The following is a 57,671-nucleotide window of genomic DNA, read 5'->3' as shown; positions in this document are numbered from 1 at the left end:
CATTATCCAAAAAGCGGATAGCCATTTTGACTGTCCGTCCCAGTTTTTCATAGTCTACTACTACCCTCTCACCGTCACGCTTAAGCATACGGGGCAGGGAGATTGAACCCAGATTGCAGGATTCATACGGCAAAAGGGTCTGCTCACCACAGCCGCTCACATGCCTGATACGGCCTAATTCCGGGGTGGGGTTATCATCATTTATCCGGTCTATAAATACCAGACCGGGGTCACCTGTTTTCCAGGCCTGGTCCACAATACAGTCAAACACACAGGCGGCATTGAGCCGCTGGACTACTTCGCCGGTATGAGGGTTGATAATATCGTAATCTTCACCGCTGCGGACTTTAGTCATAAACTCTCTGGTGACCACAACCGAAATGTAGAAATTGGTCAGTGCATTAGGGTCACCCTTGCAGGATATAAACTTGAGAATATCAGGATGGGTTACGTCTAAAATAGCGGCATTACACCCGCGGCGTACCCCGCCCTGGCGCACATAATCTGCTGCTGCGGAAAATATGTTTATGACAGAAACCGGCCCTCCGGCTACTTCTGTTAATTCCCCTACTTTGTCTCCGGCAGGCCTGAGATTTGAAAAGGAAAATCCGGTACCGCCCCCGCTTTTATGAATAAGAGCTGTCTGCTTGACCGCATCAAAAATAGACTCAATAGAATCCTCTACCGGCAGTACAAAACAGGCCGAAAGCTGCCCCACCTGCCGCCCGGCATTTAACAGAGTGGGCGAATTCGGCAGAAACTCCAGGCGGGACATAGCCTGATAAAATTCATCTTCTATCCGGCTGGTATCCGCCCCTGGTGCATATTTGCATTCGGCAGATGCCACTACTCTGGCAACCCGGCGAAACATATCCTCCGGCGTTTCAATCACCCGCCCGTTGGCATCTTTCTTTAGATAACGTTTTTCTAGTACCCTCTTGGCGGTAGTAGATAAGCGTACATCTGCCAGAACTGATTGCCTGCCGAATTCTACTGTCATTTAAAAAACCTTAATGGCCTTATCACCGATTCGTTTCATATCCAGGGTAAGCACCACCACATTATTCAAATACTTACGGGCAGCCTCAGCGGCTTCTTCCACCTCTTCCTTGTTGGCCGCCCGCCAGGGGCAACCCGGAATGGGGAAATAGGCATCTATACGGAAGGACATATCTTTATCTATGCTGGCTAAAAACTGGGCTACCTTTTCTATTTCGTCTTTGGCTATATAATCAGGTATGTACACCACTTCTACGTGAAGTTTGCGGTCACCCAAAGCCGCATGTATTTTCTTCAGGTTTTCCAGGGCTGACTTGTTTGAGCGGCTGGTATAATCACGGTAAATATCTTCGGAATAAGCCTTCAGGCTGAAAATAACCTGGTCAATATCCGTAAGGTCTGGCATCCGGATGCCATTGGTTAAAAGTATGTTGTAAGAGCCATATTTTTCATGGACAGCCTTGGCAAGTTTAGGCAGCTCAGGGTCAAGCACCGCCTCCGTACCCAGAAAAACCGCATATTTTATAGTATATCCATCTATCTTTTCCATAACCTGGTCAAAAGACAGAAATTCGGTGGGAGGGGCTTGTCTTTCATGGGTAATTATTTCAGCTACCGGGTCATCCATCAGGCCAAAATCATAAACCTCATAATTGGTATAACAACCGCGGCATTTTAAATTACATTCAGTCCAAAAATGAAAATCCATTGAATGGTAACTTGGCTCATATGCCAGATGATAAACCTTCATTCAGTCCCCCAAACATGATTAGCAAGCCTGCAGAAAGGCTCGCTTTTATAAGTATAACATTGTTAAAATACCCAAACAATAATCGTCTTTAGCACTCTGGCTCTTGGTTTGCTAGAATTTATTGTACCACATGTTTTGGCTTTTGGCATCAGGTTTTTTTATTTTTTCACTAAGCATTTCGGATACTTTTTTAGATTCCCAGCAGTATCAGCCCGAAATGCATAGCCAGAGTGAGCCCGGTAGTCCACACCGCCACCCCGATTGCTATCCAGACAAACAATTTTAACCTGCCTGCATTCAGCATTACTCCCAGAAAAGCCGCTATGGGAGCGCTGGTCAGCACCGGGGATAAAAGCCCCAACCCGATAATTCCGTATTTCAGCCATACCTTGTACAGGCGGCCCGAACGAAGCCTCTCCTGCAGGGATATAATGATTTGGGCAAACAGGGCTGACAGGCTTAAAGATGCATCACCGGTACGGTTTTTATCCAGCCAGCGGTTTGAGCCTGCCCGTATCTTCTCTGAAAGAAGCAGAATCACACCAACGCCGCTTAGAGTACCGCCGCATACCAGCAGGATAACCAGAGCGGGGTTCAAACCCCAAATCAAACCAGCCGGTATTGCCAGCCAGATTTCCAGCAGCGCCAGTAAAAATACCCCTATTACTTGAAAGAACATCTACTCCCCCAACCTGCGCTTTCAGTTGTCCTGGTCTTTTGAAATCTGTTTTACATACAGCCGCGGAGAGGAGGAAATAACCTCTTTTAAAGCCAGTATCCGTTTTTTCAGTTCCTGACCGCAGGCATCTGTTTCCAGATATTCCTCAAGCAGGGTTTTATCCAAACTGGACACCTGATTCCACAATCCCAGCGGCTCCAGCAAATCACGTACAGCTTTATTGTTGTAAGCAGTCCGCAAAACTTCCTTGTAGCTAAGCGCGTGCTCACTGCCGAAGACCCTCCCCAGTGAATTAGCCCGGCAATACTCAATAATAGCCTCTTTCAGGGTGTCTATTCTGGCCTCAATTTCGCCCTTGCGGGACTGGAGTTCCACATATTCCTCAACCGCGTGGGATATATCTACGGGCGGTGCTTGGGGCAACTGGGGCGGAGGGGCGTATTTGTGGCGGTACAGCGGGCAGAGATGGGCAAAATCACACGGGCAAAAGCTGTTTTCACAGGCAGGGAAAATAGCTTTTTCTATTTTTTCAGCTACTTCCAGCACCAGATTCCGGGCATCGGCAATAACCTCTTTACTGCGGGCAGGACAACGCATGGCAGTATTGGAGCGCAGGTGATACAAACAAAGCTCACCTACCGGCAAAAACCAAATCTGTTCCACTGCCAGCTGATAAAGGCTTAACTGCAAATTGTTTTGAACATATTCGGCTGAAAATAAATCTTTATTGCTTTTATAATCTATAATACACAGTTCGCCGGAAGGGAGTTTATCCACCCGGTCAATCTTGCCGGTTAGCTTGACCCCGTCCAGATTTACAGTGTACTGGTGCTCCACCGCCAGCGGCATATGAAAATCTGCGCTATGTATCCGGTGGAAGTCTGCCAGTATTTTCCCGCCTAACTGACGGTAATTTTCTTCTGCCTCAGCAGACTCATACCCTTCAGACCGCCAGTGCAAACAGTAATACTCCATCAGGTTTTCCAGACTGGGCGGCGGGGGTACTTTTACCCGGAAAAAGTACTCCGCACAATCATGCAAAGTTGTGCCGAAACTGAAATACCCCTTTGCCGGCGGTTTTAAGCCGTCAATATATAAAAAACGATATTTCAGAGGGCAGCTTTGATACTGGTCTATCTGGCTGTAGGAAAGAGGGCGCATAAATACTCCGCCTGCAAAACTGATATAATATTAACGTACATTATAGCCTTGTTTTCAGGGCTATGGGAAGGTGTAAAACAGGCTTGGAAGATATCTCTTACCTTTTAGCCCTGGGGGGCGGTCTGGCCGCCTTTTTCTCTCCCTGTGTGCTGCCTATGATGCCTGTATATCTGGCCAGTCTGACCGGCAGAGAGATACTGGATACCCGACCGGACTTTGCCGTTTCTTTTAAAACTCTGCCGCATTCAGCCGCCTTTGTAGCCGGTTTCAGCCTTGTTTTTACCAGCCTGGGAGCATTAGCCGGACTGGGAGGCGTCATTATAAACCCAAGCGAACTCTGGATAAGAATACTTTCCGGGGGAATACTTGTCATCTTCGGCGGATATATGCTGCTTAGCCTCCGTTTCCCATCCCTCAGTTTTGAAAAACACCTGTTCGGCCAGCAAAGCCTGCGTGGTGGCAGTTATGTCCGCTCTTTTTTAAGCGGGGCTATTTTTACCCTTGCCTGGACGCCCTGCATAAGCCCTATACTGGGAAGCATACTTAGCCTTACCTTCGGAGGGGAAAGCCCGCTTTACGGTTCGGCTCTGCTGGCTGTTTTTTCACTGGGCATGGGTATACCCTTTCTTGTATTAGGTTTGCTGCTTCAAAAAACCCTGCCTCTTATCCGCAAACACAGCCGCTACTCAGGAGCTGTATACGGGATAAGTGGCGGGATACTGATAGTTATTGGTATACTTATACTGAGCAATCAAATAGGGTTTTTTAGTACTCTGCAAATTTAAAATGAAAAGAAAATTGATAACTCTCAGTTTCCTGCTCATAGGCAGCCTTTGCCTGTCCGCCTGCAATCAAGCTGCCCCCCTACCGCCGGATGACGGGGAAGCGCTAACAGGCATAAGAATAAACAACCTGGCACCTGATTTTTCCCTTAAAGACCTGACCGGGCAGGATATAAGTTTAAGCGGACTGAAGGGCTCTGGGGTAGTTCTGAACTTCTGGATGATAAGCTGCGGTTACTGCCAAGACGAGATGCCTTTCTTTGAAGCTGCCTATAATGAAAACAAGTCACTCCCCAGCGGTATCAAGGTTTTTATGGTAAACATCCGGGAAAGCCAGTCCCTGATAGAGCGGTTTATGGCAAACACAGGTTTCACCTTTCCGGTACTGCTGGATACTACCGGTGATATAGGCCAGCTTTATAATGCAAACTATATCCCCATTACTTATTTCATAAATGCCGAGGGTATAATAAAAGCCATAAAATTCGGGGGGGTTTCCAGCCAGGCAGATTTTGACAATCAGCTTAAAAAAATAACCTGAATATCAAGGAGTAAATATGACAGATATATTAAATGAAGCTTCAAACATAGCCCAATGCAAGGAATGCCCCTGGTACAGGGCATGCACAACCCCTATGCGTTACACTTCTGAAGATATCCGCCGGCAGGTACAAAGCGGAAGCCCGGGCATGAACGCACCCCAGGACGAGGCAGCCATGCAGCAAATGTTATCTATGGCTTCGGCTGCCCAGAACTCTATGCTGGAAGCCTGCCCTATTTTTATTGACCGCCTGCGCAATAACCCTAAACTGGCCCAAAAGATAAAGGAAATAATGCAGAACTGGAGTCAGGAAATCACCTAAAGCGGGGGCTGGCTGAAATAGGTATCCGCTATATATCCGGCTGTTTCAGCTACCGCTTTTTCCACTTTTTCGGTCAGACCCTGTGCCATTTCGGTGGGAATGCATTCGGGTTTAACCGCCAGCACGTCTATTTTCACCCCGCCGTCCGCATGGAGTTCTTCAAGCATATTCAGGGTGGGCATAAGGTGAAGAGAAAAATCATTTATCTTTTCCGGTGAGACCTGCTCAACCCTCAGATGCCCCAGTTCCCCCACCCCCAGGCCGGTTTCCATAGCATCTACCAGCACGATAACTTTGGGTTTAACCTCGCTGATTATTATGTTAAATAACAGCTCGCGGATAGCAGTGCCAACGTCCATAACACAGGCAAAATCAGGAACCCGGCAGTGGGCATTTAAGTAATCTGCCACCGCCGGGCCAAAACCGTCATCCCCGTAGAGTATATTCCCGCAGCCAAACACAACTACCTTACGGAAGCAATACTCCGGTAAACATTCCATATTTAGTTGGAGTAAGTCTGGACCAGCTGACCTTTGGCGTCAACTATATCCAGATTGACCGCTAATTTGCCGTTCAGCTCATGGGTAGAGCAGGACAAACAGGGGTCATAAGCCCGTATCACCATTTCTATTTCATCTAAAATGGTTTCGTCATATTTGCCGCCCTTAATCAGGGTCTGGGCAGCCTGTTTTACCGACATATTTATAGCCGCATTGTTCATAACCGTGGCAACCAGCAGATTGGCATCAGTAACCAGACCATTTTCATCTGTGGTATAGTCATGGATAAGCGTGCCGCGGGGGGCTTCTATGCACCCTACTCCCCGGCCGGCTTTAGGTGTTACCGGCACACGGGTATTGGTGCTGGTGATTTCGGGGTCAGACAAAAGTTCAACCGCTCTTTCGGCATTATACAAAAGCTCTATCAGGCGCGCCCAGTTAAAAAGGAGTGACTGCTGGGCGGGGCGTCCGAACTTGGAGCGGAACTCTTCCAGTTCTTTCTGGGCTAAAGGTGTAGCAATGCGCTCACAAACATTTATACGGGCCAGCGTATTTACCCGCAAAATGCCGGAGGGATTGTCCAAATCCATATTGAATTCACCCAGTTCCTTAGCATACGGGAATTTGGCATAACTCCAGTCTTCTACCCGTTCGGTAATATGGTCAAGATAATCTTTGGGGTCAAACTCGGTAAACTTACCGTCAGGGTGCATCAGGCGAAGATGGCCGTCATATTGGTTTAAAGCCCCGTTTTTATCTACCGTACCCAAGAAACCGGTCTTGATAACGCCAATTTCTTTAATAAGGTCTTCATATTTTCCGAAAAGATTTTCTTTGGCATAGGCGATGGAGAACTTGGCGAACTCCAACAGCTCTTTAGCCATTTCCATCATCTTTTCACGTTCGGTTTCAGTAAGCGGCTTGGAAAAACCGCCGGCTACAGCCGCTACCGGGTGAATATCTTTTCCCAGCAGGTAATCCAGCAGTTTTGATGCCAGATGACGTGAGCGTATAACCTTCTGTCCCAGTTCAGGCATCTTCTGGGCTATACCGAAAACATTGCGCATGGAGTAGTTTTCACCCGGACCCATTACCAGGTCTGCTCCGGCTAAGAAGAAGAAGTGGAGGATATGCTCTTCCATATAAGCAGCAGCATTAGCCAGCTCACGCAGTTTGCGGCCGGCAGAAGGCGGGGTAACCCCGAAAACATTATCACAGGCTTTGGCCGAACACAAATGGTGGGAAAGCGGGCAGACACCGCAGATACGCGGGGTAATACGGGGCATTTCCTCTACCGGACGCCCGATACAGAACTTTTCAAAACCGCGTAATTCTATAATATGCATGCGGGCATCAGATACGTTACCATTATCATCAAGGTTTATCACAACCTTGGCAGCACCTTCAATTCTGGTAACCGGCTGTATTGTAATCTGTTTCATATATCCTCCGAATAAACTAAAGGTGGTTACTACTTATCCTGCGGGCGGAGTCTACCCGAACCGATAAAGCGGTTTATGGTGGCCACCCGGTCAACAATCTCCTTCGGGTCACGCCCGATATAGCTTAAAGAGCCCATTATATCAGCAGTGGGGTTGGAACTCTGGCGTACCGGCCCGAAACAGCCGCGGCAAGGCATATAGGCTTTGATGCAGCGGGGAATTTCTTCTGAGGGGTCAGCTCCTAAGATGCGGTTACACCCGGCTTTGGTAACCGGCCCCAGACAGAACAAACCCTGTTCATTCAGGCAGCGCATATTATCATAGCGGCCGGGGGTAAACTGGGCATTTTGCAGAGGGCGTTTGATAGACCCGCCGGTAGATTGTTTTTCACGTATGGTGGGGCAGGTATCACACACACTTCTTTCAGGAAGTGCAAATGTCTTGCCTGCAAGTACTGCATTTAAAAGTTCAACTATATGGGCAGGTGTGGGAGGACAACCGGGCAGATGGATATCTACTTTTATTACTTCATCTACGGCATAAACACGGTCAAGCAACTTGGGGAGGGATTTGTCACTGGGAGGAGAAGAAGGGTCAGTACCCTTTTCTTTATTAAAAATCTGGTCCAGCATTGCTTCGGTAGTGGAAAGGTTTGCCAGAGCCGGAATGCCGCCAAAACAGGCGCAGGTGCCAAGGGCAACTATTATCTTGCATTTCTTGCGCATTTCCAGAGCAAGTTCCTTGTTTTCCTCATTCCGGATACCGCCGGTAATCAGGCCAAGGTCAGCTTCCGGGATTTCCGGTTTAGTGCCGTCACCCTTCTGCCCGAAAAGTTTGTGGTCCATAAGCACCGGCATATGTACTATTTCCAAGTTGGGTAAAATATCCAGCAGCGATTCACCTATATCCAGTAGAGAAAGTTCACACCCTCCGCATACCGCAAACCATTCTTCAGCAACACGGACCATTTTATCCTCCTAGCCATGTCTTTTGCTTTGCCGTCACCGCATAATCCGGTAATACATACAAGTTAGTATATAAAACAACTGTTTATATTCTAGCACCTAAAAAACGTTTTTACCATTCACACGGGGTATTTTTATATATACCACCAAAATTAACACCCGTAGTTTAGCATTTATAACCAGACAGAACAAAATCTGCCAAAGGCGCAGAAATATCAGCCCAAATACTTACACATATAACCAGCCACAAGCTCATACCCAAGTGAGCGGTAATACTCTCTGGCACCCACCCCGCTTAGAATGGCAAGTGAGCTAAGGCCATATTCGTCCCGCACCAGACGCTCTGCCTCTGCTACCAGCTTTCTGCCAAGACCCCGGTGCTGGGCAGACTGTTCGCCCTGTTCACCCAGTGAAAGTTCTGTGCCGTATACGTGCAGTTCACGCACCAGCCCTGTTTTACCGCCATATTTTTTATCAAGTACCGGCAGAGAAACCTGCGGTATGCGCAGCCTGAGCAGGCCGTAAAGGGTATCAGAGGCATCTTCAAAACTAAGGAATATCTCCTTGCCGCCTGATGCCTGATAATCCAGACGTTTTAAGGCAGGCTCACCGCTGGTCTGACCCTTGCGCTGGCGGTGACCATACTCGCGGCAGCGTATACACTTGCACTTCTGGTTACGGCTTTCCAGTATCTGCCGCACTCCATCCCGCAGTGAGTCTTTGAGACCGGCACGGATAAATACAGCCGGTATATCCCGAAGCACCCGCGAAATACGCACATAAGGCGGCACCAGAGCTTTAATATCCGCAATTAGCCCGGTCATAATATCACTCGGGTACGGGGTATAGCGGCCTTCTTTCCACCACTCTTCAAGTATAGTACCCTCCACTACCATAGTGGGATAAAGCTTAAGCCCGTCAGGACAGAAACGCGGGTCTTCAAACACCATACGGGAAAGAGCTAAATCTTTTTCAGGAGAAGAGCCGGGAAGTCCGGGCATCCAGTGGTAATGAACCTTAAGGCCGTATTCACGCAAAAGGCGGGTGGACTCAGCCACATCTGCCACTGTATGCCCCCGTTCAACCAGTTTATAAATATCATCATCCAGCATCTGGACGCCAAGTTCCACTCTGGTAGTACCAAAATCTATCATCCGCTGTATTTCGGCCTCACCGCAGATATCCGGGCGGGTTTCAATGCATAAACCCACGCAGCGGTGCTGGGCGGTTTCATTTATAGCCTTGGCTTCCTCTAAACTGGAGGCCACTACCCCGTTCAAAGCATCATAACAGTCTTTAATAAAACCATACTGGTAGGCAGTATCTGCCGCAAGAAAAGTACCCCCCATGATTATAAGCTCAACCTTATCAGTGGGGTGACCCATATCCTGTATTATCCGCAGGCGAAGGGCAACCTGCCGGTACGCCTGGTATTCACAGCTTTTGGCCCGCAAAACAGCCGGAGATTCAGGCGTATAGCTCTGGGGAGTAGCCTCAAAGGTGGGGCAGTATACGCATTTGCCGGGGCAGGGCAAAGGCTTGGTCATAACCGCCACCGGAGTAACGCCTGATATTGTTCGGGAAAGCTTCTTCATATATACTCTTATTTATAAGGATAGTTAATTATAACCTAAAGCTATGAACGAACAAAATTTTACTTCCCAGGAACAGGTATTTGACCAAATAGCCGACGGCTGGTACAGCTTTCGCCATCGTTCCATCTTCAGCCATGAGCTTTCAGCACTGGCGGCAAAGTGGCAAACAGGCAAACTATTAAACGCGGGCTGCGGCTGCGGGGCGGATTTTATACCCTTTAAAGACAGCTTTGAGCTATACGGCATAGATTTTTCAGCCGAAATGATAGAACAGGCCGGGAAATATGCCCGTAAGCACGGCTTCAAACCCAATCTGTCAGTAGCAGATATGCAAAACCTGCCTTTTAAAGATGCCGAATTTGACTGGCTGATTGCGGTGGCCAGTTTCCATCACCTGAAAGGGCAGGATGCCCAAGAGAAAGCCTTAAAGGAATTCGGGCGGGTACTGAAAGATGGCGGGCAGGTATTCCTGACCGTCTGGAACCGCCTGCAGCCCCGCTTCTGGTTTAAGGGGCGTGAAACGCTGGTGCCATGGAAAAGCCAAGACCGGGTACTTATGCGTTATTACCGGCTGTATACCTGCTGGGAGATAGAGGCACTGGTAAAAAAAGCCGGATTCAGAGTAGTCAGCTCTTTTGGTGAAAAAAACCACCGCGGGCCGAAATATTTTGCCCGGAATATATGCCTGGTGCTTGAGAAGCAAACTTTAAAAAAATAATACTTTAGGTTATATTGTAATAAGTGAGATGGCAAATAACAGCTGCGAAAGAGGCTCCGGTTCTTCTATGATAATCCCCACCATAATTCTGGCGGTTGTAGCGGTGGTGGTCAGCATTATTGCGTATAACAAAAACGGCGCCCACACCGAAGGGTTTAAAGCCGCTTGGGATATATTCATTCAGGTATTACCCATGATGGTACTGGCTTTTATTATTGCCGGTATGCTCAGGGTTATTATACCCCAGGAAACTATCAGCCAGTGGCTGGGGCAGGAATCAGGTTTCAAGGGCGTACTTATCGGCACGGCTTTAGGCGGACTGATGCCGGGCGGGCCTTACAGCTGTATGCCTATTGCCGCCGGTCTGCTGGGCAGGGGCGCCGGAGCAGGCACTATGGTTGCTTTTATGACCGGCTGGTCTCTGCTGGCGGTCAACCGCCTCCCCCTTGAGATTGGTATGCTGGGCTGGAAATTTGCCCTTATACGGCTGGCAGTAACCGCCCTGATGCCTATTGCCGCAGGTATGCTGGCCAATGCCCTTTTCTCAAAAGTAAACCTGCTTGAATAGTTTTATCCACAGGAATAAACTATTAGGCTGTAAACGTAAGTTGGCGAAAGGAAGTACCTGAGAGATGATGGTAAGAATCCCCTGCCCTGATTGTGGAGTAATTGGCAGTTTTTCATTAGCTGACGAGGTATATGAAGGGCCTTATAAATGCTGGAAATGCCGCAAACTTTTCAAAATACGCATTGAGCGGGGTTCTGTACAGCTTTGCGAGCCCATAGACGAAGCAGAATTTGAACGGCTGAAATCCCTGGGTGACTTAAAACGCAAATCACGGGGCGGGGACGAAGAGTAGCCTTCCCTTTAATAAACTTATGAAGCCAGTTCGGCCATGCCCGGTGTGGTCTTCCATTTCCGGGTGTGGCTGTTTTTATATTCATCCAGTTTAGACGGAAAATCAGGACTATCAATGCTGTCCAACGTCATAATAAGAGCATCTTCATGGTTATCCAAATAATATTTTTTCCGTATGCCTTTTATGGCAAAACCATATTTCAGATACAGGTTTTGAGCCACAATGTTTGAAACCCTAACCTCAAGGGTCATTTCAAAGCATTTGTATTTTATAGCCTCTTTCAAGGAGCTTATCAGGAGCAATTCGCCAAACCCTTTACGGCGAAAGGCATCCCGGACTGCCACGCTTACCAAGTGGGCAGAGCCGGCCATAACCCATATGGCACTGTAACCGATAACCTTTGGATTATCGGCAAGCGTCCCAGCGGCGTTGCTGTCACGGCGGATACAATCCCACAGCCGTTTCCAGATATTCGGGCTGATTTTAGGCGAAGCACCACGGGAAATATCTTCATCAACCAGCACCATATAATGGGCCATGATGTTTTCCATCTCACGCTTAAAGTTGGTAGCCGGCCACATGGTGGGAAATGCTTCTTTATCTATCTGGTTAAGTTCCGGTATGTCCTGGTCTTTTATAGGACGGATTAAATAGGTCATTTAATAAACCTCTTGCAAACACTGCCCGGATATTTTAACATACATGCCCAAATAAAAGGGTACAAAATAGCCTATCAGGCGGGTGAATTTGGCTTGCCGAACCTTTCATATTCGCTATATACACACCCGCAGTATTGCTGGCGGTAAAGGTCTAAGGGCTTGGTAATATGGCGGCTGTCCGAATAACGTTTCCGAAGGTCTGCATAGGCAAACCTGACCCCCGTTTCCTTAGCCAAAGCTTCAGCCGAGCAGACTGCATCCTGGTGTTTCTGGTGGGGGCTGATAAAAAGGCTGGAAGAAAAATATTCATACCCATGCCCTGCGGCATAAGCGGCAGTCTGCCCCAGCCGCATATCAAAACAGATTCGGCAGCGCCCGTCCACATTGGCGGATACATTTTTAAAATATTCGGCCATGTGATATGAAGGCTCTGTTATAAGCTCAAAACCCATTTCAGCTGAAAGTTTCCGCATAGCCTCAAGCCTGCTTTGATGCTCCATAAATGGGTGAATATTAGGGTTATACCAGTAAACACTGACCGCAAAACCCTGTTCCTGCCAGTATTTAAAAGAGTAAGCGGTACAGTGGGCGCAACAGCCATGAAGGAGAAGTTTAGGTGCCATTCTCCGCCCAAAGCCCCTGCTGGTTATTTTTATCAGCCGGGTAAGGTATATTCAAGTGCTGGTAGGCCAGACGGGTCGCCTGACGCCCTCTGGGTGTTCTTTCCAGAAAACCCAGTTGGAGCAGATACGGTTCGTAAACGTCCATAATAGTATCTGCCTCTTCGGAAATAGCGGCGGCAATGGTTTCAAGCCCTACCGGCCCACCGCCGAATTTATGGATAATGGTTTTTAAAACCTTGTGGTCAATCTCATCAAGCCCCAAACGGTCTACTTCCAGACAGGCCAGAGACTCTGCTGCCATATCCCCGGTAATCAGCCCGTTTCCTTTTACCTGAGCATAATCCCTCACCCGCCGAAGCAGACGGTTAGCTACTCTGGGAGTGCCGCGGGAACGGCAGGCTATCTGGCGGATACCGTTTTCTTCCGCCTCCACCCCCAGTATATGGGCAGAACGGCTGACAATATCATGAATGGCATCTTCGTCATAAAAATCCAACCGGAATATAGAACCGAAACGGTCACGCAGAGGTGCGGAAAGCATGGCATAGCGGGTAGTCGCCCCTATCAGGGTAAAGTGAGGCAGTTTCAGCCTCAGGCTTCTGGCACCCGGCCCTTTTCCTACCATTATGTCAAGTGCATAATCTTCCATAGCCGGGTAAAGGACTTCCTCCACATTCCGGCTGAGGCGGTGAATTTCATCTATAAACAAAATATCAAAAGGCTTAAGGTTAGTTAAAATAGCTGCCAGGTCACCCTGCCTTTCAATGGCCGGGCCGGAAGTGATGCGGATATTCACCCCCATCTCCAAAGCTATTATATGGGACAGAGTGGTTTTACCCAGCCCCGGCGGCCCGTAAAGCAAAACATGGTCCAGCGCCTCTCCCCTTTGCTTGGCCGCCTGTATGGCTACCCCAAGATTATCCTTGAGGCGTTTTTGACCTATAAAATCAGACAGGCAACGGGGGCGGAGACTGGTATCCAGCTTGGCATCATCGGCGGCCAGTTTCCCGGATATAAGACGCTCTTTTTCCTCTGACATTTGAAATATTATAGCACAAATATTCCAAAACGCCCTCAATAATCGGGCTTTAAAGGGGGTGTTTGACGGGTCATATGCCTTGCGGACTGATAAAACAGGCTATATCGGGATAATAAAAAGAGGGGCGTTACGCCCCTCTTTTCAAGACTATAACAACCGAAGCTTATTTAAGCCTAAAGGCAATTTTCCGGCAGAGTGCTGACCGCAGGTGCGGCAGCGGCAGCGGCTATCCGTTCCGCTCTTTCAACCGTAGCTTCCTTGCAGGATTTGCACTGGGCAGGTATAAGCTTGCCTATGATAACATTTTCCTTAAGGCCGGACAGCTTATCCACCTTGCCGTAAATGGCGGCATCAGTAAGGACACGGGTGGTCTCCTGGAAGGAGGCCGCCGCCAGCCAGCTTTCGGTGCTGAGTGAAGCACGGGTAATACCCATAAGCACGGTATGGGCGGTTGCCGGTTCGCCGCCTTCGGCCAGAACCTTAGCGTTGATATCCTCGTAGCGGAACTTGTCTACCAGTTCACCCGGAACCAGGTCAGTATCACCTGAGGAGTCAATGCGTACCTTGATAAGCATCTGGCGGGCAATAACCTCTATGTGTTTATCGTTGATATGTACGCCCTGAGAGTAGTAAACCTTCTGGACTTCTTCAACCAGATACTTCTGGACAGCGTCCCTGCCCAAAATGGACAGAATATCCTGCGGGTTTATAGAGCCGTCAGTCAGCTGCTGACCGGCACGGACACTATCCCCGGTTTTAACCTTTATCTGCATGGCGGCAGGTATAGCGTATTCACGTTCTTCGCTTTCGCTGTATTTGATGGTGATAAGGCTGCCATCCACTGAAACTTCACCGGCCACTCTGGCAACCACATTCTGGTCACTCTGAACTACCGCCTTGGACTTGCCTTCCATTTCAGGCGAAGCCAGCACCATGCCGGAATCCACCCACTGTCCGCTTTGAACCTGAGTCTTCCAGCCGGAAGGCAGCTCATATTCGTCCTGATATACTTCATCAGAGAATATGCGGATATGGCGGCCGTTTTCATTTTCAATAACCTCGGCCTCACCGTCTATTTCAGAAATAATGGACTGAACCTTGGGCGGACGGGCCTCAAAGAGTTCTTCAACTCTGGGAAGACCGGTCGTAATATCTACGCCTACCACACCGCCGGTATGGAAGGTACGGAGTGTCAGCTGGGTACCGGGCTCACCGATACTCTGGGCGGCAATGATACCTACGGCGGTATTCATGTCTACCAGACGGACACGGCCAAGGTCACGCCCGTAACAGCGGCGGCACATGCCGTGAGTAGCTTCGCAGGTAAGCGGAGAGCGGACAAAGACTTCGGTGATACCGGCTTCGCCGATAGCCTTAGCCTTAGCTTCGTCAATCTCTTCATTGTTACCCACGATAATTTCGCCGGTCTGGGGGTGAACCACATTGTGAGCTGCCCAGCGGCCGAGTACACGGTCAACCAGCGGGGGCAGCATACCCTTTTCTTTGGGTTCTACTATCCAGGTGCCGTTTGAAGTGCCGCAGTCTTCCTGAAGGATAATAACATCCTGGGTTACGTCTATAAGGCGGCGGGTCAGGTAACCTGAACCGGACGTACGTAAAGCGGTGTCAGCCAGACCCTTGCGGGCACCGTGAGTAGATATAAAGTATTCCAGAGTAGTCAGGCCTTCACGCAGGGAAGACTTGATGGGGAAGTCAATAATACGGCCGGACGGGTTAGTCATAAGGCCGCGTAAACCGGCCATCTGGCGTATCTGGGAAATATTACCCTTAGCGCCGGAGTTAGCCATCATGTACACGGAACCCTGTTTGTCAAAACCGGCCTGAATAGCATCTGTAATGCGGTCAGTAGTTTCCATCCAGGTTTCAATGATGCTGTTGTAGCGTTCGTCTTCGGTGATAAGACCGCGGGCAAACTGACCTTCGGAAATGGCAGTCCGCTCATCAGCGGCAGCTACCAGCTTGGCCTTTTCACGCGGCACCGAAATATCACTCATGGCAATGGAAATGCCTGAGCTGGTGGCGTATTTGAAGCCAAGCTGTTTTATCTTGTCCAGCATGACGGCCATATCCTGGCTGGAAAGAATCTTGTAACAGCGGCCGATTATCTTTTTGATGGCGGATTTGGGTATATCCATATTCTGGAACTCTACTTCCTTGGGCAGGACATCATTAAATATAATCCGCCCGGTAGTGGTTTCCAGCATATTACCCTTGCCGTCACGGACTTTGATAATAGCCCTGAGGTCAATAATACCCATTTCGTAATAGTGCTTGGCTTCTTCAAAGTCACTGAATATCTTGCCTTCACCCTTAGCACCCGGCCGGGTAGTAGTCAGGTAATAACACCCGAAGACCATATCAAGGCTGGGGGATACCACCGGCTCACCGCTGGAGGGAAGCATCATATTATGAATGGACAGCATGGTTTCACGGGCTTCCTTCACGGCCGCTTTGGAAAGGGGCACGTGGACAGCCATCTGGTCACCGTCAAAGTCAGCGTTAAAGGCTGAACAGACCAGCGGGTGAAGCCTGAGGGCACTGCCGTCAATAAGCACCGGCTCAAAGGCCTGGATACTAAGGCGGTGCAGAGTGGGAGCGCGGTTAAGCATAACCGGCCTCTCCTTGACCACCTCTTCCAGAATATCGTAAACCTCCGGGCGGGCGCGCTCTACCAGACGGCGGGCGCTCTTGATATTGGGGGCTAAGCCGTCCCGTACCAAGCGGTGCATGACAAAGGGCTTAAAGAGTTCAAGTGCCATACGGCGGGGCAGACCGCACTGTGAAAGTTTGAGTGAAGGGCCTACCACAATAACCGAACGGCCTGAATAGTCAACCCGTTTACCCAGCAGGTTCTGGCGGAAGCGTCCCTGTTTGCCGCGAAGCAGGTCAGAAAGGGACTTGGCTTTGTGGTCACCATTTACAGCCACGCTCTTGCCGCGGCGTCCGTTATCAATAAGTGAATCCACCGCTTCCTGAAGCATACGCTTTTCGTTGCGGATAATAATCTCCGGCGCCCCGATTTCCATCAGGTGCTGGAGACGGTTGTTCCGGTTGATAACCCGGCGGTAAAGGTCATTTAAGTCACTGGTGGCAAAACGGCCGCCGTCAAGCTGAACCATAGGACGCAGGTCAGGCGGCAGTACCGGCAGAACCGTCATAATCATCCACTCAGGCTTGTTGCTGGAGCGGCGGAAAGCCTCTACCAGCTGAAGCTGTTTGCCAGCCTTTTTGCGGCGCTGGCCGGAAGTGGAGCGGGTTTCCTGAATAAGTTTGCTCCGCTCCTTATCCATATCTATATAAGAAAGCAGCTTAAGCAGAGCTTCGGCACCCATGGAGGCCTCAAAAACATTGCTGAAACGCTGTTTCAGCTCGTAATACTGGTTTTCGGTCAGCAAATTGCCTATTTGGAGGTCTTTCAGCTGGTCTATAAGCAGCTGGATATCTTCTTCCATCTGCTCACGTTCAGTTGAAAAATCACGGCGAACCTGATTTATGGCTTCAACAGTGGCATCTTCGGCTTCCATCTGGGCAACCCTGGTATCTACCTCGCTGCCCTTATCAGCTACCCGCTGGGAGGAAATAACCTCCAAATCTTTAATGGCCTTTTCACGGGCTTCGTCATTTACCCCGGTTATAATGAAATGGGAATAATAAATTATCCTTTCAAGGCTGCGGGTGGACAAATTAAGCAGCAGGCCTACCCGGCTGGGAATACCGCGGGTAAACCAGATATGGCCTACCGGACAGGCCAGTTCAATATGCCCCATCCGTTCACGCCGTACCTTGGCACGAGCAATTTCCACGCCGCACTTGTCACATATAATGCCCTTGTAGCGGATACGTTTGTATTTGCCGCAGGCACACTCAAAGTCCTTTATAGGGCCGAAGATACGCTCACAGAACAGACCGTCCCGCTCCGGCTTTAACGTACGATAGTTTATGGTTTCAGGTTTGGTAACCTCACCATAAGACCAGCTTCTTATCTGGTCAGGGGAAGCCAGTGAAATCCGTATTGCATCAAAATCATTAACTTCGTTCATCGTTTTCGGATACCTCTTCATCATTTGATGACATTGCCAAATCCTGGTCGTCAGTATCAATTACCGACATCATGGAGTCTTCAATATCCTCGGCGCCTGCATACAGGGTCTCAGGCAGTATTTCAGCAGAAACATCTTCACTGCCCGGCAGGTTGGCCTCAGTCAGTGCGGCCACCTTTTCGGAGGGGGCAATCTTGACTTCTTCATTTATTACTTCAACAGCCAAACCCAGGCTCTGAAGCTCTTTTACCAGTACCTTAAAGGATTCAGGGACACCGGGCTGGATTACATCCTCACCCTTTACAATGGATTCATAAGCCTTGGCGCGCCCGGCAATATCGTCTGACTTGATAGTCAGCATTTCCTGCAGGTTATGGGCTGTACCATAAGCGTACATAGCCCAAACTTCCATCTCACCGAAGCGCTGGCCGCCGAACTGGGCTTTACCGCCCAAAGGCTGCTGGCTGATGAGCGAATAAGGACCGGTGGCCCGGGCGTGGACTTTATCCTCCACCAGATGGATAAGTTTCAAAATATACATATTGCCTACGGTTACCGGCTGGTCAAAGGTTTCGCCGGTGCGCCCGTCCCGCAAAACTGATTTACCCACAATAGGCGAAGGCAGACGGCTTTGACTGCTTACTTCGTAGGCTTTCTTTTCCAGTTCAGCCCCGCTTAAAGAAGAAGCATCCACCCCCATATCCTTCAGCCAAAGCTTCAGGCTGACTTCCTTGGCCAGACCGGGGTGCCTTTCGTCAAAGACCTTCTTACCGTCAAACCCCTGTTGTTTAATCCACTCTACAGCCTTGGCGGTATCAGTGCTGGGGCGTTTGTTTTCCGGGCTCATGTCTGTAGCACCGGCCTTGGCGGAAAGCCAGGAACGGGCCAAGGCGTCTTCAATGGCGGTATCATCTGCCCCGTCAAATACGGGGGTGGCCACCCTGAAGCCCAGCAGGTGTCCTGCCCAGCCCAGATGGGTTTCCAGAATCTGCCCCAGGTTCATGCGGGAAGGTACGCCGATGGGGTTCAATACCACATCTACCGGAGTGCCGTCAGGCAGGTAAGGCATATCCTCTACCGGGGCAATTATGGAGATAACACCCTTGTTACCATGGCGGCCGGCCAGTTTGTCACCCACTGAAACCTTGCGTTTCTGGGCAACCCAGACCTGCACCCATTTGTTAACCCTGGCAGGCAGGTCATCACCGTTTTCACGGGAGAAGACCCTTACGTTTATAACCTTGCCCCATTCACCGTGAGGCATACGGAGTGAAGTATCTTTAACTTCGCGGGCTTTTTCACCGAAGATAGCCCGGAGGAGTTTTTCCTCAGCTGAAAGCTCGGTTTCACCCTTGGGGGTGATTTTACCCACCAGAATATCATCCGGGCCTACTTCAGCCCCGATGCGGATAATACCGTCTTCGTCCAGCTCACGCAGGCTTTCTTCACCCACGTTGGGGATATCACGGGTTATTTCCTCACCGCCCAGCTTGGTATCATGGGCCTCAAGTTCATGCTTGGTAATATGGATAGAGGTAAAGGCGTCTTCCCTTACCAGCCGTTCGCTGAGGATAATGGCATCTTCATAGTTGAAACCCTGCCAGCTCATAAAGGCTACTACGCAGTTCTGACCCAGAGCCAGTTCGCCATTTTCGGTAGCAGAGCTGTCAGCCAGTACCTGCCCGGCTTCTATCTTCTGTCCTTTATTTATAACGGCATGCTGGTTTATACAAGTACCCTGGTTAGTGCGGACAAATTTCTTCAGCAGATATTCGTCATCCTGACCTTCGGCGGTGCGGATTATTATCTTTTCGCTGGTCACCGAAGCAGCTACACCGGCGCGCTTGGCAAAAATAACCTGACCGGAGTATCTGGCTGCTTCGCGTTCCATACCGGTTGCCACCATGGGAGCTTCTGCCCGAAGCAAAGGCACAGCCTGGCGTTGCATGTTGGCACCCATAAGGGCACGGTTGGCATCATCATGCTCAAGGAAGGGTATGAGCGAAGCCGCCACGCTGAAAATCTGTTTGGGTGAAACATCCATGTAATCAATCTTTTCGGGGGGTTCTATTACATAGCGTTCAGCCAGACGGGCTTCAATCCTTTCATCCAGGAAATAACCGTTCTCGTCCAGACGGGTATTGGCCTGAGCGATAATATAGCGGTCTTCTTCGTCTGCCGGCATATATTTGACCTCGGCAGATACAAAAGGCATAACCTGAATATCACACTCCGGCAGCTTTGAAATAAGCTTGAAATTTTCTTCGCTGACTACGCTTCCGGCTGATGCCAGCACTTTGTCTTTGTCACTGACTGCGGCTGCAAGCTTAAGGCCTACCAGTTTTTTATCATTATTTTTCAGTTTGGAATAAACCTTGCGGTAAGGGGTTTCCACAAAACCGTAGCGGTTAATCCGGCTATAGGTAGCCAGAGAACCGATAAGACCAATGTTCGGGCCTTCAGGTGTCTCAATAGGGCAGATACGCCCGTAATGGGAATAATGAACGTCACGAACGTCAAAGCCGGCTCTTTCGCGGGAAAGACCGCCGGGGCCCATGGCGGACAGACGGCGTTTATTGGTAATTTCAGCCAGAGGGTTAGTCTGGTCCATAAACTGGGAAAGCTGTGAACCACCGAAGAACTCTTTAACTGCCGAAACCACCGGGCGGATATTAACCAGAGCGCTGGGAGTAACTACTTCCAGATTTACAATGCTCATTCTCTCACGGGCAACCCTTTCCAGACGTACCAGACCTATGCGGAACTGGTTTTGAACCAGTTCACCCACCGTCCGGATTCTGCGGTTACCCAGGTGGTCAATGTCATCAGGGGTATCCTGGCCATTGTTGACCATGATAATCCGCTTGATTATAGCCACTATGTCTTCGCGGGTAAGGGCACGGTTGTCACCAACCTCGCGGTCAGGCAGCTCCAGACGGCGGTTAACCTTGTAACGGCCTACCTTGCCCAGGTCATAGTGCTGGGGGTCAAAAAACATTTCGTTAATAAGCTTGCGGGCGTTGTCCGCATTGGGCGGGTCACCGGGGCGCAAGCGGCTGTAAATATCAATAAGAGCACTGATTTCGTCTTTTATAAGGGGGTCGCGGTCAATACTGGACTGGATATAATGGCGTTCGGGGTCATTATCAATAACCTCAAACAGATTTAAAATATCCAGGTCATCAGAATAACCTATGGCCCGCAGAAGGGTGCTGACGGGAATCTTGCGGCGGCCGTCAATCTTGACTGAAATAACATCCCGGTTGGAGGTTTCAAACTCCAGCCAGGCACCTCTGCTGGGAATAAGGTTAGTATGGCAGAGAGGGCGGCCGGTGGCCGGGTCATCTGAAATAGTGAAGTAAACGCCGGGTGAACGCAGCAGCTGGCTGACAACCACCCGCTCCGTACCGCTGGTAATAAATGTGCCCAAAGCGGTCATCAGGGGGATGTCACCGAAGAACAAATCAAAGGGCTCTTTGATTTCACCGGTAGTCTTAACTATTAACCGGGCTTTAACATACAAAGGTACAGAATAGGTCTGGTCACGCTGAGTGCATTCGTACTCAGACAAACGGGGTTCGCGGAATTCGTAGCCAATGAATTCCAGTTCCAGTCTGTTGCCCACGAAGTCTTTGATAGGGGAAATCTCCTCAATCAGTTCACGGAGACCCTCCTCCTGAAACCAGACAAAAGACTGCAGCTGCATCTCTATCAGGTTAGGTACATTGACAACCTCGGGTAGTTGGGCATAAGATTTGCGGGTTATACCGGTGGCGGCGTCGGCCTTAGGTAACATAGATACCATGTCTGCTCCTTATTATAATCTCAAGGGACGTCGTTGCGCTAAAAAACAAAAGCGCACAATAATGCGGCTAGAAGAAAAAGTTGCTGTTTTTGGTTTGACATTTTTTCTGGAGGCATAATTTGCAAATAATAATGGTACTCCTGTAAACACAGTTTGTCAAGTATTATAGCAGGTTTTATGTAATATAAATAGCCTGTTTTAAAGGAAAAAGTACTCTTTCCCGAAAATATTTTATCTGCCCCCCTTTTCCTTATATATAATGAAATTGACGTACCTATAGCCTTGTGTTAGTATAAAACAGATTTAAAAGTAATGTTCCGGCAGGGGTTTTATATTTCAGAAAGCCCCTTTTTCTTTGTCAGATATTTAAACGAAATATTTAGCAAGAGGTTGGCAACTTTTATGACACTCCTTGAAGAAGAAATTATCCGCCATTCCTCAGACCAAAATACCCTGATTACCATAGGAGTTTTTGACGGTGTTCATCTGGGGCATCAGCACCTTATAAACGAGCTTAAAAAACAGGCCAAAGAACGTAACCTGCAAAGCTGCCTTATCACCTTTAAAGACCATCCCAGCAAAGTGCTTGGGCAGGATGATATTAAACTGATACTAAGTTTGGAAGAACGCAATCTGGCGCTTTCGCAAATGGGGCTTGACCAGATAATAATGCTCTCTTTCACCCCTGAAATCTCCACTGTCTCCGCCACCGACTTTGTAGGCTATCTGCTGGACCACCTGCACATGAAAGGCATTGTGGTGGGTTCGGATTTTGCTTTGGGCAGAAACCGGGCCGGAGATGCCACCGCCCTTAGGCGGCTTAGCCATATTATGGACTTCAGCGTTTCGGTAGTATCGCCGGTAGTTATAGAAAACCAGATAGTCAGCTCTACCGCTATCCGCCGGGCACTGCTTTCCGGCAATGTCAGCAAAGCCCGCCTGATGCTGGGAAGAAACTATCACATCCGCGGGACTGTTCAAAACGGGGCAAACCGGGGTACGAAGCTGGGCTTCCCCACCGCCAACCTTACCCTGCCCGGTTATCTGGCCTTGCCGGCAGACGGTGTTTATGCCGCCAAAGCATTTTTAGGCGAAAAAGAGTATAACGCGGTAGCAAATATAGGCTCATGCCCCACCTTCGGGCAGGAGGAACACCGCCTTGAAGTCCACCTGCTGGATTTTGCAGGTGATATAAGAGGGCAAGTGCTTAAGGTGGAATTTGTAGAATTTTTACGGCCTGAAATCTGCTTCGCAGATGCCGAAGCCCTGAAAACCCAGATTTCAGCTGATATATCAAAAGCCAGAGATATACTGAGGTAATACCAGATGAACCAAGCGGAAAACCGGATAGACCAGATTTTGAAACGGGGCGTAGCCGAAGTAATTGTAGAAGAAGACTTTAAAAAACTGCTTCTTTCGGGCAAAAAACTCCGCCTGAAAGAAGGCTTTGACCCCAGTTCGCCGGATATCCATCTGGGACACATGGTAGCCCTTAGGAAACTCCGCCAGCTTCAAGACCTGGGGCATCAGGTAGTTTTGATAGTGGGAGACTGGACCGCCCAGATTGGTGACCCTTCCGGCGCTTCTGTCACCCGCCCCATGCTTTCGGCCGAGCAGGTAAAGGCAAATGCCAAAACCTATCTGGAACAGTTTTTCAAGATTGTAGATAAAGACAAAACCGAAGTCCGCTGGCAAAGCGAATGGTATGCTAACTTTAAACTGGAAGACGTAGTCCGCCTTTCATCCAAATTTACCGTAGCCCAGATGCTGGCCAGAGACGATTTTGCCAAAAGATATGCCGCCGGCAAACCCATCAGCGTAACCGAACTGCTCTACCCCATGCTTCAGGCCTATGACTCTGTCATGGTGAAATCTGACGTGGAGTTCGGGGGGACAGACCAGAAGTTTAATTTGCTGGTAGGGCGTGAACTGCAGGAAATGCTGGGGCAGAAACCCCAGCAGGTGCTAATGGTACCCATACTGGTAGGCACTGACGGCGTCCACAAAATGAGCAAAAGCCTGGGCAACTATATTGGCGTAGCCGAAGAGCCCACCGAAATATTCGGCAAGTGCATGTCTATCCCGGATGAGCTGATACTCCAGTATTTTGAACTGGTGACTGATATACCCGCAACCGAAATAGCTGATTTTAAAAACCAGATGGCAAACGGTCTGGTAAACCCCATGGTACTTAAAAAACGCCTGGCCCGCGAGCTGATAACCCAGCTTTACAGCGCCGCTGCCGCCGAAGAGGCGGATGCCCAGTTTACCCGGGTGGTGCAGCGGGGTGAAATACCGGAGGATATGCCGGAATGCCGTTTGGAAAACGGTGAGAGCATCTGCGTGATAGATTTTATTATCAAGGCAGACCTTGCTAAGAGCAAAAGCGAAGCCCGCCGCCTGCTGGAACAGGGCGGAGTGGAAATAAATTCCGCTAAAATATCCGACCCCGGTACAACTGTGAAATGCGGTGATATAATAAAAGCCGGCAAGAGACGCTACTCCAAAGCTGTTTAGAATTTTGCTAAAAGCAATATTTTTTATATACTAAAGGTAATATTTGAAAAGGAGCCAGTATGCAAAACCTGAGAATCCCCGGACCTACCCCCTGTCCTGAAGAAGTCTTAACCGCCATGGGCCAGCAGATGATAAACCACCGCGGACCCGAAATGGCAGCTATCATGAAAGAGGTAGCTGAAAAACTGAAGTATTTCTTCCAGACTAAAAATGATGTCTTGGTGCTCACTGGCTCAGGTACTGGCGGCCTTGAGGCCGCGGCTGTCAACTTTTTATCTCCCGGTGAAACCGTACTAAGCGTTTCCATAGGTGTATTCGGCGAACGCTTTGCCAAGATTGCCTCCATTTTCGGGGCTAAGATAATTGCCCTTAATTTTGAGCACGGCAAAGCGGCTGACCCCGCTCTGGTCAAAAAGGCTCTGGCGGAACACCCCGAAATAAAAGCGGTGCTGATTACCCACAACGAAACCTCCACCGGCATCACCAATGACCTTAAATCTCTGGCATCCGTAGTAAAGGGTGCCGGCAAGCTGCTGATGGTAGATGCCATTTCCAGCCTCAGTTCCATTGACCTGCCGGTTGACGAATGGGGTTGTGACGTAGTTGTATCCGGCTCACAAAAAGGCTGGATGGTTCCCCCCGGTCTGGCTTTTATTTCCGTCAGCCCTGATGCCTGGAAAGCCAATGCCGAATCCAAGATGCCCCGTTTCTACTGGGACTTGGCTAAACACAAAGCCAGCATTGAGAAAGGGCAGACCCCCTGGACGCCCTGTGTTTCAGTTATTGTAGCTTTACACAAAGCTTTAGCAATGATGGAAAAAGAAGGTATGCAGAATATTTTCAAGCGCCACCAGAAAATTGCTGACTTTACCCGCAAGGGTGTCAAAGAGCTGGGTTTGACCCTGCTTGCCGAAGAAAAATATGCATCCAACACCGTTACTGCTGTTTTGGCTACCGAGGGGCTTGACCCCAAGAAGCTCTTAAAGGTAATGCGCGAAGAATACAACACCGTGCTGGCCGGCGGACAAGGCCCTCTGGAAGGCAAGATTTTCCGTATAGGCCATCTGGGTTGGGTAACCGAAAATGACATTAAAGTCACCCTGGACAATCTTAAATTAGCCCTGCCCAAGGCAGGTTTCAGGAGTTAAAATGAAAAAAGTACTGGTAAGCGATGCACTCTCCGCAACCGGGTTATCCCCCCTTAAGGAGATTGCACAGGTAGATGTAAAGACCGGCCTAAAACCGGAGGAATTGGTAAGCATTATCGGTGAATATGACGCCCTGCTGGTACGCAGCCAGACCCAGGTCACCGCTGATATTATCAATGCCGGTAAAAAACTGCAGGTTATCGGCCGGGCCGGAGTGGGCGTAGATAATATTGACTTAAAAGCTGCCACCGGTAACGGTATTATCGTGGTAAATGCCCCCACCGGCAACACTATCTCCGCTACCGAACATACCCTGGCCCTTATGCTGTCTATGGCCCGCCATATTCCCAGAGCCAACGCCAGCCTGAAATCCGGCCAGTGGAAACGCAATGAATTTGTAGGCTCTGAACTTAAGGGCAAAACTCTGGGCATTGTAGGTTTGGGCAATATCGGCTCTGAGATAGCCAAAAGGGCTTTAGCTTTGGAAATGCGGGTTATAGGTTATGATCCCTTTATATCTATGGAACGTGCCAAAAAACTGCAGGTAGAACTGGTACCCTTTGAAGACCTGCTGAAACAGGCTGACTTTATCACCCTGCATGTTCCCATGACCGGTCAGACCAAGGGACTTATCGGCCCCAAGGAACTGGAAATGATGAAACCCACTGTCCGCCTTATCAATACCTCCCGCGGCGGCATCATAGACGAAGAAGCTCTGGCAGCAGCCATCAGAGAAAAGCGTATCGGCGGTGCCGCTATTGACGTTTTCTCCAAAGAACCCTGTACCGAAAGCTGCCTCTTTGAGTGTGACAATATTATTGTTACCCCCCACCTGGGTGCTTCCACTGCCGAAGCTCAGGAGCTGGCCACCTCTGACGTGGTCAAACAGGTAATAGATGTATTTGAAGGCCGCCCCGCCCGCTATGCCGTAAATGCACCCTATATCTCGGCTGAAAGCCTGCCGGTAGTCGGTCCCTTTATGCCAGTTGCCCGCACAGTGGGCAGCCTGGTAAGCCAGCTGACTGACGGGCACATGAAAAATGTGACCATCAAATACTGCGGCGAACTGGCCGCTTATGATACCACCGCCCTGAAGGCCCTGGTGCTGGGCGGTATACTTGAGCATATCAGCGAAGAACGGGTGAACGTGGTCAATGCTGATATCGTAGCCGCGCAGCGCGGGCTTGGTGTAACCGAACAAAAGGAATCCGCCTGCCAGAATTTTTCCAGCCTGATTACTGTCACCATAGATACCGATAACGGCAAATCCAATACGGTTGCCGGCAGTCTGGTGCGGGGTGACGTGCATATTGTAAGGCTGAATGATTACTGGATAGATATTGTACCTACCGGCGGTTATTTCCTGTTTGCAGACCATATAGACCGCCCCGGACTGATAGGTGCGGCCGGTAAGATTACCGGTGATGCAGATATCAACATAAGCTACATGCACCTCAGCCGCCAGAAAGCCAGAGGGCAGGCCCTGATGATACTGGCTCTGGATGAACCCCTGCCGGAAAAACAGCGCCAGCAGCTGCTGTCCCTGCCGGACGTTCAAACAGTCCAAGTTGTAAAAATCTAGCTTTTAAGGTTTAGGGTAATAAAGCAAGGCTACCGCTTAAGTTGCTGGTAGCCTTGCTTATTTGAGGGATAAATGAAAATCGGGGTACTGGCCCTGCAAGGGGCATTCCGGGAACATATAAATATGCTGCGCACGCTGGGAGCGGAAGCGGTGGAAGTGCGCAAAGCTGAAGAACTGGCCGAACTTTCAGGGCTTATAATCCCCGGCGGCGAAAGCACCACCATTACCAAACTCCTTTATACATTCGGCCTGGCCAAGCCTGTAAAAGATTTAGCACGTAACGGAATGCCCGTTTGGGGTACCTGTGCCGGTATGATTTGCCTTGCCAAAGAGCTAAGCGGAGATATTTCCGGGGTAAAAACGCTTGAACTTATGGATATCACCGTCCGCCGGAATGCCTTCGGCAGGCAGGTAGACAGCTTTGAGGCAATGCTGAAGGTAAAGGCTCTGGAAGGCGGGGATTTTCCGGCGGTATTTATCCGCGCCCCTTTGGTAGAAAAAACCGGACAATGGGTGGAAGTACTGGCCAAGCTGCCTGACGGGACTATGGTGGCGGTAAGGGAGAATAATTTGCTGGCAACATCGTTCCACCCGGAACTCTCGGCGGATAACCGCTTTCACCGGTACTTTGTTCAGATGGCCAAAGATTACAAACCCTGATTAAAATATTTAGGTAAAATCATAAAGGGGAGGTGAAAACCTCCCCTTCTTTGTTTTATAAACCTATGTGATTTACTTTTTGGAATTTGCCTCAGAGTCAAAACGGTAAACTACCAAACCCGAAGGCAGTTTGGGGAAGAAATAAGTGGATTTGCGGGGCATGCGGTCAGATACGTCTGAAATAGCCTTGATAACCTCCGCCTTCATGGGGTTCAGAATAAAGGCCAACTGGAATTCACCTGATTTCACCCGCGAAACCACATCATTACGGTCAAAATTAAAGGCTATGCGCGGGTCTTCCACCGTTTTAAGCCCCATCAGCTCCTCAAGGATAATATGGTCAAGTACGCTCACATCCAGCTTCTTATAGATATCAGAATGGAAATACGGCATAAGGTTACTGGCAGTCTCAATCTCACGCAGGGTCAGCAACGTGAAGTTTTCTGTGCCGCCCAAACCATACATAACCAGGCGGATTTTACCCTCTTCTTTCAGGGCTTTATCCAGAGTATCCCAAGCACCAGGCAGTTTGGCCGGTATGGTAGTAACATCAAAGAACGATGCCAGTTTGGTCTGTAGATTTGACAAAGTACTTGCGTCCATCCCGCCCAGCAGGCGGTGCGCCGGCAAAACTACCAGACCGGGGTCAGCAAAGTCTACCAGGGTCATCATTACAAAATTAACCGGGTCATCAGAGGGGAGCTGGGGGTTTCCGGCCAGACGTTCCCGCCTGTAGGTCAGGGCGCTTTCATAACGATGATGGCCGTCAGCTATATAGATGGGTTTCTTGTCAAATAAAGCCGTTATTTTGGATATGGCTGGTTCATCAGTTACCACCCAAAGCTCATGGCGTTCGCCTTCAATATTCATGCTGACAACCGGTTTGCTTTCGGTTTGCAGCTCAAGCAGCCTGCTTACGTTTTTTTCTATATCCTGATACAGCCCGTACACCGGGCTGGTATTGGCACGGACGGCTGAAATGAGGTTAATCCTGTCCCTTTTAGGTTCGGAAAGTGTGCCTTCGTGGGGGCGGATAACCATCCTGTCCCATTCCTCAAGTCGCACTCTGGCAATAATGCCCCGCCTTTTATACTGTTTGCCGAACACACTGAAGTAATGGTCATGTATGTATATAGCCGCTTTCTTTTCGGCAGTCATTACCCGTTCGCCAATCCATTTTTCCAAGATGGCGGCGGCACGGGTATAGCGGTTATCTACAATATTGTCCTGGGGGGTGGGCTGGCTGTATTCCAGCCGTATATAGTTGTAAGGGCTGCGCTCTTTAAGGGCTTTTTCCTGTTCAGGGCTGATAATGTCATAAGGCGGACAGATAACATCTGCCATATCATCTACAAACATAGGGTTGTAACGTAATCCGTGAAAAGCCCGAACTTCAGCCATTTTTCTAGCTCCCTCTTTCCAAAATCTGGTTTTAGTTTAACTTAGAACGGCGTCTGACGCAAGCCCCTTTCAAACGTGAACGGTTGTACTTTTGTACTTGCTCTAAACAGGGGCTGTGATATACTAATAACCTGTATGGAAGATATGTTTTCCCCCCGAACGGAAATAGAAAACCTGAGGCGCGAGATAAACCGCCATAACCAGCTGTATTACGTTCAGGACAACCCTGAAATATCTGATTCCGAGTATGACGCCTTGCTCCGCCGCTTAAAAGAGCTGGAGGAAGCCCACCCTGAGCTTGTTACGGCGGACTCCCCCACCCAAAGAGTGGGGGCTGAGCCGCTAAAGGCCTTCGGCATTGTCAATCACCCTTATCCGCTGCTTTCTCTGGCAAATGCCTTTTCAGATACGGAACTGGAAGCCTGGTACCTGCGGGTAAAGAAACTGCTGGGGAATGCCGCTTTTCAGATAGACTGCGAACCCAAAATGGACGGGCTGGCAGTTGCACTTACCTACCGAAACGGCAAGTTTACCACCGGCGCTACCCGGGGTGACGGCTTTCAGGGTGAAAATATCACCCGAAACCTGAGAACTATCCATTCTATACCCTTAAATACCGAGGAGGACGCCCCCCCTGTTTTTGAAATAAGGGGTGAAGTGTATCTTCCAAAAGAAGGCTTCGCCAAGCTCAACCGCGAAAGGGCTGATAAAGGGCTATCCCTTTTTGCCAACCCCCGCAATGCCGCCGCCGGTTCGCTCCGCCAGCTTGACCCGTCAGTAACGGCCGAAAGACCGCTGGATATATTTATTTATGCTCTGGGGTATGCGGAAGACAGCCTGCTGCCTGACAGCCACTGGCAGATACTGGAATATTTCAGCCGCCTGGGTTTTAAGATAAACCCGCGTAACCGTCTGGTAAACACCCTGGAAGAAGCCAAAGAATACTACCGTGAGATGGCGGAAAACCGGGATTCCCTGCCCTACGAAGCAGACGGGGTAGTCTTCAAGGTAGATTCCGTATCCCTGCAGCAAAAACTGGGGGATGCGGGACGTGAACCCCGCTGGGCTATCGCCTATAAATTTCCGGCCGAACAGGTCACTACCCTCCTTAGGAAAATAGGCATATCGGTAGGCCGTACCGGCACTTTAAACCCGTATGCTATCCTTGAACCGGTAAATGTAGGCGGGGTAGTGGTAAAACAGGCCAGTTTGCATAACGAAGATGATATCCTCCGCAAGGATATCCGTGAAGGGGATACGGTAGTAATCCAGCGGGCGGGGGAAGTAATACCAGAGGTAGTTGCCCCGGTGCTGGCTAAACGCAGCCCCGAATCAAAACCCTTCAGCATGGAGGAAACCCTGTTTAACCCCAAACTTAGCCGCCCGGCCTGCCCGGTGTGCGGAGGGGAAATATACCGCCCCGCAGGCGAGGCTATGCACTACTGTGCCAACGTTTCCTGCCCCGCCCAGTTTGAACGCCAGCTGGAACACTTTGTTTCCAGAGGGACTATGGATATCCGCGGCATCGGCGAAAGCCTGAGCGTGATACTGGCACAAGAGGGACTAGTCAAAAACGTATCTGACCTTTACTACCTGACTGCGGCTGATTTACTGAAACTGCCGCGCATGGGTGAAAAAAGTGCGGATAATATAATAAAAGCTATCGCAGACAGCAAAAGCCGCCCGCTGGACAGGGTAATATTCGGGCTGGGTATCCGCCACGTGGGAAATGAGACAGCCGCTTTGCTATCCAGCCGCTACGGTGATATATGGGCACTGGCGGGGGCAGGGCTTGATGAACTGCAAACTATACCGGATATAGGTGCCAAGATAGCCAGCAGCATAAAAGCCTATTTCAGCGAAGAAAAAAACATAGCGGTCATCCGCCGTTTGGAAACAGCCGGAGTAAAGCTTGCTTCAGACCAAAAGCCCTCATACAAACCTCTGCCGCTTTCCGGAGTGGAGTTTGTAGTTACCGGCAAACTGGATAGTTTAAGCCGCGAAGAAGCACAGCAAAAAATCCGCTCACTTGGCGGCACGGCCAAGGACAATGTTACCAAAGCAACCCGCTATCTGGTGGTAGGTGCTGATGCCGGCTCCAAGCTGGCCAAAGCCCGCAGTATGGGGGTAAAAGAGCTGTCCGAACAGGAATTTATAAATATGCTGGAGCAATCTTGATGAAACTTATTATCGGGCTGGGAAACCCCGGCAAAGAATATTCGGGCAACCGCCATAACGTAGGTTTCCAGTGCCTGAGCCGTTTTGCCAAAGACAACCATATCAGCTTTGACAAAAAATGCTGCCTTTCCCGCACCGGTTCCGGCCGCATAAATGACGAAGAAATAGTGCTGGCCAAACCCCAGACCTATATGAACCTCTCCGGCAAAGCCGCCAGCCAGCTGCTTCGCCGCTACAACCTTAAAGCCGCTGATATTATTGTAGTGCAGGATGATTTGGATTTGCCTGCGGGCAAAATCCGACTGCGGCTGGGGGGGAGTGCCGGCGGGCATAACGGCATTTCATCTATTATTACAGACATCGGCACCAAGGAATTTATCCGCCTGAAGATAGGTATCGGCAAGCCGGATAGCCGGAATAACGGAACTGAGGTGGTAGACCATGTACTGGGCAACTTCGGCGGGGAAGAACGGGAGATTATGGACAAGGCTATTACCCGTGCTTCCGAAGCACTCACCTGCCTGCTGACCTTTGGACTGGATACCGCCTCCAACCGTTTCAACTCTTAAATCTTTGCCCCAAATAGCACAGGGGTGTTATAATTCCCTTGCTTTTCATGGATAATAAACGTATTTTCATTGCGGTTATAGGTGCCTCCAAAGCCACGCCGGAAGAAACCCGTTTGGCAGAGGAAGTGGGCAAAGAACTTGCGCTTAGGCAGGTTACACTTGTCTGCGGGGGCATGGGCGGGGTAATGGAAGCCGCCTGCCGGGGCGCATCTTTAAACGGGGGGCTGACCATAGGCATACTGCCGGGAAACAGCCGCGAAGAGGCAAACCCGTATGTCCAAATACCCATAATAAGCAGTATAGGTTTTGCCCGGAATGTCATGGTGGTCAAATCTGCCCAGGCAGTTATTGCGGTGGGCGGTGCTTACGGAACATTGTCTGAAATAGCCTATGCCCTCCAAAGCGGACTGCCGGTAATTACTTTAAACAGCTGGTCAATGAGCCAGAACGGCAAGGCTGACGGCACTGTAATCAAAGCCGGAAATGCCCTGGAAGCGGTTACAATGGCTCTGGATTTAATAAACTAATACGAGTGTGAGGTAATTGTGTCTGCAGTAGTCAAGTCTATCAAGGCCAGAGAGATACTGGATTCCCGTGGCAACCCCACCGTTGAAGCGGATGTAGTTTTATCTGACGGCTCTTTCGGCCGGGCGGCTGTACCTTCGGGTGCTTCTACCGGCAGCCATGAAGCCGTGGAACTGCGTGACGGAGACAAATCCCGCTATAACGGGCTTGGCGTACAAAAGGCAGTTACTAATGTAAACACCGCCATTGCTAAGGCCATATCCGGTTTCAAAGCATCAGACCAGCAGGGGCTGGATAACCTTTTGATAGAACTGGACGGCACTCCCAATAAAGCCAAGCTGGGGGCTAACGCCATGCTGGCCACTTCACTGGCAGTTGCCCATGCCGCAGCTGCATCCTGCCATATGCCTCTTTACCGTTACCTGAATAACTGTGACGAATATATCCTGCCCGTACCCATGTTCAATATATTAAACGGCGGCAAACACGCCTCAAACTCCACTGACTTTCAGGAGTTTATGGTAATGCCCACAGGTGCCAAAAGCTTTGCCGAGGCACTCCGGATGGGTACCGAGGTTTACCACAGCCTGAAAAAAGTGCTGAAAGGTATGAACCAGAATACTACCGTGGGGGATGAAGGCGGTTTTGCCCCTTCCCTACCCACCAATAAAGATGCGGTGGAAGTCATACTGAAAGCCATTGAAAAAGCCGGCTACCGCCCCGGTGAAGATATATTCATAGCCCTTGACCCGGCTTCAAGCGAACTTTATCAGGACGGCAAATACACCCTGGCAACTGAAAATAAAACCCTCAGCAGTGCCGAAATGGTGGATTACTGGTGCGGCTGGGTGGAAAAATACCCCATAATCAGTATTGAAGACGGCCTTTTTGAAGATGACTGGGACGGCTGGAAAATGCTTACTAAAAAAATCGGCAGCAAGGTGCAGCTGGTGGGTGACGATTTTTATGTCACCAATATAAAGCGGCTGGAGAGGGGCATAAAAGAAAACGCCTCCAACTCCATACTTATTAAACTTAACCAGATAGGCACCTTGTCTGAGACTATTGCCGCTATCAAAATGGCAAATAATTCCGCCTGGACAGCAGTGGTCAGCCACCGCAGCGGAGAAACCGAAGATACTACTATTGCAGATTTGGCTGTGGCCATGAATGCCGGCCAGATAAAAACCGGCGCTCCCTGCCGTGCGGAACGCACTGCCAAATATAACCGCCTGCTCCGTATTGAAGAGGAACTGGGCGGAAAGGCCAAATACCCCGGCAAAGAGGCCTTTTTCAACTTAAAATAATTATAAAAGGATATAGAAACCCTCTGGATGCAGCCGGCAGCCGGTGAAAACCCGCCCGAACTGCATCCGCAGGGTAAAGCTTTAAAGATATGCCAGATGCCATATGGGATAAAAAATTTTTCATAAAATGTGAGCTGTTTTGAAAAATAACGAGCACCCCAAATACATCGGCATTACCACCACTGTACCCATAGAAATACTGCTTTCAGCCGGTTACAGCCCGCTGGACCTGAATAATATTTTCGTTTCAGATACAAATCCTGACAGGCTTATCCGCTTGGCTGAAAAAGACGGCTTCCCCTTAAACTGCTGTGCCTGGATAAAAGGCATTTACGGTGTCTGCCTGGATAAAGGCATCAGTGAGGTTATCTGTGTAACCAGCGGTGACTGCTCAAACACCCAGATGCTAAGGGAAGTTTTAAACCTAAAAGGTATCTGCACTATTCCCTTTGACTTCCCCACCGAACCCAACCCCGCGGAGGTAAAAGCATCTCTGTCAAAACTGGCCCTCAGGCTGGGCACTACTCTTGAGGCGGCTGAAGAATGGCGGAAAACACTTAGTCCCGCCAGAGAACTGGCACACAGGCTGGACTACCTGTGTTATGCCGAAAACAAAGTATCCGGTTTTGAAGACCACTACTGGCTGGTATCCAGTTCAGATTTTAATAGTGATTATGTAAAGTACCAAGCCGACCTTCAGAAACTCCTGAATACAGCGGAGAACCGCACCCCTTACCCCCCGACCGAACTACGGCTGGCTTATCTGGGTGTGCCTTCGGTATTCGGGCAGGAGCTTTACCCTTACCTTGAGCAAAACGGAGCCAGAGTGGTGTTTAATGAAATCCAGCGGCAGTTCAGCCTGCCCAAAGGCGGTGCTGATATCTCCCGGTCTTACACCGCTTATACTTACCCCTACCCCATGGAATACCGCTTAAGGGATATCCGGACCCAGCTCACTAAGCGCCGCATAGACGGCATAATCCATTATGTTCAGGCTTTCTGTCATCGGGCTATCGGTGATATTATATTGAGGCAAAAGCTGCCGCTTCCCATGCTCACTCTGGAAGGCAACGCAGATTTTCATTTAAACCAGCATCAGAAAACCCGGCTTGAGGCCTTTTTGGATATGCTTAAGGCCAAAAAACAGATAAACCTATAATTTACTTGAAGGGGGATTATTATGGTAACCAGAATCGGCATTAACGGATTCGGGCGAATCGGGCGTATTACCCTAAGGACTATTAACCAGTACCACCGCGGCGAACTTGAAGTAGTAGCGGTAAATGACCTGGCCGACAATAAATCCAACGCCCACCTTTTAAAATGGGACTCAACCTACGGCAAATATCCCGGTACAGTTGAATCTGATGACTGCTCTATAATAGTAGACGGCAAACCCATCAAGGTTTTCAGCGAACGTGACCCCATGCAGATCCCCTGGGAGACCGCCGGAGTAGATTTGGTGATTGAATCTACCGGTTTGTTTACCGATGCCGCCAAAGCCTCCTCCCACCTTCGCGGCAGTGTTAAGACTGTGGTCATTTCAGCCCCGGCCAAGGGTGAAGATATCACCGTGGTTATGGGTGTAAACGAAGAAAAATATAACTGCAATACTCACCGTGTTATCTCCAATGCCTCCTGCACCACCAACTGTGTCGCCCCCCTTATAAAGGTACTCCATGATAAATTCGGGGTTAAAAAAGGTTTCATGACTACCTGCCATGCCTATACCAATGACCAGAAGATACAGGATATGTTCCACAAGGATATCCGCCGGGCCAGAGCCGCCGCGGTCAATGTTATCCCCACCACTACCGGAGCTGCCAAAGCAGTAGCTTTGGTGCTGCCCGAACTTAAAGGCAAGCTGGACGGCATTTCATTCCGCATACCCTCTGCCAGCGTTTCACTGGTGGATTTTGTGGGTGAACTGGCCAGAAATGTAACCGTAGAGGAAGTAAACGCCGCTTTCAAGGAAGCCGCCCAGGGCAAGCTGGCCGGAATACTGGAATACTGCGAAGAGGAGCTGGTCAGCAGTGATTTCAAGGGCAACCCTGCCAGTTCCATCATAGATGCCCCCAGTACTATGGTGCTGGACGGCAATATGGTAAAAGTACTTTCATGGTATGACAATGAGTGGGGTTACTCCACCCGCCTGGGAGATTTGATAGCTTACATCTCCAAATAAATTTTAAACTAATAACTGGGGCGGATTTAAACGTAAGTTGTTGACATGCTAAAGCTATTAGTTTAGAATTTAGCCCGATTAACGGAGGACAAAATGAAATTAATTGTAATCGGTCTTGGGCAATGCGGCAGCCGCATAGCGGATGAGTTTGCCCGTATGGATAAAAGAGCCCGCTCCCAGCGTAACGTGAGTATCTGCCCGGGAGTGTTCGCCGTAAACACCGACCAGGCTGACCTTTCAGGTCTGGTCACCATCAAACCTGACCACCAGCACCGCATACTTATCGGCGGGCGTAAAACCGGCGGCCATGGGGTAGGTAAAATAAATGAACTGGGCGCTGAAATTGCCAGAGCAGATGCCGACAAGGTTATAGATGCCCTGCGCACCACCAAGCGTTTTTATGATGCAGACGGTTTTCTGGTTATTGCCGGTGCGGCCGGCGGTACCGGTTCAGGTTCGGTTTCCATTATCGCCCAGCATATCAAAGAGCGCTACATGGACAAACCGGTTTATGCCCTGATAGCCCTGCCCTTTGAGCATGAGGAGAAAACCGAAGAGCGCACCGTCTACAATACCGCTGTCTGCTTAAAATCAATCAGTTCGGTTGCAGATGCGGTTATACTGGTGGAAAACCAGCGTTATGTCCGCAAGGATTTTTCACTCCGCTACAACCTTTCCAAGATAAACTCCCTGATTGTTGAGCCTTTCTGGGATTTGCTGTGTGCCGGTGAAGAAAAGAACTCCAAGTACATCGGTGCCAAGACTATGGATGCCGGTGATATCATCCAGACCATTTCCGGCTGGACGGTTATCGGTCACGGCAAGGCCCGCGTCCGCACCTTGACCCTGCCCTTTGATAAAACTGACCATTTCCGGATGAAGAGCGTTTCCAACTACAAGGGTATCCGGGCTATGGATGAAGCCGTAAGTGAGCTTTCGCTCAAGATTGACCCCCGTGATGCCGGACGGGCGCTGTTCCTTATTTCCGCCCCTGCCAAAGAAATAAATATGGATATCATAAAAGAACAGGGTGACTGGCTGCGTGAGATGGCACCGAATGCCATTATCCGCAACGGTGACTACCCCCGCGAAAAAGACACCATGACTGTAACCGTTATCTTCTCAGAGCTGTCGGACCTTGAGAGGGTACGCTACTACTACAACCGCTCCACCAGCATGATGCCCGTAATCAAGCAGCGTCAGGCTGACCTGGCGGACAGGCGGCGAGATATTGATGAACTCAGCAGAGATATTCCTTCCCTGCTTGAATAACCATTAAAACACCACGGCACTTTGACGGCTTCGGAAATTCCGAAGCCGTTTTTTATTGCCCGCAGCTACCCATCTGCCCGCCGATAAATATTATTAATTCATACCCCCTTGCTATATTAATTTTTTTAATTTACATATTGACTTTTTTAATTTTTAACCATATAATACTGATATAAGTTAAATAACTACCCGGAGGTGCACAATATGGCAAAAGACTGGCAGGAACTGACCAGGCTCACCCAGGGAGCAACCATAACGGTTGAGCGGGTCAAACTGGCATCTTCAGGCATTGCCATTGAGGGAAGCTTTGAGCTGCCTGCTCTGGCCAGACTCTCTGCTGAAGACCAGGTGTTTGTAATGGCCTTTGTAAAATGCCACGGCTCTATAAAGGACATGGAAAAGTTCTTCGGTATCAGTTACCCCACCGTGAAAAACCGCCTGCAGCGGATAGGGGCAAATTTCAGCTTTGTTGAAAACTTTCCCACCCCACCCGCAACCAACGAAGATGATAATGTACTGGCAGAACTGGAAAAAGGCGGAATCTCAGTAGACGAAGCTCTAAGGAGGTTGCAAAGATAATGTACTGGCCACCTATGCTTCTTTGGGCGGGAATACCATTCGGCAAGGGCGGCGGAAGCTTTCCGCTGATACTGCCGCTGTTCCTGATATATCCCATTGTACTGGCACTAATGATTGTATTTGCACCTTTCATGCTGCTGGCTATATTACTGACCTGGTCAAGCGGCAGAGGCCGCTTCCTCTTGCTTATCGGCCCATATTCATACCGCTTGTGGTGTGCCCTCAGGGGTATGAATGCAGATATCCGCGACAACAAAACACGTATAAAAGTACAGTTTATATAAGGGGGAATATTAAAAATGTCTGAAAATGCTAAAAAAATACTGCAAATGCTTTCCGAAGGCAAAATAACCGTAGACCAGGCCAATAAACTGCTTGAAGCGCTGGGTAATGAAGACTCAAAACCCGCCCCGGCTGCCGCTATAACTGCCAAAGGAGTACCCAAATACCTGCGGGTAATAATAAACGGCACTGACGAAGACAGTAATGCCAAGGTCAATGTGCGCGTTCCAATGGCTCTGTTGAGAGCCGGAATCAAGCTGGCATCCATACTGCCGGCAGATGCTACCAACGAAATAGACCATAACCTTAAGGAAAAGGGGGTCAACTTTGATTTCAAGAACCTGCGTGAAGAGGATATTGAACCCCTGATTGAGGCTATGACCGAGATGGAGGTAGACGTAGACAGTGAAGGCAGCAAGGTAAAGGTATTTACCGAATAAAATAGAAAACCAGCCTGTATACCAGGCAACCAAATGCCGGAAATAACTTACCGGGTAAATAAAAAACGGCTAAAAAACACAGGGTGCAACCGGAAAACCAGCCGCCGTCTGCACCCTGCCCGTATATTACACCCCGAATATCTTCCCCGCCTGGCAAATCAGCGGGGATTTTTCATACCTTGTAGCTAAATATCTGCCCGAAATTGCTTTGGAGAATAACACTTTTAGGGTATAATATGGCAGATATGACCTGTCAGGTATTTTACCGCAAATGGCGCCCCCAAACTCTGGCTGACCTTGTCGGCCAGGAACACGTTGCCCACACCCTGAAAAATGCCCTTTCAAGCGGGCGTATTGCCCAGGCCTATCTTTTCTGCGGCCCCAGGGGTACGGGCAAAACCAGTACCGGACGCATTTTGGCCAAAGCGGTAAACTGCACCACCAACCAGGGCAAGGGTGAACCCTGCAATACCTGCCCCATGTGTTTATCCATAACCGAGGGCAGCTCTATGGACGTAATCGAAATAGATGCCGCTTCCAATACAGGGGTGGACGATATCCGTGAGCTTAAAGAAAAAGTCCAGTACGCCCCGGCACTGGCGAATTACAAGGTTTATATCATAGATGAAGTCCATATGCTTTCAAACAGTGCCTCAAACGCCCTTTTGAAAACGCTTGAAGAACCCCCGCCCAGGGTTATATTTATACTGGCCACCACTGAAATCCACAAGGTACTGCCCACCATTATGTCCCGCTGCCAGCGGTTTGATTTCCACCGGGTATCCCTTTCAGATATGAGCCGCAAACTGGAAAAAATAAGCCAGGCAGAGGGCATAAATATAGAACCCGAGGCTTTAAAACTGATAGCCCGTTCAGCCGGGGGCAGTTTCCGTGACGGTGAAAACCTGCTTCAGCAGATAGCCACCACTTACGGTACCGAAATAAGCCTGCCCCAGGTGCAGGCGGCTTTGGGTATCAGCGGGGATGAACGCATAAAAACCCTGGCGGAAAATATACTTAAAAAAGACATCAAAAACGGGCTGCAAACCCTTAATGCCGTTGTGGCGGACGGGATTGATTTAAAACAATTCCGCCGTGAACTGCTGGATTACCTCCGCCAGATTATGCTCCTAAACAGCGGGGCGGAAGGCAGTTTGGAACTTACCGCAGATGAGAAAAAAGCCCTGCAAAAAGTATCAGCCATAACCAACCTGGAGGGCATTACTAAAGCTATAAAGGCCTTTAGCCAGCTTGATTTCAGTTCAGATACGGCCTCCAGCCTGAGTTTTGAGCTGGCACTGGTAGATGCTTCGCTTAATCCGGATACTGCACCGGCTACTATACCCCCCCAGGCCAAATTACCAGCCCCTAAAACTGAAAAACCGGCGGTATCTAATGAGCCGCCGCAGAAAGAAGCCAAAGCAGAAATCCAGGATAAAACCAAGAATGCTTCAGAACCGGCCGCTGCCTCCAGAACCGGGGCTAAAGAATCTGCCCCCAAACTTACCAGAACGGCTATACCTGTTGAAGAAAAACCCAAATACACTGCCCCCGCCCCGCCCAAAGAAGAAGAAAAAGTGCTTATAGGGGCCGGGGATGTGATTGAACAGCTAAAGGTCAGCTGGAAAAACATACTTGACCAGGCACCGGACAACCTTAAACGCTCAGCGGCAGTAGCCATACTACGCAGCGCCGGTGTCCGCCCGGTCTCTATAGAAAAAAATGTGGTCACTCTGTCTTTTAAATACAAATACCACAAAGACAAGATTGAAGAACTGGAAAACCGCAAGGTTACCGCCGAAATTATTTCAAATTTCGTAGGCAGGACATGCACTTTGGTATGCATATCCGAAGCCGAAACCAACCATTTGGTCAAAGAAGCCCAAAAACTGGGAGCCCAGATTATATCAGTGGAGGAAAAGTAAAGCGTGAACATGAACATGATTAAGCAGGCCATGGAGCTTAAGTCTAAGCTGGACAAAGCCCAGAAAGAACTGGCAAAAGTAATAGTGGAGACTGAAAGCGCCAAGGGTGCTATCAAGATAAAGATGAACGGCCAGCAAAAAATACTGTCCCTAAGTATTTCACCTGACATCATCAACCCGTCCAAACCCAAAGACCTGGAAAATGCCCTGACTAAAGCTTTCAATGATGCTTACGAAGAGACTAAAAAAGAAGGCTCAAAGCAGATGCAGGGACTGATGGGGGATGTTAAAATTCCGGGTCTGATGTAATATTTCGGCAGGAGACTTTGTTGAAGGATACTTCTTTACCGTCTACAGCCGGTGCAGTAAACAAGCTTATAGATTCGCTGGGCAAACTCCCGGGCATAGGCCCGAAAAGCGCCCAGCGGCTGGCTTTTTACCTGATGAGGGCGCCTGAAGAACAGGTTCTGACTCTTTCAGATACTATCCGCAGTATCAAGAACCAGATAAGCCAGTGCCGTATCTGCTTTAACGTGGCTGACAGTGAGCTTTGCCCAATCTGCCAGAATACCAAACGCGAAGCAAACAAGATTTGCGTGGTGGAACAGCCGCAGGATATTTTGGCACTGGAACACGTGGGCGTTTACCGAGGCTATTACCATGTACTGCACGGGGCTATCTCCCCCACCGAAGGCATCACTTCCCAAAATATACGCATCAACGAACTTATGAGCCGCCTGAATGACGGGCAGGTAGATGAGGTTATTTTAGCTACCAACCCCACCACCGAGGGTGAGGCTACCGCTATGTACCTTTCGCGCCTGATAACCCCGCTGGGTATAAAAGTAACCAGACTGGCACGGGGTTTACCCTTTGGAACCGAACTGGAATATGCTGATGATGTAACCTTAAGCCGGGCCATGGAGGGACGCCAGAACTTTTAGTTTTCCTTTCCTGACTTGAGCCCGAAAGGAGGCAGGCTATGACCAGACAATCTAAAAAATACTCCCAGAAGGCAGGTATGCTGCCAGGCTCAGTAGTATTTATAGGCGAAGGAAAGACAGAGCCAGCCAGCCTCAGCCTTAGCTCGTATACCCCGGATGCCTACCAGCCGCTGCCTTTAAAAACCCTGGCGGACTGCAGTACCCAGGTTAAACAGTCCGGCGGCATAGTCTGGGTAAAGGTCAGCGGGCTTCAGGATACTGCTATGGTGGAGGAACTGGGCAAATGCTTTAACCTTCACCCCCTTACCCTTGAAGACGTGGTCAATACTGAGCAGCGTCCCAAACTGGAGGACTACGGCAATTACCTCTTTGCCGTTATCAAAGCACTTCACTGGGATTCCGAGCTTAAGAAAACCCGCTCAGAACATATCAGCCTGATACTGGGTAAAAACTTCCTGATAAGTTTTCAGGAACACCAGAGTGATATTTTTAACCCCATTCACCAACGTTTACAGTCAGATAACGGGCGGATTCGGAAACTAGGGGCAGACTATCTGCTCTATTCCATACTGGATATAATAGTAGACGGCTATTTCAGTTTGATAGAGGGCTTCGGAGATTATCTGGACGAAATAGAAGAACAGCTTCTATCCTCCCCATCCTCCCAAACACTCAAACAGATTTCAGAGGCCAAAAAAGAAATGCTCTTTATCCGTAAATCTATCTGGCCGGCCAGGGAGACCGTGGCAGCCATTGAACGCAGTGAAACGCCCCTGATAGATAAAAGCAGCCACATATATTTCCGTGACATTTATGACCACCTTATCCAGCAGATAGATACCGGCGAAACCTACCGGGATATGCTTTCCAACATGATAGATATTTACCTTTCCAGCCTATCCAACCGCATGAGTGAGGTCATGAAGGTTTTAACTATATTCGCTTCCATTTTTATACCCCTGACCTTTATCGTAGGCATATACGGCATGAATTTTGATATCCCAGAGCTCCGCTTCAGTTGGGGGTATCCCGGTATACTTTTATTCATGCTAGCCATAGCTTTAATATTAGTATTGTTTTTCAAGCGGAAGAAATGGCTTTAAATTGTCAGACACAAACATCCGGATAGAATACAACACACTCATAAACCGGCTTAAATCACTGGCCAATGCGGATAATGTGGCTGGTATGGCCCGCTTCGGTATATCCAGCGCCAATACCCTGGGAGTGAGCGTAAAAGATATCCGCCCGCTTGCCAAATCCGCCGGGCATAATCATGCCCTGGCACTTTTACTCTGGGATTCGGGTATTCATGAAGCCCGTATAATGGCCAGCCTGATTGCTGAAAGCAAAAAGGTCAGCCAAGAGGAGATGGAAAGCTGGGTCAAAGACCTGGATTCATGGGATATCTGTGACCTGTGCTGCAACAACCTTTGGTCAAAAACCCCATTTGCTTACGAACAGGCCTTAGCCTGGACCTACCGCCGGGAGGAATACGTCAAACGGGCGGGTTTTGTATTACTTACCGCTTTGGCAGTCCATGATAAAAAAGCGGCGGATGAAAAATTTATCTCCTTTTTCCCCCGCCTGCTGGCAGAAGCATCTGATGAACGCAATTATGTAAAAAAGGCGGTTAACTGGGCACTCCGCCAGATAGGCAAACGCAATCTGAGCTTAAACCAGGCCGCTATAACTCTGGGGCAGGAGATACTGGATTTAAATACCAGAAGCGCCAGATTTATAGCTACAGACGCTTTGCGTGAATTAAAAAGCCCCCAGGTGCAAAAACGTCTGGCAATCAAACAGGGAAAACAGCCTCACCGCTAAAAACCCGGCTTATAAGTTCAAAAGACCCGAGGAAGCGCTTTACCTTTTGAGCTTAAACGTATAATATCATTTGGTAAAGACCAAGCATCAGGCCAATACTCTTAGCAAAACCGAAAAGACAGATTATAAATGACCAAACCCCATGACTTTAAAACCAGAGCAATTATAGTTCGTAAGACCAAATGCGGGGAAGCTGACCGTATCTTAAGTTTGCTCACCCCGGACCTGGGGCTGATACAGGGTTTTGCTAAAAGCGTCAGAAAAACCAAAAGCAAACTTTCAGGCCACCTGGAGCTTTTTTGTTATTCGGAAGTATCTCTGGCCAGAGGTAAAGCTATAGATACGGTAACCGGCAGCCAGACTATCCAGAGTTTTCTAAACATCCGCAGCAGCCTTCAGCTTTCGGCCATGGCCTTTTATGTCTGTGAGCTGGCTTTTCACTTTTCACCTGAAGAATCTGCCAACCCGGCTATCTTTCAGCTGTTGCTTTCCACCCTGGAGGAACTGGACAATACAACTCAGGCAGAACTATGTACCAAATATTTTGAAATACACCTGCTGGAAATGAGCGGATACAAACCGGAACTGCGTGAGTGTGCCAACTGCCACCAGAAACTGCTGGCTACCACCAATTATTTCAGCCCGGAAAGCGGCGGCATAATCTGCCCTGATTGCCGGAATACCCAAACCGGCATACCTATTTCGGTAAATGCGGTGAAAGTATTGCGCTATATTCAGGAAAATGATATCCCGAACATATACCGTCTGAAAATCAACCGGGAAATATTGTCTGAGCTGGAGCTGGCAATACGTGCCAATATCCGCTTTGTGCTGGAAAAAGAACCCAAAGCCCTGCTCTGGCTGGACAGCCTGAGCAGGGCTAATCTATAAGCGGAAAACAAGGCGGACAGCGGTTAAAAAAAGAGGTCTTCACGGGATTCCTCTGCCGGAATATCCTTTGTATCCAAGTGTTTTTTAGAATAATGATTTCTAAAACTATATATTCCCAAAGCTAACAGCACCACAATAAAAACTACCTGAACTATACCCACAATAATAGGAATAATAGACTCTGATACATCCATGTGTTTTTTTATCCATTTTGTATTATTTGTGACTTTGCTCTGGAACGCCAGAAATTATAGCACTTTTATATAATATTTCAAATATTATCTGGAATATTCTTATACCATTTATCCCTTTTATACCTTTAATAAATTTTAACAAACTAAACAAACCGCAGGCATTATCTTTGCCATAGCTGCAGTGATAGCATATAATAGCTTTGAAAATCCCAGTTACAAGAGAGTAGTCTATGCCGGAAGAATATCTGAACGCCCAAAAGATGGAAAAACTGGAACGGATAAAGAGCCGGGGTATAAACCCCTATCCAGCCACTTTCCACCCCAGCCATACCAGTGTCCAGGCAGTTGCCTTGCTGGCCGAACTGGAAAAACAGGAGAACCCGCCAAAGGAAATTCTGAGGATTGCCGGGCGGATTATGACCCTGCGCGACATGGGCAAGATTTCTTTCATGGATATACGTGACGGCAGCGGCAAAATACAGGTTTTCTGCCGCCAGAATGACCTTGACGAAGCCAGTATAGAGCTGCTTAAAGATTTGGATTTGGGTGATTTTATAGGTGCGGAGGGAAGCCTTATGCGTACCCGCACCGGTGAACCCAGTCTGGCAGCCACCAAAATAAGCCTGCTTTCCAAATCCCTGCTGCCCCTGCCTGAGAAATGGCACGGCCTGCAGGATGTGGAAAAACGCTACCGCCAGCGTTACCTGGACCTTATTTCCAATGCGGACGCCCGCCAGACCTTCCTTACCCGCAGCCAGGTTATCAGTGCCATCCGCAGCTTTATGAGCAGCAAAGGTTTTCTGGAGGTAGAAACCCCGGTTCTTCAGCCTGAGGCAGGCGGGGCACTCGCCCGCCCCTTTATTACCCATCATCAGGCTTTGGACTGTGATTTTTATATGCGGATAGCTTTGGAACTGCACCTGAAAAGGCTGATTGTGGGCGGCTTTGACCGGGTATATGAGATAGGGCGGATATTCCGCAACGAAGGGGTTTCCACCCGCCACAACCCCGAATTTACCATGATGGAAAGCTACCAGGCTTATGCTGACTATAAAGACGTTATGGATTTCCTTGAGGAAATGGTTTCAAGTGTGGTTAAAGAAATAAGCGGCGGATACACCGTGCCATTCGGGGATACTACACTGGATTTTACCCCTCCCTGGCCCCGCCTGAGCATGCGTGATGCCGTAAAGCAATATGCCGGTATAGATTTCTTTGATTTCCCCACCAAAGAGGCTTTAGCCGCAGAGATGATTCGCCGCAAACTGAAGGTAGACCCCGCCAAAGACTGGGGCAAACTGGTTGATGAGCTGGTGGGTGAATTTGTAGAACCCCGTTTGATTCAACCCACTTTCCTTACTGACCACCCGGTGGCCATGTCCCCGCTTGCCAAACAGAAGCCGGAAGACCCCCGCCTGACAGAGCGGTTTGAAGCCATTTGTGCCAATATGGAAATAGCCAATGCCTTTTCCGAACTGAATGACCCGGTAGAGCAAAGGGCGCGTTTTAAGGAACAGCTGGAAAAGCGCAATCAACTGCGTACGGAAGAGTCCGAAAGTATAGACGAGGACTTTTTGGCCGCTCTGGCATATGGTATGCCGCCCACCGGCGGTCTGGGTGTAGGTATTGACCGTCTGGTAATGCTGCTTACCAACCATGACTCTATCCGTGAGGTTATTTTGTTCCCTGCCCTGAAAGACCGGGAAGACAAGGGCGAACAGGAATAATTGATATTACTCTGGCAGAAGGAGACCTTTCATGCTTGATTTGAAATTTATAAGAGAAAATACCGAACTAGTACGCAAAGCGGTAGCCGCCCGTAATACCGATGCCCCCATTGATGAGATACTGGAGCTGGATAGTTGCCGCCGCACTCTCAGCCAGGAGCTGGATACCCTTCGCGCCAAACGCAAAATAATAGCCAAGCAGCGGGATGAGGCCGCCATTGAAGAAGGGCGGGTATTACGCGGCAGGATAAGTGAACTTGAGACCGGGCTTTCAGAAGTAGAGGAAAAGCTGACTGACCGCTTGCTCAGGGTACCCAATATCCCGGATGCATCTGTACCTGTGGGCAAAGACGAAAGCGAAAACGTAGTCCTTTATTACCGGGGAGAAAAACGTAATTTCAGCTTTACCCCCAAACCCCACTGGGAACTGGGAGAAGCGCTGGATATTATAGATTTTGACCGGGGTATCAAGCTTTCCGGTTCACGCTTTTATATTTTGAAGGGTGAGGGCGCGCGCCTTCAAAGGGCACTTATTGCCTTTATGCTGGACCTGCACACCCGCAAACACGGCTATACCGAAATCTACCCGCCCTACATGATAAAAAGGGAGTGTCTGGTAGCGTCTGGTAACCTGCCCAAATTTGCTGACAATTTGTACCATGACGCAGAGGAGGACTACTGGTGGGTGCCTACCGCCGAAGCCCCTCTGACTAATTTGCACCGTGACGAAATACTTTCTGTTGAGCAGCTGCCCATTCATTACGTAGCCTACACCGCCTGTTTCCGCCGCGAAAAAATGTCTGCCGGCAAAGATGTACGCGGTATAAAACGGCTGCACCAGTTTGACAAGGTTGAACTGTATAAATACTGCAAACCGGAAGACTCTTTTGACGAACTGGAAAAGATGGTGGCAGATGCTGAAGAAATAGCAGACGCCCTAAAGATACCCTACCGCTTAAAACAGCTGGTTACGGCTGATATCAGTTTCGGTTCAGCCAAGTCTTATGATATTGAAATGTATTCGCCGGGTGTTGACGAGTGGCTGGAAGTTTCTTCCTGTTCTAACTGCACAGATTTTCAGGGCAGGCGGGCTAATGTCCGTTTCCGCCGCACCCCCGAAGCCAAACCCGAATTTGTCCACACCTTAAACGGCTCCGGGCTGGCCCTGCCCAGGGTGATGATATCGGTTATAGAAAACTACCAGCTGCCGGACGGAAGCATTGTTGTTCCCGAAGTACTCCGCCCCTTTATGGGAGTGGATGCTATCTGCTAAGAAAAGGACTGTTTTATTGGAGATAAAACCCTTTGAACTGGAACGTTACTTTGCCCGGCATGAGTTTTCCGCCAGATACCTTATGTCAAGCTCAGACTGCGAACCGCTGGCACTCTCTGCTCTGCTGGCACTGGCGGATACCGAGTGCCGCAGTCTCTGGCAAAACCTGAAGTTGGGATATACCTATTCAGACGGACACCCCCTGCTCAGGAATGAAATAGCCAAACTGTATCAAATAACCGCCCCGGCGGATATCTTAACCGCCGTACCCGAAGAGGGCATTTTTATAGCTTTAAACTGCTTGCTTAAAAAAGGCGACCACGTTATCTGCACCTTTCCCGGTTACCAGTCACTCTACCAGCTGGCGGAAACCCTGGGCTGCGAAGTAAGCTACTGGATTCCGGAAGAAGAAAACAGATGGAGATTCAACCCTGATTTTCTGGCTCAAAACATCCGCCCGAATACCAGCCTGGTAATTACAAATTTCCCACACAACCCTACCGGGGCAATGCCGGACAGGGAAGACTACGCCCGCATACTGGAAATAATAAACCAGCATAATCTTTGGCACTTTTCAGATGAAATGTACCGCCTGATGGAGTATGCCCCTGATACCCGCCTGCCTGCCGCCTGTGACCAATCCTCAAAGGCGGTCAGCCTGGGAGGGCTTTCAAAATCATTCGGCCTGCCGGGACTGCGGAGCGGCTGGCTTGCCTGCCGGGATGAAGATATGCTTTCCAAAATGGCCGGATTTAAAGACTATACTACCATCTGCGGCAGTGCCACAGACGAAATACTGTCTGTAATAGCCCTTAGAAACAAGCAAACAATTATATCTTCCCAACTGAACAGGCTAAACCAAAACTTAACGCTGCTTGAAGACTTTATGGGCAGGCACAAGACGGATTTCATCTGGGTAAAGCCCAAAGCCGGTTCGGTCTGCTTTCCCCGCCTGAATAAGAATAGCCTCTGTATGGATTTTTGCCGTCAGGTTCTAGCAAAAGCAGGTATCATGCTTTTGCCTTCGGAAGTGTACGGCTATGGCCAAAACCACTTCCGTATCGGGTTCGGACGGGCAGATTTCCCTGAGGTGCTTCAGGTCTTTGAGGACTATATAACGGCAAACTCAACCCTCTAAACAGGCTTATTTGCCTTTTAGTATTTATTGGTTCTTATTTTCTGTTTTTTAGACTATAATATCCCTTAGATTATTTTGAGAGGGGCTTTATGACTGTCAGCAAACATTTATCTAAAAATATCCGTTCACAAAAACAGCCACTCAAATAAACACTAATTTATAGCCGTTAAATGGCCAAAACAGCCGAAATATAACCCGAATCTGAAAGGTGAAACCTGAAAAATGCGAAGCAGATATCCGGTACTACAATTCATAATAATAGTTTTAAAAATACTGGCGGTGCTGATAGCCCTAGCCGGTTTGGTTATGTCTATTTACGTTATGACAGGACAAAGCGTCACGTTTTTTGAGATAGCATCCAGCTTTTCGGTTTTTGCCGGTATTATGGGCATTTTAGGCTCGCTGATAACCGGCGTACTTATTTTTGCCTCAGCCGAGCTTATGCAGTGTCTGATAGATATTGAACGGAATACCCGAAAAACTGCCCGCCTTTTAAATACCAACTAAACGCCGGTGTTTTGGGACTGCGGCACACAGACACCATATGTTTGAACGGCTACCTGAATCAGCTTTGACGCCGGATTTGCCAGCAGGTATAATATGCCCGCAGTTTATCCTGATAATGCATAGCTGAAAGAGTTAGCCTTAGCTCTATCCAGTACCGGGAGGGGTGTCCGAGCGGTCTATGGTGACGGTCTTGAAAACCGTTGTTCCCGAAAGAGAACCGTGGGTTCGAATCCCACCCCCTCCGCCATTTATGCCAAAAGTAAACCCTGACCGGAGTTATAAATTTCCGGCCAGGGTTTTTTAGTGTTGCACAGCCGCCCCTAAGCAGCGGATTGGCTTGAGACCTCTTCAGAGCGTTTTTCAGCCTAATCTAGTGGTCTTCAATAGTGACACCGGTAAGAACAGGCACCCCCATTGCATTCAGCTTATAGCCTTTTACATAGGGTTTGACCAGTATATAGCTTTCACCAAAGCAGAAACTCAGGCAGGCTGCATCATTTATCAGTATTTGCTCCGCCTGGGCATAAAGCCGCATACTCTCCTCGGTGTCCAGAGTGGCAGCTGCCTCAGCCAGCAAGGCGTCTACTTCGGGATTGGAATAATCTCCGTTGTTATAAGCAGACCCAGTACCGAAAAGTACTGCCAGAAAATCCTGCGGGTGGGGATAATCAGCTACCCAGCCGGAGTAATAAATATTGTCTTTTTCCGCCTGCAGGTCATAAAAGAACATTTCGTTATCTATCTGGCGGACTACCACTTCTACCCCCAGATTCTGCCGCCACTGGTCAATCACCGCTTCCAGTTCCGCCGTAATCAGCCCGCCCCAGCCTGAAGTTGTCAGGGTAATAACAGGCAGATTTTCCACGCTGCCATAGGAGGATTCGGCAATCAGCTCAAGGGCACGTGCCGGGTCATACTCAAGCCCGGTAATATCCGGATTGTAGCCGGGTATACCCGGCGGTAAGATACCTTCGGCCGCGCTGACACTTCCCTTGTAAACCAGCTCTATAATGCGGGATTTATCCACCGCCATACTGAAAGCCTGCCTGATTTTAGGGTCATCAAACGGGGCTTTGCTGGTAACAAAGGCAAAATAATAAAATCCAAGCTGGGGTATTACCTGCAAATCAGAGGCAAAAATGCCGTCAGGGTCGGTAGCTTTGGCCAGATAATCAGCGCCCACACCTGCCACATCTACTCCTCCTACTTCGTATAAATCCATGGGCTGACCGGACTGTAAGCGGAAAATAACGCTTGAAATCTTGGCCGGAGTATCATAATAATCAGGGTTTCTATCCAGAATAATATAATTTCCCTGAGTAAGTTCGGTAAGCATAAACGGGCCAGTGCCCACCGGTTTTTTCCACCAGTCACTGCCCGAAGATACATTATTCTTATCTACCACAAAAGAGGTCACATATGAAAGCTTGGAGAGAAAGAAACTGCAGGCAGATACCAGCTTTACCCTTAAAGTCAGCTCATCTACCACTGTAACGCCGGAGATAGAGCTTGCCTGCCCTTCGGTCATTTCTTTTACGCCTTCAATATCCCCCAGAAATGTCAGTGCGGTACTGGAGCCGGTTTCCGGGCTGGCCGCCCGCTCCCATGAATATTTAAAATCTGCGGCAGTGACAACCCGGCCGTTATGGAATTTCACGTTAGGTTTTAAATGAAAAGTATAGGTAAGCCCGTCAGGACTTACCTCCCAGCTTTCGGCAATATCCGCAACCGGGGTAAGGTCATCTCCCATCTTAATCAGACCGCTGAATATCTGGTAAATATAGGCAACCGAAGTGGTATCGCTCACCTTGGCCGGGTCAAGGGTATACGGCTCTTCCCCAATCAAGGTTAGCACATTGTCACCGGCAGGCATAGTGGAATCATCCGGTGCATAACCGCAGCCGCTCAGCACTAAACTAAAGCTGAGGCAGACCGAAAAAATGGCAAACAGTATTTTTTTCATAATTATAAAAGCCCCTGTCTTTTTAAACTGGTAAAAGTTTGTCCGCCTATTATTACATGGTCAAGCACTTCTATCCCCATTATACCCCCGGCCTCTCTTAGGCGGGCGGACAGGCCGATATCATCCGGCGAGGGTTCACTTTCCCCGGAGGGATGGTTGTGTGCCAGTATTACGGTTGCGGCACTGGCGGAAAGTGCTTCTTTAAAGACTTCGCGCGGATGCACCACACTCTCATCCAGGCTGCCGGCAGATATATGCCCTACCCGGATAAGCTTACTTTTGACATCCAGCATCAGGCAGAAAAAATGTTCCTTTTTTTCGTCACAGACCAGCGGGTATATTATTTGAAAAACGTCTTCCGGGGTTTTGATGCAGGGCTGGTATTCGGCTTTAATCCCGCCTGCCCGTTTAGCCAGTTCAAAAGCAGCCTTCAGCTGGCAGGCTTTGGCCAGACCTATGCCTTTCAGTTTTAAAAGTTCCTCCACGCTGGCCGAGGCTATGCCTGACGGACCGCCGAAGTGGGTAAGCAGGCGCTGAGCGCTCTGTAAAACCGGTTCACCCGCTACTCCCCGCCCCAAAATAACCGCCAGAAGTTCGGCTGAGGAAAGCACCCCTGCCCCCAAAGACTGAAGCCTTTCTCTGGGTCTTTCGGCCAGCGGCAAATCACGCATTCTAGGTGCGGGAAGCAACTCTGCTACTCCATAACCAGAAAGCGGTTATAATACTGCCCCCGCCTACTATGGTAAAAAGGACTACTAACCCGGGTGTCAGCATGATAGCCCTGACCGGCTGAATTTCAATAGTACCGTCTTTTAAAGCAGCCTGCCACTTGGTGTTTAAACCCTGGATATCAAAACCGTAAACAGCCAGCAAGGCTTCGTCATAACCGGCACCGTGGCTGAAGGTTTCCAGCAAATCTGAAAACTTTTCAGAACCATAATTAGTAATAAGATAATTCACCAGAGTGAAGCTTTCGGCATAAGATAAATATGCATCAGCCGAATTAGCTGAAAAGGGGCTGCACAGGCTTTGCACCGAAATAAGTTTATCCTGATTTATAGCCCAGATAAGATAATTTACATATACAGCTTCCAGATTACCTTCGGCATACATAGAAATGCCCTCATTCAGCCACACCGGCAAATCCCCGTAAGGGTTAGAGGTAATCTGGCCGGTCACCTTATGGGCCAGCTCATGGGTAATAGCCCTTTTACCCCAGTCAATATCGTATGATGCTATACCTATAGCAATCACATTAAAATCAGTATAGGCTACTCCGCCAGTCCATTCAGCCGGAAAGACCATAGCACTCTGCAGGTCTGAGGAATTGGCATAAATATAGAGCGTAACCTTGTCTTTAAGTTCGGCACCGGTATCTGCTGCCAGACGCACCAGCGCCGCCTGAGCTGACTCCATTAGTTCCTCAGCAAAGGCCTGGTCACCCTCATACCAGTAAATTTCAAGCATGCCCTCAGAAATACTTTGCCAGTCAAAGCGGGTATCATTGTACACCAGGGTCTGAATAGGGCTGATGAGAATATCTCCATCCTCATTTGTTATCCGGTACCAGTAGTTAACTCTGGCTCCGGGCGGCATACCGCCGGTATAGCGCATATCCCATGAGTATGATGCACTTACGCTAAGAGCCGGGGTAACTTCCAATACGAATTCACTGTATATTTGTGCAAAACTTTTACGCTCAACCGTATAATACAGCCTAATATCAGTAATATTGCTGGTACTGCTGGCCGTAATACTGAAGCCGATACTGCTGGGAAAGGTAATACTTGTATTATTTCTGTCTATACTAATGGAGCTTTGGGCACTGAGTGATACAGGAAATAACCCGCCAAGCAGCATCCCCAGCATAAGCCCCAGGGCTAACAGATGTCTTTTCATTCTTCCCTTCCTATATTCTGCCTGAGATAGGCATTTATAAAGCCGTCCAGTTCACCTTCAAGTACAGCTTCCGCATTACCCACCTCATAATCTGTCCGGTGGTCTTTGACCATTTTATAGGGGTGGAGCACGTAACTGCGTATCTGATTGCCCCATTCGGCAGAAATACGCTCACCTTTAATCTTGGCACGTTCTTCCGCCCGCTTGGCAATCTCCACCGCCAGCAGCTTGGAGGCCAGTATCCGCATGGCAATTTCACGGTTCTGGTGCTGGCTGCGCTCTGTCTGGCTGGCAACCACAATCCCCGAAGGTATGTGGGTAACCCGCACCGCTGTTGAAACTTTCTGAACATTCTGTCCGCCCGGACCGCTGGAACGGAACATATCAATTTTAATATCTTCCGGTTTTATATCAATATCCACACTGTCTTCGGCTTCAGGCATTACCTCTACCAAAGCAAACGAAGTATGGCGGGCGTGGTCAGCGTCAAATGGGGAAAGCCTGATAAGGCGATGCACCCCATGCTCGCTCTTCAGAAAGCCATAAGCATATTCACCCTCTATCTGCAGAGTGGCACTCTTTATACCGGCTTCTTCACCGGGGCTCTGGTCTAGTACTTCCATACCAAAACCCTTCTTTTCTGCCCAGCGCATAAACATCCGCAGAAGCATACCAGCCCAGTCCTGAGACTCCACCCCGCCCGCTCCGGCATGCACCGTAAGCAAGGCATTCCGGCTGTCATACTGGCCGGAAAAAGCTAAGCCTACTTCCAGAGTATCAATCTCGGCAGTAAGAGTATTCACCTCACGCTCTATTTCATTCCCTAAAGAAGGGTCTTCGTGAGTTAATGCAAACAGCTCCAAGAGGTCATTTACCCGCTGCTCCAAACCCCGCCAAACCTCTGAAACCCGCTTGTTGGCGGCCAGCTTTTTCATAGCCTTCTGGGCATTTTGCTGGTCCTGCCAGAAATCAGGGCTGGCAGAGGCACTTTCCAGTTCGGTTATTTCCAGTTCTTTAGCAGCAATGTCAAAGTCGCACCATATCGGAAAGAATGCGGCTCTTAAGTTCACTTAATATGTCTTGCATAATACCTCTTTTAAATATAACGCTGAAAACAAACTAGGGTTAGGGGCTGCATACCCGAACCCGCATTATATAGAATACCATTTATGGGCGGATATGATAATACCGGAAGGAGGGTTAAATCAGCTCGGCAGCCGCCAGGTGAGCCTGACGGGTGGGTTCGGGCAGACGGTATCCCCGGCAGCATTCTGCAACCATACTGCAGGCTTCCTCAAGGCAAATTTTGTGCCCCACAGAGATAAACAAAGGGTTTACCCCCTGGCGGGTGCGCATAACCCGCCCTATCAGCTCTGTGTTATGATACAAATCTGAAAAACTGCCGGCACTTTCGTCCAGAGCGGTATATTCACCTATCAAACGGCTTTTGGCGCAACCGATAACCGGTTTATTTAAAAAAAGCCCCAGATGCGAGGCAATACCCAGCCGCCTGGGGTGAGCTAAACCCTGCCCGTCCATCAGAATTAAATCAGGTATATTTTCCAGCCCCTCAAAGGCAGAAAGCAGAAGGGGCATCTCCCGGAATGAGAGCAAGCCGGGTATATACGGGAAATGGCAATGCCCTTCGGAACGGCTCACTTCCACCAGCTGCATGTCGGGATAACTAAGCACCACTACTGCTGCCCTGCCCATACCTGAAGTGCGGCTGTGCCAGACATCTGCTCCGGCAACCAGATGTATATCCGGAAGAGTACCGCAAACAGACACTTTCTGGGCCAGCTCACGCTGGAGAGCTATTGCCTGAGAGGGCGTCATATCCCAATCATGAAGCTTTTTAATTTTCACATTCACATTATATCTAATATTTTTAGATAACTACAGAGATAATTTGTATATATTTATACCTTCCTGGGGCTAAGCAACACTAACGGCTTATTTGACAGCTTGGCTACGATAAGTCATAATACCAGCAAAAAAGGTAAAGCGGTAAACAATCATGTTGAAAATCAGACTCACTCGTATCGGAGCCCCCAAGAAGCCTTGCTACCGGATAATCGTAACTGAGGCCCGTTCGCCGCGTGATGCCACTTATACGGACCTTGTCGGCACCTATAACCCCATGACTAATCCTGAAACTGTGGTAATAAACGCTGAAAAAGCCCTCTACTGGATTGGTAAAGGTGCTCAACCTACGGATACGGTTGCCCGTCTTTTGAAAAAGGCCGGCGTCGTTAATTCTAACTAAACAAAAGGAGATCCCATGAAAGAACTTGTCGAGTACATCGCCAAATCGTTAGCTGACGAGCCAAATGATGTAGTAGTGACAGAAGAACCTGAAGAAGAAGGCATAAAGCTGACTCTAAAGGTAGCTGATGTAGATAAGGGCAGAATTATCGGCAAGCAGGGCAGAATTGCTCAGGCAATGCGCACCCTCATTCGGGTTAAAGCGGCTAAAGCTGGTAAGCGCGCCCGTCTTGAAATTCTTTAGTTAAATCAAGTTAAGGCCTATCTAAGGTCAACCCCTCCCCCGGCCCGGTGCCGCGGTTCGGGTTGACCTTATTAATATGTGAAAGAAATGACCCAAGAAGAAGAATATATTTTAATAGGCAAGGTGCTGGGAGTATGGGGTATAAACGGCGGTCTCAAAATTGAGGTGCTGACTGATTTCCCCGAACGCTTTGATGCCGGGAATGAACTCCTGATAGGACGCGCGCCATATACCATAAGCCAGACCAGCTGGCAAAAAGCCCAGGTGATTGTTCACCTGAGCGAAATAACCGGTATTGATGCCGCTGAGGAGCTTAGCGGTGCTCAGGTAGAAATACCTGCCGCTGCTTTGAAAAAACTGCCGAAGGGCGTTTACTATGACTTTCAGCTGATAGGTTTGGAAGTGACAGACCTGTCCGGTAATAGAATAGGGCAAATAAAGGAAATACTCCATATGCCCTCAAACGATATATACGTAAGCAGTTACGGTGCTAAAGAGGCCTTGATACCGGCAGTCAAAGATGTGGTCAAGGAAATAAACCTGCAAAAAGGCCAGGTGATAATAGACCCTATTCCCGGACTGCTTGACTAGATTTAGTTTCCGCCGCTTAAACAAAAAGCCCCTCGTTAGAGGGGCTTTTATTGTAAGTACTGAATTCCGACTAAACAGAGGGGCGTTTCCGCCGCTTCTCAGCCACCTTAAGGCGTATCATAGCCCGTCTCAGCGAAGCCTCTGTTTCGGCAGCCAGCATACCGGGCTCGTATTTGTCAGCCATGCGGGCTTCAGCCCTCTTCTTAGCCTCGGTAGCCCGGGCAATGTCAATTTCCTCAGCCCTTTCAGCACTGTCCGCCAGTACAATTACCCTGTCAGGCCGCACCTCAAGGAAACCGCCGGAAACCACCATAGAATACTCCTCAGAGCCTATCTTGGCCTTAAGTTCCCCCGCCTGCAAAGCTGTCATCAGCGGGGCATGATGAGGCAGTATGGCCATTTCACCCTCAATACCAGGGGCAACCACCAAATCCACCTCTTCGGAAAAGACCGAACGTTCCGCAGTTACTATGTCCAGCTTTAATTTAGCCAATTTTTTACCTGCCAGATATAATACTTAGGCCGCGCTGAGCTTTTTAGCTTCGGCTACGGCATCATCAATAGTGCCTACCATATAGAAAGCCTGTTCAGGCAAACTGTCATGCTTACCCTCAAGGATTTCCTTGAACCCGCGGATAGTCTCAGCCAGAGATACATACTGACCGGGACGGCCGGTAAATACCTCGGAAACAAACATGGGCTGAGTCAGGAAACGCTGAATACGGCGGGCACGGGCAACTGTGAGTTTATCTTCTTCAGAAAGTTCTTCCATACCCAAGATAGCAATAACGTCCTGCAGGTCCTTGTAACGCTGGAGAACCTTCTGCACGTCACGGGCTACCTGATAGTGTTCCTCACCCACTACCTGAGGGTCAAGTATGCGGGAATTGGAAGCCAGCGGGTCTACCGCCGGATAAAGAGCCTGTTCAGCCAGTGAACGCTCAAGGGCTATCATAGCATCCAGGTGACCGAAGGTGGCGACTACACCGGGATCGGTATAGTCATCTGCCGGTACATACACAGCCTGGAATGAAGTAATCGAACCCTGTTTGGTGGAGGCAATGCGTTCCTGCAGAGCACCCATCTCTGTAGCCAGAGTAGGCTGATAACCTACAGCGGAAGGCATACGCCCCAGAAGAGCGGATACTTCCATACCGGCCAGAGTATAACGATAAATATTGTCAATAAACAGGAGCACGTCCTGTCTTTCTTCGTCACGGAAATATTCGGCCATGGTAAGGCCGGTAAGAGCAATACGCAGACGTACTGCGGGAAGCTCATTCATCTGACCGAATACCATGGTAGTTTTGGGAAGCACGCCGGAGTCTTCCATTTCATGCCAGAGGTCATTACCTTCGCGGGAACGTTCACCTACACCGGCAAAAACCGAAAACCCTTCGTGTTCGGTAGCAATATTGCGGATAAGTTCCTGAATAAGCACTGTCTTGCCTACGCCAGCGCCACCCAAAGCACCGATCTTACCGCCGCGGGCAAAGGGGGCAATCAGGTCGATAACTTTAAGACCTGTTTCCAATACCTGAGCAGAAGATTCCAGCTCGTCCATAGCTGGTGCCGAGCGGTGGATAGGCATAGTCTTTTCAGCTTTTACATCACCCCTGTTATCCAGAGGTTCACCCAGCACGTTAAAGATACGCCCCAGAGTATTCCGGCCTACCGGAACTGAAAGCGGCCTTTTGGTATCTATAACCTCGGCGCCGCGCTCCAGACCATCGGTAGGAGTAAAGGAAAGGCACTTTACGCGGTTGTTACCGACGTGTGACTGCACTTCCAGCACCATCTTGCCGTTATCACGGGGAATTTCCAATGCGTTAAACAGAGCCGGCATGGAATCTGCCGAGAACTCTACGTCAACAACCGAACCAATTACCTGTATAACCTTTCCGTTTGCCATTATATCCTCCTAGAATTAGGCCAGCGCGGCAGCTCCGCCGACGATGTCCAAAAGCTCATTAGTGATAGATTCCTGACGAGCCTTGTTGTAAACAAGTGTCAACTCTCCGATAAGTTCTTTGGCGTTATCGGTAGCATTGCGCATAGCTACCATCCGGGCTGACTGCTCTGAGGCAATAGACTCCAGAATGGCATGATACACACTCATCTCAACAAAACGGGGTA

General features: G+C 49.2%; 57 protein-coding genes and 1 tRNA gene (2 of these 58 cut by a window edge). 35 read left to right on the top strand and 23 right to left on the bottom strand.

Translation table 11 applies throughout. The features are described 5' to 3' along the window. The 4 genes from DET_RS03290 to DET_RS03265 form a co-directional block, all read right to left on the bottom strand. Window positions 1-1,000: the 5' portion of an adenosylcobalamin-dependent ribonucleoside-diphosphate reductase gene (locus tag DET_RS03290; protein ID WP_010936398.1), read on the bottom strand. The gene continues 800 nt to the left of window position 1, outside the view; the window shows 1,000 of its 1,800 coding nt (coding positions 1-1,000); the start codon lies at window positions 998-1,000; the stop codon falls past the left edge of the window. Continuing rightward, a complete protein-coding gene (locus DET_RS03285; protein ID WP_010936397.1) occupies window positions 1,001-1,750 on the bottom strand; it encodes a radical SAM protein in 750 nt (249 codons plus the stop codon). A 190-nt stretch (window positions 1,751-1,940) separates the two neighbouring features. Continuing rightward, window positions 1,941-2,429, bottom strand: coding sequence for a small multi-drug export protein (locus tag DET_RS03280; RefSeq protein ID WP_010936396.1), 489 nt, complete (start codon window positions 2,427-2,429; stop codon window positions 1,941-1,943). A gap of 21 nt (window positions 2,430-2,450) precedes the next feature. Further along, window positions 2,451-3,590, bottom strand: coding sequence for a RecB family exonuclease (locus tag DET_RS03265; RefSeq protein ID WP_010936395.1), 1,140 nt, complete (start codon window positions 3,588-3,590; stop codon window positions 2,451-2,453). 83 nt (window positions 3,591-3,673) lie between these two features. Between DET_RS03265 and DET_RS03260 the strand changes: the two genes are divergently transcribed. The 3 genes from DET_RS03260 to DET_RS03250 are packed head-to-tail and all read left to right on the top strand — an operon-like array spanning window position 3,674 to window position 5,235. Then, window positions 3,674-4,375: a cytochrome c biogenesis CcdA family protein gene (locus DET_RS03260; protein ID WP_010936394.1), complete on the top strand. Its 702-nt coding sequence runs from the start codon at window positions 3,674-3,676 to the stop codon at window positions 4,373-4,375. A gap of 1 nt (window position 4,376) precedes the next feature. Further along, a complete protein-coding gene (locus DET_RS03255) occupies window positions 4,377-4,913 on the top strand; it encodes a peroxiredoxin family protein (RefSeq protein WP_010936393.1) in 537 nt (178 codons plus the stop codon). Between the two features lie 16 nt (window positions 4,914-4,929). Continuing rightward, the gene (locus tag DET_RS03250) at window positions 4,930-5,235 is read left to right on the top strand and encodes a hypothetical protein (RefSeq protein ID WP_010936392.1); all 306 of its coding nucleotides are present in this window, start codon (window positions 4,930-4,932) and stop codon (window positions 5,233-5,235) included. On the opposite strand, the gene DET_RS03245 is transcribed toward DET_RS03250, so the two are convergent. From DET_RS03245 to DET_RS03230, 4 genes are all read right to left on the bottom strand, one after another. After that, entirely contained in the window at window positions 5,232-5,735 is a 504-nt protein-coding gene (locus DET_RS03245; RefSeq protein ID WP_010936391.1) for a hydrogenase maturation protease, read from the bottom strand. The two genes, DET_RS03250 and DET_RS03245, sit on opposite strands and share 4 nt — an antisense overlap. Window positions 5,736-5,737: 2 nt before the next feature. Next, window positions 5,738-7,177, bottom strand: a complete 1,440-nt coding sequence (locus tag DET_RS03240; RefSeq protein ID WP_010936390.1) for a Ni/Fe hydrogenase subunit alpha — start codon at window positions 7,175-7,177, stop codon at window positions 5,738-5,740. A 29-nt stretch (window positions 7,178-7,206) separates the two neighbouring features. Then, window positions 7,207-8,145, bottom strand: coding sequence for a methyl viologen-reducing hydrogenase (locus DET_RS03235; RefSeq protein ID WP_010936389.1), 939 nt, complete (start codon window positions 8,143-8,145; stop codon window positions 7,207-7,209). Between the two features lie 212 nt (window positions 8,146-8,357). Next, entirely contained in the window at window positions 8,358-9,737 is a 1,380-nt protein-coding gene (locus DET_RS03230) for an elongator complex protein 3 (protein WP_010936387.1), read from the bottom strand. Between the two features lie 43 nt (window positions 9,738-9,780). Between DET_RS03230 and DET_RS03225 the strand changes: the two genes are divergently transcribed. The 3 genes from DET_RS03225 (at window position 9,781) to DET_RS03215 (ending at window position 11,315) form a co-directional block, all read left to right on the top strand. After that, the gene (locus DET_RS03225) at window positions 9,781-10,455 is read left to right on the top strand and encodes a class I SAM-dependent methyltransferase (RefSeq protein ID WP_010936386.1); all 675 of its coding nucleotides are present in this window, start codon (window positions 9,781-9,783) and stop codon (window positions 10,453-10,455) included. Between the two features lie 67 nt (window positions 10,456-10,522). Then, window positions 10,523-11,023, top strand: a complete 501-nt coding sequence (locus DET_RS03220; protein WP_234943839.1) for a permease — start codon at window positions 10,523-10,525, stop codon at window positions 11,021-11,023. 64 nt (window positions 11,024-11,087) lie between these two features. After that, the gene (locus tag DET_RS03215; RefSeq protein WP_010936384.1) at window positions 11,088-11,315 is read left to right on the top strand and encodes a hypothetical protein; all 228 of its coding nucleotides are present in this window, start codon (window positions 11,088-11,090) and stop codon (window positions 11,313-11,315) included. Window positions 11,316-11,332: 17 nt separating this feature from the next. On the opposite strand, the gene rimI is transcribed toward DET_RS03215, so the two are convergent. The 5 genes from rimI to DET_RS03190 all read right to left on the bottom strand — a co-directional run bounded on the left by rimI (window position 11,333) and on the right by DET_RS03190 (window position 21,502). Then, a complete protein-coding gene (gene rimI / locus DET_RS03210) occupies window positions 11,333-11,974 on the bottom strand; it encodes a ribosomal protein S18-alanine N-acetyltransferase (protein WP_010936383.1) in 642 nt (213 codons plus the stop codon). A 74-nt stretch (window positions 11,975-12,048) separates the two neighbouring features. Next, the gene (locus DET_RS03205; RefSeq protein WP_010936382.1) at window positions 12,049-12,597 is read right to left on the bottom strand and encodes an epoxyqueuosine reductase QueH; all 549 of its coding nucleotides are present in this window, start codon (window positions 12,595-12,597) and stop codon (window positions 12,049-12,051) included. Continuing rightward, a complete protein-coding gene (gene ruvB, locus DET_RS03200; RefSeq protein WP_010936381.1) occupies window positions 12,587-13,636 on the bottom strand; it encodes a Holliday junction branch migration DNA helicase RuvB in 1,050 nt (349 codons plus the stop codon). The genes DET_RS03205 and ruvB overlap by 11 nt, the downstream gene beginning before the upstream one ends. A gap of 173 nt (window positions 13,637-13,809) precedes the next feature. Further along, on the bottom strand, window positions 13,810-17,697 hold the full coding sequence (gene rpoC, locus DET_RS03195; protein WP_010936379.1) for a DNA-directed RNA polymerase subunit beta': 3,888 nt from the start codon (window positions 17,695-17,697) through the stop codon (window positions 13,810-13,812). Then, window positions 17,684-21,502: a DNA-directed RNA polymerase subunit beta gene (locus DET_RS03190; protein ID WP_010936378.1), complete on the bottom strand. Its 3,819-nt coding sequence runs from the start codon at window positions 21,500-21,502 to the stop codon at window positions 17,684-17,686. Before DET_RS03190 ends, rpoC begins: the two co-directional genes overlap by 14 nt. A 402-nt stretch (window positions 21,503-21,904) precedes the next feature. Between DET_RS03190 and DET_RS03185 the strand changes: the two genes are divergently transcribed. From DET_RS03185 to pdxT, 5 genes are all read left to right on the top strand, one after another. Then, entirely contained in the window at window positions 21,905-22,822 is a 918-nt protein-coding gene (locus DET_RS03185; RefSeq protein WP_010936377.1) for a bifunctional riboflavin kinase/FAD synthetase, read from the top strand. A gap of 6 nt (window positions 22,823-22,828) precedes the next feature. Beyond that, on the top strand, window positions 22,829-24,019 hold the full coding sequence (tyrS, locus tag DET_RS03180) for a tyrosine--tRNA ligase (RefSeq protein ID WP_010936376.1): 1,191 nt from the start codon (window positions 22,829-22,831) through the stop codon (window positions 24,017-24,019). 59 nt (window positions 24,020-24,078) lie between these two features. Next, window positions 24,079-25,167 carry a pyridoxal-phosphate-dependent aminotransferase family protein gene (locus tag DET_RS03175; RefSeq protein ID WP_010936375.1) on the top strand — a complete coding sequence of 363 codons (1,089 nt, stop codon included), beginning with the start codon at window positions 24,079-24,081 and terminating at the stop codon, window positions 25,165-25,167. Between the two features lies 1 nt (window position 25,168). Continuing rightward, window positions 25,169-26,749, top strand: coding sequence for a phosphoglycerate dehydrogenase (serA, locus tag DET_RS03170; RefSeq protein ID WP_010936374.1), 1,581 nt, complete (start codon window positions 25,169-25,171; stop codon window positions 26,747-26,749). Between the two features lie 72 nt (window positions 26,750-26,821). Beyond that, on the top strand, window positions 26,822-27,409 hold the full coding sequence (gene pdxT / locus DET_RS03165) for a pyridoxal 5'-phosphate synthase glutaminase subunit PdxT (protein WP_010936373.1): 588 nt from the start codon (window positions 26,822-26,824) through the stop codon (window positions 27,407-27,409). Between the two features lie 72 nt (window positions 27,410-27,481). Here pdxT and DET_RS03160 read toward each other — a convergent pair whose 3' ends face one another. Beyond that, the gene (locus tag DET_RS03160; RefSeq protein ID WP_010936372.1) at window positions 27,482-28,810 is read right to left on the bottom strand and encodes a DUF1015 domain-containing protein; all 1,329 of its coding nucleotides are present in this window, start codon (window positions 28,808-28,810) and stop codon (window positions 27,482-27,484) included. Window positions 28,811-28,954: 144 nt separating this feature from the next. Between DET_RS03160 and ligA the strand changes: the two genes are divergently transcribed. The 16 genes from ligA to recO all read left to right on the top strand — a co-directional run bounded on the left by ligA (window position 28,955) and on the right by recO (window position 43,734). Continuing rightward, window positions 28,955-30,988 carry an NAD-dependent DNA ligase LigA gene (ligA, locus tag DET_RS03155; RefSeq protein WP_010936371.1) on the top strand — a complete coding sequence of 678 codons (2,034 nt, stop codon included), beginning with the start codon at window positions 28,955-28,957 and terminating at the stop codon, window positions 30,986-30,988. Beyond that, window positions 30,988-31,557: an aminoacyl-tRNA hydrolase gene (gene pth, locus DET_RS03145; protein WP_010936370.1), complete on the top strand. Its 570-nt coding sequence runs from the start codon at window positions 30,988-30,990 to the stop codon at window positions 31,555-31,557. The genes ligA and pth overlap by 1 nt, the downstream gene beginning before the upstream one ends. A 47-nt stretch (window positions 31,558-31,604) precedes the next feature. Beyond that, window positions 31,605-32,084, top strand: coding sequence for a TIGR00725 family protein (locus DET_RS03140; RefSeq protein WP_010936369.1), 480 nt, complete (start codon window positions 31,605-31,607; stop codon window positions 32,082-32,084). 18 nt (window positions 32,085-32,102) lie between these two features. Continuing rightward, window positions 32,103-33,389 carry a phosphopyruvate hydratase gene (eno, locus tag DET_RS03135; RefSeq protein ID WP_010936368.1) on the top strand — a complete coding sequence of 429 codons (1,287 nt, stop codon included), beginning with the start codon at window positions 32,103-32,105 and terminating at the stop codon, window positions 33,387-33,389. Window positions 33,390-33,528: 139 nt separating this feature from the next. Further along, window positions 33,529-34,548, top strand: a complete 1,020-nt coding sequence (locus tag DET_RS03130) for a 2-hydroxyacyl-CoA dehydratase family protein (RefSeq protein ID WP_010936366.1) — start codon at window positions 33,529-33,531, stop codon at window positions 34,546-34,548. A 21-nt stretch (window positions 34,549-34,569) separates the two neighbouring features. Beyond that, window positions 34,570-35,574 (top strand): type I glyceraldehyde-3-phosphate dehydrogenase, encoded by a 1,005-nt coding sequence (gap, locus tag DET_RS03125; RefSeq protein WP_010936365.1) that lies wholly within the window; start codon window positions 34,570-34,572, stop codon window positions 35,572-35,574. Between the two features lie 93 nt (window positions 35,575-35,667). After that, window positions 35,668-36,846, top strand: coding sequence for a tubulin/FtsZ family protein (locus tag DET_RS03120; RefSeq protein WP_010936364.1), 1,179 nt, complete (start codon window positions 35,668-35,670; stop codon window positions 36,844-36,846). 204 nt (window positions 36,847-37,050) lie between these two features. Next, on the top strand, window positions 37,051-37,425 hold the full coding sequence (locus tag DET_RS03115; protein ID WP_010936363.1) for a DUF2089 domain-containing protein: 375 nt from the start codon (window positions 37,051-37,053) through the stop codon (window positions 37,423-37,425). Next, window positions 37,425-37,709 carry a hypothetical protein gene (locus DET_RS03110; protein ID WP_041223345.1) on the top strand — a complete coding sequence of 95 codons (285 nt, stop codon included), beginning with the start codon at window positions 37,425-37,427 and terminating at the stop codon, window positions 37,707-37,709. The genes DET_RS03115 and DET_RS03110 overlap by 1 nt, the downstream gene beginning before the upstream one ends. 15 nt (window positions 37,710-37,724) lie before the next feature. Next, the gene (locus DET_RS03105) at window positions 37,725-38,147 is read left to right on the top strand and encodes an SHOCT-like domain-containing protein (RefSeq protein WP_010936362.1); all 423 of its coding nucleotides are present in this window, start codon (window positions 37,725-37,727) and stop codon (window positions 38,145-38,147) included. A gap of 236 nt (window positions 38,148-38,383) precedes the next feature. After that, window positions 38,384-40,072 (top strand): DNA polymerase III subunit gamma/tau, encoded by a 1,689-nt coding sequence (dnaX, locus tag DET_RS03100; protein ID WP_041223344.1) that lies wholly within the window; start codon window positions 38,384-38,386, stop codon window positions 40,070-40,072. 9 nt (window positions 40,073-40,081) lie between these two features. Then, window positions 40,082-40,381, top strand: a complete 300-nt coding sequence (locus DET_RS03095) for a YbaB/EbfC family nucleoid-associated protein (RefSeq protein ID WP_010936359.1) — start codon at window positions 40,082-40,084, stop codon at window positions 40,379-40,381. Between the two features lie 20 nt (window positions 40,382-40,401). Beyond that, window positions 40,402-41,016, top strand: coding sequence for a recombination mediator RecR (gene recR, locus DET_RS03090; protein WP_010936358.1), 615 nt, complete (start codon window positions 40,402-40,404; stop codon window positions 41,014-41,016). A 38-nt stretch (window positions 41,017-41,054) separates the two neighbouring features. Further along, window positions 41,055-42,119 carry a magnesium/cobalt transporter CorA gene (corA, locus tag DET_RS03085; protein WP_010936357.1) on the top strand — a complete coding sequence of 355 codons (1,065 nt, stop codon included), beginning with the start codon at window positions 41,055-41,057 and terminating at the stop codon, window positions 42,117-42,119. Window position 42,120: 1 nt separating this feature from the next. After that, the gene (locus DET_RS03080; RefSeq protein WP_010936356.1) at window positions 42,121-42,843 is read left to right on the top strand and encodes a DNA alkylation repair protein; all 723 of its coding nucleotides are present in this window, start codon (window positions 42,121-42,123) and stop codon (window positions 42,841-42,843) included. 129 nt (window positions 42,844-42,972) lie between these two features. Further along, window positions 42,973-43,734 (top strand): DNA repair protein RecO, encoded by a 762-nt coding sequence (recO, locus tag DET_RS03075; protein WP_010936355.1) that lies wholly within the window; start codon window positions 42,973-42,975, stop codon window positions 43,732-43,734. A gap of 23 nt (window positions 43,735-43,757) precedes the next feature. On the opposite strand, the gene DET_RS08700 is transcribed toward recO, so the two are convergent. Next, complete coding sequence (locus DET_RS08700) at window positions 43,758-43,928, bottom strand: hypothetical protein (RefSeq protein WP_010936354.1); 171 nt, start codon at window positions 43,926-43,928, stop codon at window positions 43,758-43,760. 230 nt (window positions 43,929-44,158) lie between these two features. Between DET_RS08700 and lysS the strand changes: the two genes are divergently transcribed. From lysS to DET_RS03050, 5 genes are all read left to right on the top strand, one after another. Then, window positions 44,159-45,655 carry a lysine--tRNA ligase gene (gene lysS / locus DET_RS03070; protein ID WP_010936353.1) on the top strand — a complete coding sequence of 499 codons (1,497 nt, stop codon included), beginning with the start codon at window positions 44,159-44,161 and terminating at the stop codon, window positions 45,653-45,655. Window positions 45,656-45,686: 31 nt separating this feature from the next. Beyond that, window positions 45,687-46,928 carry a serine--tRNA ligase gene (serS, locus tag DET_RS03065; protein WP_010936352.1) on the top strand — a complete coding sequence of 414 codons (1,242 nt, stop codon included), beginning with the start codon at window positions 45,687-45,689 and terminating at the stop codon, window positions 46,926-46,928. Window positions 46,929-46,944: 16 nt separating this feature from the next. After that, complete coding sequence (locus tag DET_RS03060; RefSeq protein WP_041223342.1) at window positions 46,945-48,066, top strand: aminotransferase class I/II-fold pyridoxal phosphate-dependent enzyme; 1,122 nt, start codon at window positions 46,945-46,947, stop codon at window positions 48,064-48,066. Between the two features lie 222 nt (window positions 48,067-48,288). Next, the gene (locus DET_RS03055) at window positions 48,289-48,573 is read left to right on the top strand and encodes a hypothetical protein (protein ID WP_010936350.1); all 285 of its coding nucleotides are present in this window, start codon (window positions 48,289-48,291) and stop codon (window positions 48,571-48,573) included. A gap of 157 nt (window positions 48,574-48,730) precedes the next feature. Next, window positions 48,731-48,820 (top strand) — tRNA-Ser (locus DET_RS03050). Between the two features lie 123 nt (window positions 48,821-48,943). On the opposite strand, the gene DET_RS03045 is transcribed toward DET_RS03050, so the two are convergent. The 5 genes from DET_RS03045 to nfi all read right to left on the bottom strand — a co-directional run bounded on the left by DET_RS03045 (window position 48,944) and on the right by nfi (window position 54,307). Continuing rightward, window positions 48,944-50,536, bottom strand: coding sequence for a peptide ABC transporter substrate-binding protein (locus tag DET_RS03045; protein ID WP_010936349.1), 1,593 nt, complete (start codon window positions 50,534-50,536; stop codon window positions 48,944-48,946). 2 nt (window positions 50,537-50,538) lie between these two features. Continuing rightward, entirely contained in the window at window positions 50,539-51,207 is a 669-nt protein-coding gene (gene radC / locus DET_RS03040; protein WP_010936348.1) for a RadC family protein, read from the bottom strand. Between the two features lies 1 nt (window position 51,208). Beyond that, on the bottom strand, window positions 51,209-52,435 hold the full coding sequence (locus tag DET_RS03035) for a peptidase MA family metallohydrolase (protein WP_010936347.1): 1,227 nt from the start codon (window positions 52,433-52,435) through the stop codon (window positions 51,209-51,211). Continuing rightward, window positions 52,432-53,521 (bottom strand): peptide chain release factor 2 gene (gene prfB, locus DET_RS03030; protein WP_010936346.1). Its coding sequence is split into 2 segments (ribosomal slippage): window positions 52,432-53,463 and window positions 53,465-53,521, totalling 1,089 coding nucleotides; the frame shifts between segments, so codons are not numbered across the junction. The genes DET_RS03035 and prfB overlap by 4 nt, the downstream gene beginning before the upstream one ends. A gap of 114 nt (window positions 53,522-53,635) precedes the next feature. Continuing rightward, window positions 53,636-54,307, bottom strand: a complete 672-nt coding sequence (gene nfi, locus DET_RS03025; RefSeq protein WP_041223339.1) for a deoxyribonuclease V — start codon at window positions 54,305-54,307, stop codon at window positions 53,636-53,638. Window positions 54,308-54,452: 145 nt separating this feature from the next. Here nfi and rpsP point away from each other — a divergent pair, with 145 nt between their 5' ends. From rpsP to rimM, 3 genes are all read left to right on the top strand, one after another. Continuing rightward, window positions 54,453-54,701: a 30S ribosomal protein S16 gene (gene rpsP / locus DET_RS03020; protein ID WP_010936344.1), complete on the top strand. Its 249-nt coding sequence runs from the start codon at window positions 54,453-54,455 to the stop codon at window positions 54,699-54,701. 15 nt (window positions 54,702-54,716) lie between these two features. Then, entirely contained in the window at window positions 54,717-54,944 is a 228-nt protein-coding gene (locus DET_RS03015; RefSeq protein WP_010936343.1) for a KH domain-containing protein, read from the top strand. Window positions 54,945-55,031: 87 nt separating this feature from the next. Then, a complete protein-coding gene (rimM, locus tag DET_RS03010) occupies window positions 55,032-55,535 on the top strand; it encodes a ribosome maturation factor RimM (protein ID WP_010936342.1) in 504 nt (167 codons plus the stop codon). 70 nt (window positions 55,536-55,605) lie between these two features. Here the strand turns inward: rimM and DET_RS03005 are convergent, their stop codons facing one another. The 3 genes in view from DET_RS03005 to atpG are tightly spaced (at most 24 nt apart) and all read right to left on the bottom strand, a layout consistent with a single transcriptional unit that may run on beyond the window. Then, on the bottom strand, window positions 55,606-56,028 hold the full coding sequence (locus tag DET_RS03005; protein WP_010936341.1) for a F0F1 ATP synthase subunit epsilon: 423 nt from the start codon (window positions 56,026-56,028) through the stop codon (window positions 55,606-55,608). 24 nt (window positions 56,029-56,052) lie between these two features. Further along, on the bottom strand, window positions 56,053-57,447 hold the full coding sequence (gene atpD / locus DET_RS03000) for a F0F1 ATP synthase subunit beta (protein ID WP_010936340.1): 1,395 nt from the start codon (window positions 57,445-57,447) through the stop codon (window positions 56,053-56,055). Window positions 57,448-57,462: 15 nt separating this feature from the next. Then, a protein-coding gene (gene atpG / locus DET_RS02995) for an ATP synthase F1 subunit gamma (protein WP_010936339.1) crosses the window boundary here: on the bottom strand, window positions 57,463-57,671 show its end. The gene runs 649 nt beyond the window's last position; only the last 209 of its 858 coding nucleotides appear in the window; its start codon lies off the right edge, out of view; its stop codon occupies window positions 57,463-57,465.

The sequence above is a fragment of the Dehalococcoides mccartyi 195 genome (assembly GCF_000011905.1).
Classification (GTDB): Bacteria; Chloroflexota; Dehalococcoidia; order Dehalococcoidales; family Dehalococcoidaceae; genus Dehalococcoides; species Dehalococcoides mccartyi.
This window is presented reverse-complemented; position numbering and strand designations above follow the sequence as displayed.

Coding starts and splice junctions, on each gene's coding strand:
- DET_RS03285 (WP_010936397.1), bottom strand. CDS start 1,750: ATGAAGGTTTATCATCTGGCATATGAGCCAAGTTACCATTCAATGGAT.
- DET_RS03280 (WP_010936396.1), bottom strand. CDS start 2,429: ATGTTCTTTCAAGTAATAGGGGTATTTTTACTGGCGCTGCTGGAAATC.
- DET_RS03265 (WP_010936395.1), bottom strand. CDS start 3,590: ATGCGCCCTCTTTCCTACAGCCAGATAGACCAGTATCAAAGCTGCCCT.
- DET_RS03255 (WP_010936393.1), top strand. CDS start 4,377: ATGAAAAGAAAATTGATAACTCTCAGTTTCCTGCTCATAGGCAGCCTT.
- DET_RS03250 (WP_010936392.1), top strand. CDS start 4,930: ATGACAGATATATTAAATGAAGCTTCAAACATAGCCCAATGCAAGGAA.
- DET_RS03245 (WP_010936391.1), bottom strand. CDS start 5,735: ATGGAATGTTTACCGGAGTATTGCTTCCGTAAGGTAGTTGTGTTTGGC.
- DET_RS03240 (WP_010936390.1), bottom strand. CDS start 7,177: ATGAAACAGATTACAATACAGCCGGTTACCAGAATTGAAGGTGCTGCC.
- DET_RS03235 (WP_010936389.1), bottom strand. CDS start 8,145: ATGGTCCGTGTTGCTGAAGAATGGTTTGCGGTATGCGGAGGGTGTGAA.
- DET_RS03230 (WP_010936387.1), bottom strand. CDS start 9,737: ATGAAGAAGCTTTCCCGAACAATATCAGGCGTTACTCCGGTGGCGGTT.
- DET_RS03225 (WP_010936386.1), top strand. CDS start 9,781: ATGAACGAACAAAATTTTACTTCCCAGGAACAGGTATTTGACCAAATA.
- DET_RS03220 (WP_234943839.1), top strand. CDS start 10,523: ATGATAATCCCCACCATAATTCTGGCGGTTGTAGCGGTGGTGGTCAGC.
- DET_RS03215 (WP_010936384.1), top strand. CDS start 11,088: ATGATGGTAAGAATCCCCTGCCCTGATTGTGGAGTAATTGGCAGTTTT.
- rimI (WP_010936383.1), bottom strand. CDS start 11,974: ATGACCTATTTAATCCGTCCTATAAAAGACCAGGACATACCGGAACTT.
- DET_RS03205 (WP_010936382.1), bottom strand. CDS start 12,597: ATGGCACCTAAACTTCTCCTTCATGGCTGTTGCGCCCACTGTACCGCT.
- ruvB (WP_010936381.1), bottom strand. CDS start 13,636: ATGTCAGAGGAAAAAGAGCGTCTTATATCCGGGAAACTGGCCGCCGAT.
- rpoC (WP_010936379.1), bottom strand. CDS start 17,697: ATGAACGAAGTTAATGATTTTGATGCAATACGGATTTCACTGGCTTCC.
- DET_RS03190 (WP_010936378.1), bottom strand. CDS start 21,502: ATGGTATCTATGTTACCTAAGGCCGACGCCGCCACCGGTATAACCCGC.
- DET_RS03185 (WP_010936377.1), top strand. CDS start 21,905: ATGACACTCCTTGAAGAAGAAATTATCCGCCATTCCTCAGACCAAAAT.
- tyrS (WP_010936376.1), top strand. CDS start 22,829: ATGAACCAAGCGGAAAACCGGATAGACCAGATTTTGAAACGGGGCGTA.
- DET_RS03175 (WP_010936375.1), top strand. CDS start 24,079: ATGCAAAACCTGAGAATCCCCGGACCTACCCCCTGTCCTGAAGAAGTC.
- serA (WP_010936374.1), top strand. CDS start 25,169: ATGAAAAAAGTACTGGTAAGCGATGCACTCTCCGCAACCGGGTTATCC.
- pdxT (WP_010936373.1), top strand. CDS start 26,822: ATGAAAATCGGGGTACTGGCCCTGCAAGGGGCATTCCGGGAACATATA.
- DET_RS03160 (WP_010936372.1), bottom strand. CDS start 28,810: ATGGCTGAAGTTCGGGCTTTTCACGGATTACGTTACAACCCTATGTTT.
- ligA (WP_010936371.1), top strand. CDS start 28,955: ATGTTTTCCCCCCGAACGGAAATAGAAAACCTGAGGCGCGAGATAAAC.
- pth (WP_010936370.1), top strand. CDS start 30,988: ATGAAACTTATTATCGGGCTGGGAAACCCCGGCAAAGAATATTCGGGC.
- DET_RS03140 (WP_010936369.1), top strand. CDS start 31,605: ATGGATAATAAACGTATTTTCATTGCGGTTATAGGTGCCTCCAAAGCC.
- gap (WP_010936365.1), top strand. CDS start 34,570: ATGGTAACCAGAATCGGCATTAACGGATTCGGGCGAATCGGGCGTATT.
- DET_RS03120 (WP_010936364.1), top strand. CDS start 35,668: ATGAAATTAATTGTAATCGGTCTTGGGCAATGCGGCAGCCGCATAGCG.
- DET_RS03115 (WP_010936363.1), top strand. CDS start 37,051: ATGGCAAAAGACTGGCAGGAACTGACCAGGCTCACCCAGGGAGCAACC.
- DET_RS03110 (WP_041223345.1), top strand. CDS start 37,425: ATGTACTGGCCACCTATGCTTCTTTGGGCGGGAATACCATTCGGCAAG.
- DET_RS03105 (WP_010936362.1), top strand. CDS start 37,725: ATGTCTGAAAATGCTAAAAAAATACTGCAAATGCTTTCCGAAGGCAAA.
- dnaX (WP_041223344.1), top strand. CDS start 38,384: ATGGCAGATATGACCTGTCAGGTATTTTACCGCAAATGGCGCCCCCAA.
- DET_RS03095 (WP_010936359.1), top strand. CDS start 40,082: ATGAACATGATTAAGCAGGCCATGGAGCTTAAGTCTAAGCTGGACAAA.
- corA (WP_010936357.1), top strand. CDS start 41,055: ATGACCAGACAATCTAAAAAATACTCCCAGAAGGCAGGTATGCTGCCA.
- recO (WP_010936355.1), top strand. CDS start 42,973: ATGACCAAACCCCATGACTTTAAAACCAGAGCAATTATAGTTCGTAAG.
- DET_RS08700 (WP_010936354.1), bottom strand. CDS start 43,928: ATGGATGTATCAGAGTCTATTATTCCTATTATTGTGGGTATAGTTCAG.
- lysS (WP_010936353.1), top strand. CDS start 44,159: ATGCCGGAAGAATATCTGAACGCCCAAAAGATGGAAAAACTGGAACGG.
- serS (WP_010936352.1), top strand. CDS start 45,687: ATGCTTGATTTGAAATTTATAAGAGAAAATACCGAACTAGTACGCAAA.
- DET_RS03055 (WP_010936350.1), top strand. CDS start 48,289: ATGCGAAGCAGATATCCGGTACTACAATTCATAATAATAGTTTTAAAA.
- DET_RS03045 (WP_010936349.1), bottom strand. CDS start 50,536: ATGAAAAAAATACTGTTTGCCATTTTTTCGGTCTGCCTCAGCTTTAGT.
- radC (WP_010936348.1), bottom strand. CDS start 51,207: ATGCGTGATTTGCCGCTGGCCGAAAGACCCAGAGAAAGGCTTCAGTCT.
- DET_RS03035 (WP_010936347.1), bottom strand. CDS start 52,435: ATGAAAAGACATCTGTTAGCCCTGGGGCTTATGCTGGGGATGCTGCTT.
- rpsP (WP_010936344.1), top strand. CDS start 54,453: ATGTTGAAAATCAGACTCACTCGTATCGGAGCCCCCAAGAAGCCTTGC.
- DET_RS03015 (WP_010936343.1), top strand. CDS start 54,717: ATGAAAGAACTTGTCGAGTACATCGCCAAATCGTTAGCTGACGAGCCA.
- rimM (WP_010936342.1), top strand. CDS start 55,032: ATGACCCAAGAAGAAGAATATATTTTAATAGGCAAGGTGCTGGGAGTA.
- atpD (WP_010936340.1), bottom strand. CDS start 57,447: ATGGCAAACGGAAAGGTTATACAGGTAATTGGTTCGGTTGTTGACGTA.